42 protein-coding genes and 1 other RNA gene (2 of these 43 running past the window's edge) are annotated in these 57,671 nt (G+C 32.1%); 21 read left to right on the forward strand and 22 right to left on the reverse strand.

Annotated elements, in window-relative coordinates:
• Both Q4Q39_RS09470 and Q4Q39_RS09475 read left to right on the forward strand, forming a co-directional pair.
• Nucleotides 1-455, forward strand: partial view of a PorP/SprF family type IX secretion system membrane protein gene (locus tag Q4Q39_RS09470; RefSeq protein WP_303282191.1) — the 3' end only. It extends 562 nt beyond the left edge of the window; 455 of the gene's 1,017 nt are visible here — the last part of the coding sequence; its start codon lies beyond the left edge, outside the window; the stop codon is at nucleotides 453-455.
• 456 nt (nucleotides 456-911) lie between these two features.
• Nucleotides 912-3,176 (forward strand): TonB-dependent receptor, encoded by a 2,265-nt coding sequence (locus Q4Q39_RS09475; RefSeq protein ID WP_303282192.1) that lies wholly within the window; start codon nucleotides 912-914, stop codon nucleotides 3,174-3,176.
• A gap of 13 nt (nucleotides 3,177-3,189) precedes the next feature.
• On the opposite strand, the gene Q4Q39_RS09480 is transcribed toward Q4Q39_RS09475, so the two are convergent.
• The 3 genes from Q4Q39_RS09480 to Q4Q39_RS09490 form a co-directional block, all read right to left on the reverse strand.
• The gene (locus Q4Q39_RS09480; protein ID WP_303282193.1) at nucleotides 3,190-4,017 is read right to left on the reverse strand and encodes a carboxypeptidase-like regulatory domain-containing protein; all 828 of its coding nucleotides are present in this window, start codon (nucleotides 4,015-4,017) and stop codon (nucleotides 3,190-3,192) included.
• A gap of 99 nt (nucleotides 4,018-4,116) precedes the next feature.
• Entirely contained in the window at nucleotides 4,117-5,136 is a 1,020-nt protein-coding gene (locus Q4Q39_RS09485) for a cytochrome d ubiquinol oxidase subunit II (RefSeq protein WP_303282194.1), read from the reverse strand.
• Nucleotides 5,137-6,441, reverse strand: coding sequence for a cytochrome ubiquinol oxidase subunit I (locus Q4Q39_RS09490; RefSeq protein WP_303282195.1), 1,305 nt, complete (start codon nucleotides 6,439-6,441; stop codon nucleotides 5,137-5,139).
• A 333-nt stretch (nucleotides 6,442-6,774) separates the two neighbouring features.
• Between Q4Q39_RS09490 and Q4Q39_RS09495 the strand changes: the two genes are divergently transcribed.
• From Q4Q39_RS09495 to Q4Q39_RS09510, 4 genes are all read left to right on the forward strand, one after another.
• Nucleotides 6,775-9,609, forward strand: a complete 2,835-nt coding sequence (locus tag Q4Q39_RS09495; RefSeq protein WP_303282196.1) for a M16 family metallopeptidase — start codon at nucleotides 6,775-6,777, stop codon at nucleotides 9,607-9,609.
• Nucleotides 9,610-9,771: 162 nt separating this feature from the next.
• Complete coding sequence (locus Q4Q39_RS09500; RefSeq protein WP_303282197.1) at nucleotides 9,772-11,829, forward strand: protein-disulfide reductase DsbD family protein; 2,058 nt, start codon at nucleotides 9,772-9,774, stop codon at nucleotides 11,827-11,829.
• Nucleotides 11,830-11,837: 8 nt separating this feature from the next.
• The gene (locus Q4Q39_RS09505; protein WP_303282198.1) at nucleotides 11,838-12,839 is read left to right on the forward strand and encodes a TlpA family protein disulfide reductase; all 1,002 of its coding nucleotides are present in this window, start codon (nucleotides 11,838-11,840) and stop codon (nucleotides 12,837-12,839) included.
• A gap of 43 nt (nucleotides 12,840-12,882) precedes the next feature.
• Complete coding sequence (locus Q4Q39_RS09510) at nucleotides 12,883-14,391, forward strand: aminotransferase class V-fold PLP-dependent enzyme (protein WP_303282199.1); 1,509 nt, start codon at nucleotides 12,883-12,885, stop codon at nucleotides 14,389-14,391.
• A gap of 466 nt (nucleotides 14,392-14,857) precedes the next feature.
• Here Q4Q39_RS09510 and Q4Q39_RS09515 read toward each other — a convergent pair whose 3' ends face one another.
• Together Q4Q39_RS09515 and Q4Q39_RS09520 are read right to left on the reverse strand one after the other, a co-directional pair.
• Nucleotides 14,858-15,289: a hypothetical protein gene (locus Q4Q39_RS09515; protein ID WP_303282200.1), complete on the reverse strand. Its 432-nt coding sequence runs from the start codon at nucleotides 15,287-15,289 to the stop codon at nucleotides 14,858-14,860.
• 486 nt (nucleotides 15,290-15,775) lie between these two features.
• Nucleotides 15,776-16,693, reverse strand: coding sequence for a LysR family transcriptional regulator (locus tag Q4Q39_RS09520; RefSeq protein WP_303282201.1), 918 nt, complete (start codon nucleotides 16,691-16,693; stop codon nucleotides 15,776-15,778).
• 79 nt (nucleotides 16,694-16,772) lie between these two features.
• Here Q4Q39_RS09520 and hutH point away from each other — a divergent pair, with 79 nt between their 5' ends.
• Genes hutH through hutI form a run of 3 tightly spaced genes read left to right on the forward strand, consistent with a single transcriptional unit; the run spans nucleotide 16,773 to nucleotide 21,513 of the window.
• Nucleotides 16,773-18,266, forward strand: coding sequence for a histidine ammonia-lyase (hutH, locus tag Q4Q39_RS09525; RefSeq protein WP_303282202.1), 1,494 nt, complete (start codon nucleotides 16,773-16,775; stop codon nucleotides 18,264-18,266).
• A gap of 8 nt (nucleotides 18,267-18,274) precedes the next feature.
• Nucleotides 18,275-20,272 carry a urocanate hydratase gene (gene hutU, locus Q4Q39_RS09530; protein ID WP_303282203.1) on the forward strand — a complete coding sequence of 666 codons (1,998 nt, stop codon included), beginning with the start codon at nucleotides 18,275-18,277 and terminating at the stop codon, nucleotides 20,270-20,272.
• Nucleotides 20,272-21,513 carry an imidazolonepropionase gene (gene hutI / locus Q4Q39_RS09535; RefSeq protein ID WP_303282204.1) on the forward strand — a complete coding sequence of 414 codons (1,242 nt, stop codon included), beginning with the start codon at nucleotides 20,272-20,274 and terminating at the stop codon, nucleotides 21,511-21,513. The genes hutU and hutI overlap by 1 nt, the downstream gene beginning before the upstream one ends.
• 186 nt (nucleotides 21,514-21,699) lie before the next feature.
• Here hutI and Q4Q39_RS09540 read toward each other — a convergent pair whose 3' ends face one another.
• Nucleotides 21,700-22,737, reverse strand: a complete 1,038-nt coding sequence (locus Q4Q39_RS09540) for a glutaminyl-peptide cyclotransferase (protein ID WP_303282205.1) — start codon at nucleotides 22,735-22,737, stop codon at nucleotides 21,700-21,702.
• Between the two features lie 87 nt (nucleotides 22,738-22,824).
• Here Q4Q39_RS09540 and ffs point away from each other — a divergent pair.
• The 3 genes from ffs (at nucleotide 22,825) to Q4Q39_RS09555 (ending at nucleotide 24,312) form a co-directional block, all read left to right on the forward strand.
• An RNA gene (ffs, locus tag Q4Q39_RS09545) (signal recognition particle sRNA small type) lies at nucleotides 22,825-22,923 on the forward strand.
• Nucleotides 22,924-23,046: 123 nt separating this feature from the next.
• A complete protein-coding gene (locus Q4Q39_RS09550; protein WP_303282206.1) occupies nucleotides 23,047-23,850 on the forward strand; it encodes an SDR family oxidoreductase in 804 nt (267 codons plus the stop codon).
• 51 nt (nucleotides 23,851-23,901) lie between these two features.
• Nucleotides 23,902-24,312, forward strand: coding sequence for a hypothetical protein (locus Q4Q39_RS09555; protein WP_303282207.1), 411 nt, complete (start codon nucleotides 23,902-23,904; stop codon nucleotides 24,310-24,312).
• Between the two features lie 7 nt (nucleotides 24,313-24,319).
• Here Q4Q39_RS09555 and Q4Q39_RS09560 read toward each other — a convergent pair whose 3' ends face one another.
• Nucleotides 24,320-25,885, reverse strand: a complete 1,566-nt coding sequence (locus Q4Q39_RS09560) for a TlpA family protein disulfide reductase (RefSeq protein WP_303282208.1) — start codon at nucleotides 25,883-25,885, stop codon at nucleotides 24,320-24,322.
• A 127-nt stretch (nucleotides 25,886-26,012) separates the two neighbouring features.
• On the opposite strand from Q4Q39_RS09560, the gene Q4Q39_RS09565 reads away from it, so the two are divergent.
• Both Q4Q39_RS09565 and Q4Q39_RS09570 read left to right on the forward strand, forming a co-directional pair.
• Nucleotides 26,013-27,638 carry an ABC-F family ATP-binding cassette domain-containing protein gene (locus Q4Q39_RS09565; protein WP_303282209.1) on the forward strand — a complete coding sequence of 542 codons (1,626 nt, stop codon included), beginning with the start codon at nucleotides 26,013-26,015 and terminating at the stop codon, nucleotides 27,636-27,638.
• Nucleotides 27,639-27,680: 42 nt separating this feature from the next.
• Entirely contained in the window at nucleotides 27,681-28,082 is a 402-nt protein-coding gene (locus Q4Q39_RS09570) for a DUF3995 domain-containing protein (protein ID WP_303282675.1), read from the forward strand.
• 13 nt (nucleotides 28,083-28,095) lie between these two features.
• Here Q4Q39_RS09570 and Q4Q39_RS09575 read toward each other — a convergent pair whose 3' ends face one another.
• On the reverse strand, nucleotides 28,096-28,335 hold the full coding sequence (locus Q4Q39_RS09575; protein WP_303282210.1) for a putative signal transducing protein: 240 nt from the start codon (nucleotides 28,333-28,335) through the stop codon (nucleotides 28,096-28,098).
• Between the two features lie 300 nt (nucleotides 28,336-28,635).
• Between Q4Q39_RS09575 and Q4Q39_RS09580 the strand changes: the two genes are divergently transcribed.
• Nucleotides 28,636-29,412, forward strand: coding sequence for a phage tail-like protein (locus Q4Q39_RS09580; RefSeq protein ID WP_303282211.1), 777 nt, complete (start codon nucleotides 28,636-28,638; stop codon nucleotides 29,410-29,412).
• Between the two features lie 137 nt (nucleotides 29,413-29,549).
• Here Q4Q39_RS09580 and Q4Q39_RS09585 read toward each other — a convergent pair whose 3' ends face one another.
• A complete protein-coding gene (locus Q4Q39_RS09585; RefSeq protein WP_303282212.1) occupies nucleotides 29,550-30,404 on the reverse strand; it encodes a phosphatase PAP2 family protein in 855 nt (284 codons plus the stop codon).
• Nucleotides 30,405-30,407: 3 nt separating this feature from the next.
• Entirely contained in the window at nucleotides 30,408-32,834 is a 2,427-nt protein-coding gene (pheT, locus tag Q4Q39_RS09590) for a phenylalanine--tRNA ligase subunit beta (RefSeq protein WP_303282214.1), read from the reverse strand.
• A 153-nt stretch (nucleotides 32,835-32,987) separates the two neighbouring features.
• On the opposite strand from pheT, the gene Q4Q39_RS09595 reads away from it, so the two are divergent.
• Together Q4Q39_RS09595 and Q4Q39_RS09600 are read left to right on the forward strand one after the other, a co-directional pair.
• Nucleotides 32,988-34,199: a peroxiredoxin family protein gene (locus Q4Q39_RS09595; protein ID WP_303282215.1), complete on the forward strand. Its 1,212-nt coding sequence runs from the start codon at nucleotides 32,988-32,990 to the stop codon at nucleotides 34,197-34,199.
• A gap of 881 nt (nucleotides 34,200-35,080) precedes the next feature.
• On the forward strand, nucleotides 35,081-36,418 hold the full coding sequence (locus tag Q4Q39_RS09600; RefSeq protein WP_303282216.1) for a hypothetical protein: 1,338 nt from the start codon (nucleotides 35,081-35,083) through the stop codon (nucleotides 36,416-36,418).
• A 142-nt stretch (nucleotides 36,419-36,560) separates the two neighbouring features.
• On the opposite strand, the gene Q4Q39_RS09605 is transcribed toward Q4Q39_RS09600, so the two are convergent.
• Nucleotides 36,561-36,713 (reverse strand): hypothetical protein, encoded by a 153-nt coding sequence (locus tag Q4Q39_RS09605; protein ID WP_303282217.1) that lies wholly within the window; start codon nucleotides 36,711-36,713, stop codon nucleotides 36,561-36,563.
• Nucleotides 36,714-36,957: 244 nt separating this feature from the next.
• On the opposite strand from Q4Q39_RS09605, the gene Q4Q39_RS09610 reads away from it, so the two are divergent.
• Nucleotides 36,958-37,635: a helix-turn-helix domain-containing protein gene (locus tag Q4Q39_RS09610; RefSeq protein WP_303282218.1), complete on the forward strand. Its 678-nt coding sequence runs from the start codon at nucleotides 36,958-36,960 to the stop codon at nucleotides 37,633-37,635.
• A 386-nt stretch (nucleotides 37,636-38,021) separates the two neighbouring features.
• Nucleotides 38,022-39,677 (forward strand): energy transducer TonB, encoded by a 1,656-nt coding sequence (locus tag Q4Q39_RS09615; protein ID WP_303282219.1) that lies wholly within the window; start codon nucleotides 38,022-38,024, stop codon nucleotides 39,675-39,677.
• Nucleotides 39,678-39,928: 251 nt separating this feature from the next.
• On the opposite strand, the gene Q4Q39_RS09620 is transcribed toward Q4Q39_RS09615, so the two are convergent.
• The 7 genes from Q4Q39_RS09620 to Q4Q39_RS09650 form a co-directional block, all read right to left on the reverse strand.
• On the reverse strand, nucleotides 39,929-40,399 hold the full coding sequence (locus Q4Q39_RS09620; protein WP_303282220.1) for a hypothetical protein: 471 nt from the start codon (nucleotides 40,397-40,399) through the stop codon (nucleotides 39,929-39,931).
• A gap of 3 nt (nucleotides 40,400-40,402) precedes the next feature.
• Complete coding sequence (locus tag Q4Q39_RS09625; protein WP_303282221.1) at nucleotides 40,403-42,007, reverse strand: class I SAM-dependent methyltransferase; 1,605 nt, start codon at nucleotides 42,005-42,007, stop codon at nucleotides 40,403-40,405.
• 86 nt (nucleotides 42,008-42,093) lie between these two features.
• Nucleotides 42,094-44,505, reverse strand: a complete 2,412-nt coding sequence (locus tag Q4Q39_RS09630) for an alpha-ketoacid dehydrogenase subunit alpha/beta (protein WP_303282222.1) — start codon at nucleotides 44,503-44,505, stop codon at nucleotides 42,094-42,096.
• A gap of 163 nt (nucleotides 44,506-44,668) precedes the next feature.
• The gene (locus Q4Q39_RS09635) at nucleotides 44,669-47,497 is read right to left on the reverse strand and encodes a gluzincin family metallopeptidase (RefSeq protein WP_303282223.1); all 2,829 of its coding nucleotides are present in this window, start codon (nucleotides 47,495-47,497) and stop codon (nucleotides 44,669-44,671) included.
• A gap of 126 nt (nucleotides 47,498-47,623) precedes the next feature.
• Nucleotides 47,624-48,313: an LOG family protein gene (locus Q4Q39_RS09640; protein ID WP_303282224.1), complete on the reverse strand. Its 690-nt coding sequence runs from the start codon at nucleotides 48,311-48,313 to the stop codon at nucleotides 47,624-47,626.
• A gap of 127 nt (nucleotides 48,314-48,440) precedes the next feature.
• Nucleotides 48,441-51,272 carry an excinuclease ABC subunit UvrA gene (gene uvrA, locus Q4Q39_RS09645; protein WP_303282225.1) on the reverse strand — a complete coding sequence of 944 codons (2,832 nt, stop codon included), beginning with the start codon at nucleotides 51,270-51,272 and terminating at the stop codon, nucleotides 48,441-48,443.
• Between the two features lie 185 nt (nucleotides 51,273-51,457).
• Complete coding sequence (locus Q4Q39_RS09650; RefSeq protein ID WP_303282226.1) at nucleotides 51,458-51,811, reverse strand: hypothetical protein; 354 nt, start codon at nucleotides 51,809-51,811, stop codon at nucleotides 51,458-51,460.
• Between the two features lie 394 nt (nucleotides 51,812-52,205).
• Between Q4Q39_RS09650 and Q4Q39_RS09655 the strand changes: the two genes are divergently transcribed.
• On the forward strand, nucleotides 52,206-52,730 hold the full coding sequence (locus Q4Q39_RS09655) for a DUF8685 domain-containing protein (protein WP_303282227.1): 525 nt from the start codon (nucleotides 52,206-52,208) through the stop codon (nucleotides 52,728-52,730).
• Nucleotides 52,731-52,753: 23 nt separating this feature from the next.
• Here the strand turns inward: Q4Q39_RS09655 and Q4Q39_RS09660 are convergent, their stop codons facing one another.
• The 3 genes from Q4Q39_RS09660 to Q4Q39_RS09670 form a co-directional block, all read right to left on the reverse strand.
• Nucleotides 52,754-53,479 (reverse strand): hypothetical protein, encoded by a 726-nt coding sequence (locus Q4Q39_RS09660; RefSeq protein ID WP_303282228.1) that lies wholly within the window; start codon nucleotides 53,477-53,479, stop codon nucleotides 52,754-52,756.
• 74 nt (nucleotides 53,480-53,553) lie between these two features.
• Nucleotides 53,554-55,242 carry a gamma-glutamyltransferase gene (gene ggt, locus Q4Q39_RS09665; RefSeq protein ID WP_303282229.1) on the reverse strand — a complete coding sequence of 563 codons (1,689 nt, stop codon included), beginning with the start codon at nucleotides 55,240-55,242 and terminating at the stop codon, nucleotides 53,554-53,556.
• Between the two features lie 3 nt (nucleotides 55,243-55,245).
• A complete protein-coding gene (locus Q4Q39_RS09670) occupies nucleotides 55,246-55,839 on the reverse strand; it encodes an acyl carrier protein phosphodiesterase (protein WP_303282230.1) in 594 nt (197 codons plus the stop codon).
• Nucleotides 55,840-55,974: 135 nt separating this feature from the next.
• On the opposite strand from Q4Q39_RS09670, the gene glmM reads away from it, so the two are divergent.
• The gene (gene glmM / locus Q4Q39_RS09675; protein ID WP_303282231.1) at nucleotides 55,975-57,363 is read left to right on the forward strand and encodes a phosphoglucosamine mutase; all 1,389 of its coding nucleotides are present in this window, start codon (nucleotides 55,975-55,977) and stop codon (nucleotides 57,361-57,363) included.
• Between the two features lie 221 nt (nucleotides 57,364-57,584).
• Here glmM and Q4Q39_RS09680 read toward each other — a convergent pair whose 3' ends face one another.
• A protein-coding gene (locus Q4Q39_RS09680; RefSeq protein ID WP_303282232.1) for a lysophospholipid acyltransferase family protein crosses the window boundary here: on the reverse strand, nucleotides 57,585-57,671 show its final stretch. 783 nt of this gene lie beyond the right edge of the window; 87 of the gene's 870 nt are visible here — the last part of the coding sequence; the start codon falls outside the window, past its right edge — the gene reads right to left on this strand; the stop codon is at nucleotides 57,585-57,587.

Raw genomic sequence — 57,671 nt, forward strand, 5'->3', positions numbered from 1 at the left:
ATAATGTTTTGGGTAAGGATTTTGATTTTGAAGATACAGTTAATGCTATACAAGAACCTAATTTACTTTTAAATTATCAAATTTATTCAGGATATACATTTAGAGGCCCTAAAAAGAGTGGTTTAGAATACGAACCATCTGTTTATTATCAATTATTTAGTAGTGATGGCAGATCAAGTACAGATGTAAATTTTAAATTTAGAAAGTTTAATAGAAAAGAAGATTATTATTGGGCTGGAATATCCTATCGTTTTCTTAATGATCAATTTTTTAAACCTTTAAACATAGGACCCATGGTAGGTTTTAAGAAATCTATTTTCTACTTAGGGTATGCCTATCAAATAACGACAAACAACTTATCAGGTTTCAATTCAGGGACTCATATGGTTACAATAGGGTTAGACTTTTTACGTGGTATTAGTAATTGTCCGTGTACACAAAGTCCAGTGCATTAATATATCATTGGAGAATATAATATTATTATACACAAAAATTAAGGCTCATAACAGGTTAAATAGTGTTTTTAGGAAAACAAACATAGCTCAATATTGAGATAGGTTAAAACTTGTTATTTCTAATATTATTCAAATTCAACATCTATAAAAGTTTCGGTATAGTTTTATATTCAAAGACTCTGAAACATTACTATAAGCTTAGTAAATCATTAGCTAAAATAATAAGGATGAAATGACTCTTTATTACTAAGTATGGGTATTTAATAGTTCTTTCTATACACGTTTTTTTTCTTAAGCTTTTCTTAAACTTAGTACCAATATTTCTAGAGCTGTTTTATCTTTGTTTCTTATTAAAACCCGAACACACCATAATTAATTATTCCTGCTTCAGAACTATTTTGGTTAAACGTTTTTAGGATAGATAAACATTGGTGCTTTAAAGCAAATATAGTTGATATGTTGTCCCCAATTAAAAGGAAGAAAAGCCTAAAGAACAAAATTTCATTACTAGTCTTTTTATTAATCATTTGTATTGTTAATGCCCACGAAATAAATGGCATAATCATTTCAGAAGATACAGGTAAACCCTTGCAAGGAGTAGGGGTTTATAATAAAACTACAGGGTATTATATGTACAGTAATGTCTCTGGTTATTTTGAATTAGATGATGTTTCAGAAAACGATACGATCTATTTTTACAGATTAGGTTATGAAACTCAAGAGCTGGTCATTAAAGAATCTCAATTTATTAGTAGCATTAATATGACTTTAAAGATATCTCCTGCATCATTAGATCAGGTATTAATAGTATCTAAAGCTAACGTATTAAGTACTTTTTTTAATGTAGATTTAAAAACAAGCCCGGTAAAATCATCACAAGAGATACTTAGAAAAATTCCTGGATTAATAATAGGACAGCATGCTGGAGGCGGAAAAGCAGAACAAATATTTTTACGAGGATTTGATATCGATCATGGTACGGACATTGCAATAGACGTGGATGGCATGCCTGTAAATATGGTGTCTCATGCACATGGACAAGGCTATGCAGATATGCATTTTATAATCCCCGAAACTATTGATAATATAGATTTTGGAAAAGGAACGTATTATGCAGATAAAGGTAATTTTAATACCGCGGGCTATGTTGACATAAATACGAAAAAGACTATTGATGATAATGTGATTTCTATAGAAACTGGTCAGTTTAACACATTACGAGCATTAAATATGACGAGAATTATTGATGAAGAAACTAGCAGTGCCTACATCGCTTCAGAGTTAATGCTTTCAGACGGTGTTTTTGAGTCTCCTCAAAACTTTAATCGCATTAATGTTATGGGACGTTATAATTTTAATAATTATAAAGATGAATCATTTAATATGGCAATGTCTCATTTTCAAAGCAAATGGGACGCTTCTGGACAAATTCCTATAAGAGCTGTCGAGAATGGACTAATAAACCGATTTGGAGCTATTGATGATACAGAGGGAGGTAATACAAGCAGGAGTAATTTTTGGATAAACCACAATAAGCAATTAGATGAACATTCGTCAATTAAATCGTCTGTATTTCTTTCAAAGTATGATTTCGAACTATATTCAAACTTTACATTCTTTTTAGAAGACCCCGTAAATGGTGATCAAATTCATCAAAAAGAAGATAGAACTATATTCGGAGCCAAAACGACCTTCGATCATTCATTCCATCTTGAAGATCATGACGCTCAGCTAAAGTATAAATTAGGAGCTGGGTTTAGGTATGATGATGTAAACGATGTACAATTATCAAAAACGTTAAACAGACAAACCATTTTAGAAAGACTAGCTTATGGAAATATTGATGAATTAAACGCATTCTCTTTTGCTGATTTAACTTATAAAAAGAATAAATGGACGCTCAATCCTGGTTTCCGTTTAGATTATTTTAAGTTTGATTATGAGAATTTGTTAGCTACATCATATGATAATAAAAGTGAAAATAAAGTATTGTTTAGCCCTAAATTAAATATCATCTATGCAGCATCACCTAAATTACAGTTATTTACTAAAACAGGATTGGGGTATCATTCTAATGACACACGAGTGGTTACAGCAAATAACGGAAAAGAAGTGTTGCCAACTGCATTTGGAACCGACATAGGTCTTATTATGAAACCTATGGATCGGTTAGTTATTAACGCAGCTTTATGGAGTTTGTTTTTACAGCAGGAATTTGTTTATGTTGGAGATGCAGGTATTGTTGAGCCCAGTGGGAAGACAAAACGCTATGGTGCAGATTTAGGATTAAGGTATCAACTAACAGATTGGTTATTCTTTAATACAGATGTTAATTATACTTATGCTCGAAGTAGTGAAGACCCAAAAGGGCAAGATTATATACCATTGGCACCAGATTTAACATCCTCAGGCGGGTTAAATTTCAAAAACCTAAATAATTTTTCTGGCGGATTGAGTTATAGGTTTATAAAAGACAGACCAGCTAATGAAGATAATTCTATAGTTGCAGAAGGTTATTTTATAACAGATTTTAATTTGAATTATACCCACAAAAACTGGACGGTTGGTTTCATTGTTGAAAATTTATTTGATACCGAATGGAATGAGGCTCAATTTGCTACAGAAAGCAGATTGTTTAATGAAGTGACTCCAGTTGAAGAGATTCATTTTACACCAGGGACACCTTTCTTTCTAAGAGGAAAAGTATCGGTACGTTTTTGAATTAAAAATAAGATCAATGAAATAAATTATAGAGAAAAGCTCCAAGTTTGGAACGTTCTATCTCACCATTTTTAATTTTTAACCTATGTTCCTTTGCTTGCTTTTTATAAAATTTAAAGTAGTTATTCCTTCTTAATTCATTTAACCTTCTTTTTTCTAACTTTTCAGGAAAACAAGTATAATTTGGGTTTCCAACGGCTCTACCAATCACAATGGTCACAAGTTCACCCATAATACTTTCCTCTAACTCTAATAAAAGAATATCGGTCGTTTTTTTATTAATTTTAATTTCTTTCGATTCATATCCCAGATAACTTACCAGTAATATGTCGTTCATTTTGGCGTTGATAGAAAAATTACCATCAAAATCGCTGGTCGTGCCCCTAGATGTTCCTTTAATCAAAATAGTTGCTCCAGATAGTGGCGTTTTACTTTTATCCGTTATAGTGCCTGTAATTTGATTGTCTTTAGAGTTTTCATATTTATGAATATTGTTTTTTTGTAGAGAATCTAATTGCACGACTTTAGGTTGTCCCTGTGAATATGTATATTGACTGGATAGTCCCAGTACAGCAAATAGACCAGATGCTAGAAAAGATAATCGATTATTAGTATCTTTTCTACTAAATACCAAGTCTCTTTTTAATTGATTAGATTTAAAACGACCACAAACATTGTAGTTTTCTGTAAATGTTTTAACAATATACTCATCGGTTTGTGCCGTGAAATCAAAAACAGTTTTTTGACAGACTTTACAATGTTTTCCTTTTTCTTCGAGCGTCATTTTATTCCAATCTTCATGACATGGTTTCGGGATATCAATATTTATTACTTTTCTCATGGCTCAAATATCCATAAGAAGCACATAAAATAAAACCCAGAATGAGTAAACACCTCTTTTGAGTGAGTAAGCAACCTTTTAAGAAAAGGAGTTGATCGTTTATTTTTCCAAAACCTTTATCATTTTAAAAGACTTAAAAAGGTGAAATAAACCAGGTAGAATTATGAGGCCCCCAATAATTAAAGACATGCCTAATACGTTAATAGCTTCATCTACTGCAGCAGTCTCTAGAATACTAATTTGGCTGTTAGAAGTGATAATTAGATTAGGGAAATGGGTTACTATGGCCGCTATCAAGATTAAAACGACTTGTAAACCAGCTAAAGAGCGGCTTATAATTTTTCGAGCCTGTTTAATACTTTTTAATAACGGGAAAATTAAAACAGCAGAAAGTAATACTAAACTAATAGTATATGGGTTTTTAAGAAACTCTGTAACAAAAACAATATTATAGATAAGACCATAACTTAAAACTATAAAACCTAATAGAATAACAGCTATAGTAGCATTTCTAGACTTTTTTACATAAATAGGTCTATCAGTCCCTTCAGCTTCTCCAATTAATAATATAGACGTTAAAAAAGTACATAAAGAAGCAAAAAACAATCCGATTAAAATTGAAAAACCATTAAACCAGGGCTTTATAAATAGCTCGTAAAATGTAAAACCTTCATAATCCTGAGTAATGATTAATTCACCAGATAACATACTTCCAGCTGTCATTCCTAGAAAAATAGGCGTTAAAAAGCTCGATATTCTAAACATCCAATCATATAAAATTTGAGATTTATCTTTATAGGCATCATAATGTCTAAAAACAAATGCAACACCACGCATGGTTATACCTAATAAAACTAAAGTTAAAGGAATGTGTAAATACACGGTAAGCACATTATAAAATTCTGGAAATCCAACCCATAGAATAACAACTAAAATGATAATCCATATATGGTTAGCCTCCCAAACAGGCCCCATAACACGATATACAGTCTTTTTTGTGATTTGTTGGCTCTTTTTTGTAGAAAATAATTCTACTATACCTGCACCAAAATCTGCTCCAGCCAATATAACGTACAGTAGTAACGAAATCATTAAAAATAATAAAACAACATATAACATTTAAGCAAGTTTTGAATTATTAAGTGATTTTATTTGTCGTATCATAAGCCAAGTGACGGCTACAGTTAATATGCTATAGAGTGTTACATACATATAAAAACTGTAAATCATACCAGGCATTGGAGTTACCGCATCTTTAGTTTTCATAATATTATGAATAATCCAAGGCTGCCTACCTACTTCGGTTACTATCCAGCCAGCTTCCAATGCAATAAAGCCCATGGGAGCAAGTAACGTGAATAATAACCAAAACTTAGTATTGTCCCACCAAGTTTTCTTTTTCAAACTAATAAAAAATAGCAGACCTATTACTAATAGTAACGTTCCAATGCCTACCATGGTTTGAAAAGCATAATGAACTATGGCAACATTAGGACGTACATCTTCAGGGAAATCATTTAGTCCTTTTACTTCAGCATCAAAATCACCAAAAGCCAGAAAAGACAAAGCCTTTGGTATTTCTATTTTATAAGACACTTCTTGTTTTTCAGCATCTACAATACCTCCAATATAAAGAGGGACTCCTTTTTTTGTTTCATAATGAGCTTCCATAGCTGCTAATTTAACAGGTTGTCTTTCTGCAATATCTTTTGCAGAAAGATCTCCGCTTATAGGTTGCAAAATAGCAGCAATAGCACCAAATGTAATGGCTATTTTAAATGCTTTTTTATGAAGGTCTGTTTGTCTTTTTTTATAAACTTGATAAGCGTGCACACCAGCTACAGCAAATCCTGTAGCAGTAAAAGCAGCTAAAACCATGTGTAAAGCTTGTGTAAACCATGCAGGATTCAATAAGGCCTTTATAGGATCAATATTTAAAAATTCACCATTGATATAGTCAAAACCAGAAGGCGCATTCATCCATCCGTTAGCAGAAACCACTAAAATACCAGAAGAGACACCAGCAATACCAACAATAACTCCAGTAAACCAATGGAATTTTTCGGGAATCTTTCCCCATCCATATAAATAAAACCCTAGGGCTATTGCTTCTACGAAGAAAGCAGCACCTTCTAAAGAAAAAGGCATCCCAATTATAGGGCCAGCATGTTTCATGAATTCAGGCCACAGTAGTCCTAATTCGAAAGATAATGCAGTGCCCGAAACAGCACCAATAACAAAAAATATGGCAACACCTTTTTGCCAGGACTTAGTGAGCTTTAAATAAATAGGATTTTTGGTGTTCAACCATTTTTTATGAGCAACAATCATAAAAAAAGGCATTACCATACCTATACAAGCGAATATAATGTGAAAGATAAGCGTAAATGCCATTTGCAATCTGGCAGCATCTAAATTATCCATAAGAAAGGATTTAAAATAGTATTGCAAAGGTACTTTATATAGGCTAATTTTAAGCGAAAATGGATCCATAATATTCCAATATTTTTAGATCCATTCAAGGGATAGTTTTTAACATAAAATATCGTAATATATTTTAATATTTATAACAGTCTAACAACAGTTTTTATGTTAAACTTTGTATAAATCCATTTTATAAGCCACCCTTTCTAAGTATTATTTGTTGATACAATTAAATATTAAGGAATAGTTAAAAATCAATTTTAACATTTTATTAATAGGGGAAAACAAGTTTAAGACCGTCCTTAAGAGTATATAATCAAAAAACAATTACTAATGATTAAACAACAAGTTAAAGTAATTACATTTTTACTTTTTACAGCAGGTATAACAGTTCATTTATTTGCACAGCAAAACGCAGTTAAAAATTTAGAATTAAATAGTCTATTACCTGTAGATCAAAGTATAAAAAAAGGCGTCCTTCCTAATGGGTTAACCTATTACCTTAAAAGTACAGACGTTACTAAAAATGTGGCCAGTTATTATATCATCCAAAATGTAGGATCTGTTCTGGAAAATGATGACCAACAAGGTTTAGCTCATTTTTTGGAGCACATGGCATTTAATGGGACTAAAAATTTTGAAGGAAAAGGCATTTTAAATACCATGCAAAAGCATGGGTTGGTTTTTGGAAAAGATATCAATGCTTATACGTCTTTTGATGAAACAGTATATAACATAAATAATATTCCAACGACACCAGAACTCATAGATACAGGTTTATTGGTGTTACACGATTGGTCGAATTATTTATTACTCACAGATGAAGAGATTGATGCAGAAAGAGGTGTTATTAAAGAAGAATGGCGTACTCGCCAAAGCGGAAATATGCGAATTCTTCAGAAAAACATAGGAACTATGTTCAATCACTCAAAGTATGCAAAACGCTTACCAATTGGGTTGATGGATATCGTTGATAATTTTGAATACAAAGCATTACGCGATTTTTATCATGATTGGTATAGAACCGATTTACAAGCTATTGCCATTGTTGGTGATATAGATGTTAATCAGGTGGAAGAAAAAATTAAGGCATTATTCTCGAAAATTCCAGCAGTTAAGAAAGCTAAAGAACGCTTTGTGGTTAATATACCAGAAAATGACGCCATGTTATATTCTATGGCTATGGATGAAGAAGTCACCACGTCTAATATAAGTTTTGGAATAAGACACCCAAAACCATTAAAAGAAGAAACAGTAGCTAACCTAAAAGAGTCCCTTTTAAATAACATGATAACAACTATGTTATCTGCAAGGATTACTGAACTTTCCAGAAAACCTGAAGCCACTTTTTTAGGCGCACGTATAGATTACGGAGGGCATTCTAGATCAACAAAAGCCTTTAATATTTCTGTATATCCAAAACCAAATCAGCAACACGCGGCATTTAAATCTGTTTTAACAGAAGTTAATAGAGCGGTGAAATTTGGTTTTGCTAAAGCAGAAATAGAACGAACTATTACAGATTTCACAAGCTATTACGAAAACCAGATTAGTCAAAAGGAAGATATGTCACATGGACGTATTGTTAAATTAATACAAGATGATTATTTAGATAATGTAGCTATTACAGATGTTGAAAAGGAATTTGAAATTGCTAAAACAATATTTAGCACATTAAAATCTGATGACATTCATTCAGCGCTTAAAAAATTATACACAGATAAAAACAGATATTTAACCCTAACAGGAGTAAACGGTAATAATAATTTAACGAAAGAAGATGCATTAAATATCATTAATGACGTAGAAAATGATGCCTCCATAGGAGCTTATACAGACGAATTTGGAGGAAAAACATTAATCTCTGGTTTAACAATAAACAAAGGAACGATTAATTCTGAAGAAGTTAATAAAACGTTAGGCTCTACAACATTTACTTTAAGTAATGGTATAAAGGTACATTATAAATATGCTAATAAAAATGCAAATGATGTAAAGCTAAGAGCTATAAGTAAAGGTGGTACATCTTTATTAAACGATACCGATTTACCTTCTGCAGATTTATTGGATAATGTTATACAATATTCTGGGTTAGGAGATTATTCTGCTACAGACTTACCAAAAGTATTAGCAGGTAAAACAGCCAGTGCTTCTATTAATATTTCTGGGTTATCAGAAAGTATTTCAGGGGCATCTGTAACAAAAGATACAGAAACGATGTTACAGATGGTATATCTTCGTTTCGTAAAACCTCGTTTTGATGAGAATGGATATAATGTCATTATGCAAAATGTGGAAAATTATAAAATAAGAAGAAAGGAGAATATTGCAGAAAAAATGAAGGATAGTATGACGGTTACTTTATATGGAGCTAATAATTCTAAGAGGCGTATATTCAATGATGATTTCATTAAAGACATTTCTTTTGATAAAATAAAGACGATCTATAATGATAGATTTGGTAATGCCGCAGATTTTGAATTTTTTATTGTAGGAGACATAGATAAAGACGCTTTAAAACCTCTATTAGAAAAATACATAGCTAGTATACCTACTAATGACACAAAAGAAAATTGGAAAGATAATTCTACGCCTTGGTTAAGTGGAAAAATAGATAAAGATATTTATCTAAAAATGGAAGACCCAAAAAGTTCTGTAAGGATTTCATATAAAAATGACTATGATTATAGTTTGAAAAATGCTTTAATAGCTCGTGCATTGGGTGATATGTTGGATTTAAGATATACTGAAACTTTAAGAGAAGAAGAAGGAGGAACTTATGGAGCTAGAACAAATGCTAGTTTGTCTAAACGACCTTTACAAAAGGCATCCGTCTCTGTTAATTTTGATTGTAATCCAGAAAAGGTAGAAACATTAATAGCGATTGTTCATGAAGAAATAAACAAAATGGCAGAAGGACATATTCTTCAACTAGATTTAGATAAAACATTAACAAACTATTTAAAAGAGAGAAAGCAGCAGAAAGATTATAATAGCTATGATATGAGGTTGTTAACACAGTTTTATCGTGAAGGATACAATATGAATGATTCAAAGAATTTTGAAGATATTGTTAATAATATTACAACAAAAGATATTCAAAAATTTGCCAAAACACTTTTAAAAGACGCAAAGTCTTATGAAATTGTATTCAAGCCTAAAGTTTAAAGTAAAAAAATATAAAATTAAAATAGATACATCTTTCTTAATACTTTTGTTTTAGTGTTAATTATATTCGAGTTAGTCCGTATATATAATATATGAAGAAAGATAACAAAAGGGTTGTTTATACAAATAACCCTTTTTAATAAAAAAACATAAAGTAATATTATGAGAAAATTTATTTTACTATTAGCCTTATTTTTTTTGACTGTAAGTCACTCTCAAGTTTTTGATCCCGTTAAATGGTCAACTTCAGTAGAGAAAATATCTGATACCGAATATAAATTAATTTCAAAGGCAAATATAGAATCTGGCTGGCATTTGTATTCTCAAGATGTTCCAGAAGGAGGGCCTATAGCAACAACATTTACTTTTAATGATGCGGGTGGTGCTTTTAAAGCTATCGGAAATACCATTGAAGAAGAGGGGCATACAGTTAATGACCCTATTTTTGAAATGGAAATTAAGTTTTTTGAGGATAAAGCAGCTTTTGAGCAAAAAATAAAAGTTTTAGGTGATAAAAAGACAGTGAATGCTACTGTAGAGTTTATGGTATGTGATGATACCAGATGCTTACCTCCCAAAGAGGTTGATTTGGTATTTAATTTACCCGCTATAACGAAGCCAGAACCAAAGGACGTTAAAGAAAAAACTGTAGTAAACGAAACCCCTTCAATTACAGAAGCAAATGAAGATACGCATGCTCCAAAACCTAAATTAAAAGAAGAGAAAGAAGAAACAGTTACCGAAAAAACGGAAAAAGCATCTTCAAAATCAGGATCAAAGAAAGGGCTCTGGACTATATTCTTTATTGCATTTTTATCTGGATTTGCAGCACTGCTAACACCATGTGTGTTTCCTATGATTCCAATGACGGTAAGTTTCTTTACTAAACAAAGTAAAAATAAAGCCGCAGGTATTAGAAATGCTATTATTTATGGTATTTCAATCATGGTTATTTATGTATTACTAGGCGTTATAGTTAGTCTAATTTTTGGGCCAGACGCTTTAAATGCGTTATCTACCAATGTTTGGTTTAATATTGCTTTTTTCTTACTACTAATAATATTTGCAGTATCCTTTTTGGGAGCATTTGAGATTATGCTTCCAAACTCTTGGGCAAACAAAGTAGATAGTCAGGCAGATAGAGGAGGCTTAGTTGGTATCTTCTTCATGGCTTTAGCCCTAGCTATAGTCTCTTTTTCTTGTACAGGGCCTATAGTAGGAACCTTACTGGTAGAAGCAGCGGCTGGAGGTAGTCAAATAGGTCCAATTGTTGGTATGTTAGGATTTTCGCTTGCTATTGCCTTACCTTTTGCATTGTTTGCAGCTTTCCCAGGTTGGTTAAATTCATTGCCAAAATCTGGAGGTTGGTTAAATACAGTAAAAGTCGTTTTAGGCTTTTTAGAATTAGCTTTAGCATTTAAATTCTTATCAAATGCCGATTTAGTATTACAATTGCATTGGTTAGAACGTGAAGTGTTTATAGCCATTTGGATTGCTATATTTGGAGGTTTGGCTTTATATCTTTTCGGAAAAATACAATTACCACATGACTCTCCATTAACCCACATTTCGGTAGGACGATTATGTCTTGGTTTGTTAACATTATCATTTACTATTTATATGATTCCAGGGCTTTGGGGAGCACCTTTAAACTTAATTAGTGCGTTTCCACCACCACAACATTATAGTGAATCTCCGTATGGTGTTGGCTTTGCTAAAACTAATTCAGGCACAGCTTCAGCAGATAATCATATAGATATTCCAGAAGGTGCTCATTTGATGCCACCTCATAACATTTTAGCTTTTAATGATTACGATAAAGGGCTTGCCTATGCTAAAAAAGTAGGCAAACCTGTCATGATTGATTTTACGGGACATGCTTGCGTTAATTGTAGAAAAATGGAACAAAACGTTTGGGTAAAACCCAAGGTGTTAGACATTCTTAAAAAAGATGTTGTTCTTATTTCTTTGTATGTAGACGACAAACGTAAGTTAGAAGCTTCTGAAGTTATTGATTCCAAACTACGCCCAGGCAAGAAATTAAAGTATATAGGTCAAAAATGGAGCGAATTACAAACGATTAAGTATAAAACTAATTCCCAACCATTTTATGTTCTTATGGATCATAATGAAGGAAACTTAATAGATCCTGTAGCTTATACTCCAGATGTTGACGAATATTATAAATGGTTAGAAAAAGGAATTTCAAATTTCAAATAAAATAAACAATGAAAAAACTATTATATATAGTATCTATTGCCCTATTATTAGGAGCTTGTAAACAAGAAGCACCTAAAGATTACGTGACCCTATCAGGGATAATAAAAAATCCTAATTCAGACTCTTTAATTGTTGCACAACGCAGTATTTTAAAAACGATCAAGGTTAATACTGATGGATCATTTTCTGATACACTTAAAGTTGAAACTGGATCTTACATTCTTTTTGATGGTAAAGAACGAACATCAGTTTACTTAAAAAATGGCTATGATTTAAATTTAAGCGTTGACGCAAAAGAGTTTGATGAGACCATTACATACAATGGTATTGGTTCAGAAGCTAATAACTATTTAGCAAAAAAAGCACTTCTTGAGGAGGGTTTAATAAACTATGAAGCATTAATGACTTCAGATAAATCAAGCTTTGATAAACAACTTAATGCTGCTAAAAATGAGTTTAAATTACTACTGGATGCTACCAAAGGCTTAGATTCTGCATTTATTGCTAGTGAAGAAAAAGAGTCTGAAATGATGACAAAGCAGCTGGCATCCATGTTTGATGGAAAACAAGCTATATTAGCCATGAAAGGTAAAGAATCACCCAAATTTACAGATTATGAAAACTATGCAGGCGGGTTAACATCATTAGATGATTTAAAAGGGAAATATGTATATATAGACATGTGGGCAACTTGGTGCGGACCTTGCAAAAAGGAAATTCCATTTCTTAAAGAAGTTGAAAAAGCTTACCACGGAAAACCAATTGAATTTGTTAGTATTTCAATTGATCGACAAAATGCTTACGATACATGGAGAAGTATGGTTAAAGAAAAAGAATTGTCAGGTATTCAGTTATTTGCAAAAGAAGACAAAACATTTGCTGATGCGTATAAAATTACAGGGATTCCAAGATTTATTTTGATTGATCCCCAAGGAAATGTTATTGATGCTGATGCACCAAGACCTTCTGATGAAGAATTAAAAAGTTTATTTAATGAACTTAATATCTAATAAATTTCATAGCTTAAATGATAGTTTTAACTAATTGGAACAAATGAATTTTGATAGTATTTTTAAATCAAAGCCGAAAGAAGTGTGTAATCTAGAAGTTTATTTTGACAGTTTTCGAAAAAATATTGTAGGTATTGATCAATATTTTGAATCACCATATGGCAGAAAAAAAGTGATTTACGCCGATTGGACTGCAAGCGGTAGGCTATATAGACCTATTGAAGAAAAAATACTAAACGAAATAGGGCCTTTTGTAGCGAATACCCATACAGAAACATCTATTACTGGCTCCGCTATGACCCTAGCGTATCATGATGCCAGAAATATTATTAAAAAGCATGTAAATGCGTCAAAAGAAGATGTGCTTATAACCGTTGGAACAGGTATGACAGGTGCCATTAATAAGTTTCAACGTATTTTAGGATTAAAATTAAACGAGAACCTTAAAGACCATACTGTAGTACCAGAAGCTTTAAGACCTATCATTTTTGTGTCGCATATGGAGCATCATTCTAACCAAACATCTTGGTTAGAAACGATTGCACGCGTTGAGGTGATCCCTTCAAATGAAGCAGGTTTACCATGTGCCAAAAATTTGGAAAAGCTAATTGCTAAATATAAAGATTGTCCTATAAAAATTGCTGCTATTACCGGATGTTCTAATGTAACTGGTATTAGAACCAATTACCATGAAGTTGCAAAAATTATGCACCAGAATAATGGCTTGTGTTTTGTGGATTTTGCATGTTCAGCACCTTATATCGATATTGATATGCATCCAGAAGATGAAGACATGTATTTAGATGCTATTACATTTTCTCCTCACAAATTTTTAGGAGGACCAGGAGCTTCAGGCGTATTAATTTTTAATAAGAAATTATATAAAAATTTAGTACCAGACAATCCAGGAGGTGGTACCGTATCTTATACAAACCCATGGGGTGATCATGATTATATAGACGATATTGAAACCCGGGAAGACGGTGGAACACCAGGATTTTTACAAGCTATAAAAATTGCATTATCCATTCAACTTAAAGAGAAAATGGGAGTACAAAATATTCTGGATAGAGAACATGAGTTGAATGCTATCATTTTTGAAAAACTGAGAGCCATAGAAAATCTAACCATACTGGCACCAGAGCATACAGATAGGCTAGGGGTGTTCTCTTTTTATATTGAAGACGCACATTACAATTTAATTGTTAAACTATTAAATGACCGTTTTGGGGTACAAACCAGAGGTGGCTGCTCTTGTGCAGGAACTTACGGGCATTATTTATTAAATGTGGACGAACCAACATCTAAGTCTATAGAACAAAAGATATTAGAAGGTTGTTTGATAGAACGTCCAGGTTGGATAAGAATGTCTATTCATCCTACAATGACTAATGAAGACATCCACTTTATTTGTGATGCTATTAAAGAGGTTGCTGAGTATTATGAAGTTTGGGGAAAAGATTATGAATACAACGCTATAAAGAATGAATATGTTCATAAGAGTAATAAATCTATTGAAAAAGAGATTACTCAAAATTGGTTTAAATTATAAATGGTTTTATTCATTAAGCGATCAGCAAAGTCTCTCAATAAGACTAGAATTAACTTATCATTTTCAAAACCTTTACGATTTTTTTATATGCTACGCTCATTTGAGCTTCGACTGTTTTTATAGAAACCCCCAAGGTTTCGGTTATATCTTTATGTTTCCCCATTTATCTTTTTTAAAGTCATGGCGACAAAAAATGCAAAAAAAGAATATTTTGACCTAGTGCTTCCTAAAATTAAAGAAATGATGCTCGCAAGATCAGATTATGCGCTATCTCAATTTATGTATGGATACTTTCTCTATAAATTAGATCGATAGGAAGGAAGAAGCACAAGCACAATTCTAAAGGATAAAGCATTGATCCTTGATTTTGTTAAAGAGGTGGTACCAAGAAAACTCACTTGATGATTTTTTATTTCAAGTGAGTTTAATAAATATTTAGAATTATTCAAACAATATAGAGTTATTATTAATTACATGGTACTGGATGGAAACCACAATAAAGTATGTTGCAATCAAAAAATACTGCTGTACCTTGAAAATTACAACAAAAATGACAGCCACTTTCGCACAGAGAGCAATTAGGGTTCAAACTATTATATACAGACATGCAAGCTTCTGAAATTAATGCTACAGATTCCTCGTGATTCATATCTTTAAGTTGAGGGTACTTTTTTAGCAAAATTTCACCAATAAATTCATCTAAAGCCTTACCCCGGTCATAAGGGTCGTCTATATTCTGACTCGAATCTTTTATAAATTTTTGAAGATCAACATCAGTAATCAGAGTTTCTAGTGTGATAGGGTTTTCAAGTGATAAAGATTGTACTTTAATAGGTGTAATTAAAACTAACCCTACAATTAATAAAATAAGATTTGTTCTTAAAGTTTTTGTTTTCATAATAAAAGATTTAAAAGTTAACAACCTACTCTATTTTACAGGTTTTCGGTCTTAGCCCTGACTGCAGTTATTGTGAAGATAAGAAATGAAATTTGCTTTTTAGGGATTAAAACTTGCCCAAGAGGGATAATTTTGTAGCATATAGGAATATAAATACTTGTTTGGGTTACTTAAGTATGTTATTGCCTAATAAATATTTTGTTTAGGCTATAGGTTACTTAACAACTGCATAAGTGGTAGTATAGATTAATAATAAAACCACAGATTTAATGAGATTTTTAAATAACAATATTTTAACAGGGACTCTAGTTTAATAGGAAACCTAGGAGATATAGAAAATATAAAAAAGTATACCACAAAATATGGAAAAACATGTACAAATTATTGAAGATGGTGGGAGTTAGGTGTTTATAAAAAGAATTAGTCGTTCAGAGAAAATATGTTGTACCATGATAAAAAAGAGAAGCCACGTACTTCTCTTTTTATTTAAACATCTGTCTCTAAACTAACTTTATTCGATAGTCCTGAAACAAAATCAAAAACACGATTCAAAATAGGATTTCTGTTATTCTTGTTCCAAACTATTGAAAGCGTCGTTTTTTGTTTTATTTTAGTTAATTCAATGAATTTTAGATTTTTATTGTTAATATCAGTTAATGATTTAGGAACCATAGAAATCCCAAAATTATTCTCCACAAGCTTATATATAGAACTTGCATGAATGGTATTATGAGAAACGATAGGAGAAAAGCCACTGTCATCGAAAATTTGCATCACTTTTTCAAAATAGGTAGCACTATATTTTGGATCGAATAAGATAAATGATGCTTCTTTTAACTGATGTAAGCCTTTAAAGTTTTCTTTATTAAGCGTATGATTATTTGGTAATACTAGACAAAAATTTTCTTTTAAAATAGGTTTGATTTCCAATTCTTTAGGCACTCTGTCCAAACGCACAAAACCTAAATCAATATCAAACGAAAGCAACTCTTCTATTTGTTTATGATTTCCCATTTCTTTTAAATTGAAAAGCGCATTAGGATGCTCTTCCTTAAATGCTACTAATAAATGGGGAATTATTTCTTGCATGGCAGACCCAACATAGCCAAATTTTAAATCGCCTTTTTTACCATCATTCAATAATTTGGCATGATAAAAAGTGTGCTCCAGACTTTTTAAGTTTAACGCTAATTCTTCTTTAAGGTATTCACCAGCCTTAGTGAGTATGACTTTTCTATTATGTCTTTCAAATAAAAGAACTCCTAGATCATTTTCCATTTGTTTAATTTGCCTACTCAATCCTGGCTGAGAAATAAATAGACGTTCCGCAGCTTTTCTGAAATGTAAATCTTTAGCAACTGCTAAAAAATACTTGATATGTCTTAACTCTATTTGATAACTCATAGTTATTATTATAAGACTTAAATGATATTGTTGGTTATCAAATTTAAAAATAACTTTGTTATTCACCAATTTTTATAGCATGTCATTCAAATACGGTATAGATAATTTAACAGTTAATAAGGTATTAGCTATTTCTAAGGGCGAATTAAACGCTGTTATTACTGATAAAGCAAAGGAACAAGTAATAGCATGCAGAAAAAAGGTTGAAACCATGGCTGCTGGTAATAAAGCAGTATATGGCATTAATACTGGATTTGGACCATTATGTGATGTTCAAATCACATCGGAAGAAACTAATAAATTACAAGAAAACCTGTTGATTACCCATGCCGTTGGCGTAGGAACTCCTATAGATAAAGAACTTTCGAAAATCATGATGATTTGTAAGGTTCATGCTTTATGCAGAGGGTATTCTGGAGTCCGACTAGAATTAATTGAACGCATGTTATATTTCATTGAAAATGATTTATTGCCTGTAGTGCCTAAGCAAGGTTCGGTTGGAGCATCAGGAGACTTAGCACCTTTGTCACATTTATTTTTGCCATTAATAGGAGAAGGCGAGTTTTGGATAGGAGATAACATTGAACAGGCTAAAATTGGATTAGATAAACATCAATTAGCACCTTTAGCGCTGCAAGCTAAAGAAGGTTTAGGCTTAATAAACGGCACACAATTTATTTTAGCCCATGCTATTATTGGTTTGAATAAAATGGCATATTTATTAGATTTGGCAGATGTAGCTGGTGCGATGAGTATTGAAGGGTATCAAGGTAGTTCGTCTCCGTTTAGAGATGAATTGCATAAAATACGTCCTTTTAAAGGTACTATTGAAGTGGCCGAAAGAATGTTTATGCTGCTTTATAAGTCACAGAATGTAGACTCGCATGAAAATTGTGAACGCGTTCAAGACCCTTATTCGATGCGTTGCATTCCTCAGGTACACGGCGCTTCCAGAAATGCCTATTACCATTTAAAGGAATTAGCAGAAATTGAAATGAATTCTGTAACCGATAATCCTATTATTTTAAGTGACACGGAAGCTATTTCCGGAGGAAACTTTCACGGACAACCTCTAGCCATGGCATTAGATTATGCTTCAATAGCCGCATCGGAATTAGGGAATATTTCAGATAGGAGATGTTATTTATTAATAGAAGGTAAGTTTGGCTTACCACGTTTATTAACTACAGGAGGCGGATTAAATTCTGGATTTATGATTCCACAGTATACAACAGCAGCTTTAGTAACAGAAAATAAATCATTATGCTTTCCGCCATCAGCAGATAGTATTCCAACATCCTTGGGACAAGAAGACCATGTGTCTATGGGAAGTATTTCTGGCCGAAAATTCAATCAGATATTAGGGAATATTGACAAAATATTAGCTATAGAATTAATGTATGCTGCACAAGCTTTAGAATTTAGACGACCGAACACGTTTTCGGATATCATTGAAGAAAATTTTAAAATTATTAGAGAACGTGTCCCGAAATTAGAAGATGACAGAATTTTAAAAGACGATATTAATGCTGTGATTCAATTAGTTAAAAACCAAGCTTTCAATTTAAAGTAGACAAATAGATGACGTTTCAAGATCAAATATTGCAAGGAATTCCTCATGTTTTACCTGCTAAAAGAGCATATCCTTTGGATGCAAATAGAGCGCCAAAACGAAAAGATATTTTATCGGTAGAAGAAAAGCAATTAGCTGTTAGAAATGCATTGCGTTATTTTCCAAAAGATTGGCATCAGGAACTTGCAGTTGAATTTGCTGAAGAGTTGAAAGAATATGGCAGAATTTATATGTATAGATTCAAACCAGATTACGATATATACGCCAGATCAATTTCAGAATACCCAGCTAAATCATCGCAGACTGCGGCTATCATGCTCATGATCCAAAATAATCTAGACCCTGCGGTAGCACAGCATCCAGAGGAATTAATAACCTATGGAGGCAATGGTGCTGTATTTCAAAATTGGGCACAATATCTTTTAGTGATGCAGTATTTAGCAGTCATGACAGATGAGCAAACCTTGCATATGTATTCTGGTCACCCTATGGGATTATTTCCTTCTTCTAAAAATGCACCGAGAGTGATTGTAACGAATGGTATGATGATCCCTAATTATTCACAACCAGATGATTGGGAAAAATTCAATGCCTTAGGTGTCACGCAATACGGGCAGATGACGGCAGGTTCATTTATGTACATAGGGCCTCAAGGGATTGTTCATGGCACTACAATTACAGTTATGAATGCGTTTCGTAAAATTTTACCAAAAGGGCAAGATTCAAAAGGAAAAATATTTTTGACTGCAGGATTAGGAGGTATGAGTGGCGCACAGCCAAAAGCGGGAAATATAGCAGGTTGTATTACTGTTTGTGCAGAAGTGAATCCAAAAGCAGCTACAAAGCGTTATGAGCAAGGATGGGTAGATGTATTAATTGACAATATAGAAGACTTAATTAGTAGAGTTCAAGAAGCACAAGTCAATAAAGAGGTTGTTTCTATAGCATTTATAGGAAATGTGGTAGAGGTGTGGGAGCGATTTGATGAAGACAATATTTTTATTCATGTAGGATCAGATCAAACATCGTTGCACATTCCTTGGACGGGTGGTTACTATCCTGTTGATGTTTCATACGAAGAATCAAATCGATTAATTCGTGAAGAACCAGAAGTATTCAAAGAGAAAGTGCAGGCAACATTACGTAGACATGCTTTAGCAATAAATAATCATGCTAAGAAAGGAACTTATTTTTTCGATTATGGGAATGCGTTTTTATTAGAATCCTCTAGAGCAGGAGCCGATGTGATGGCGGAAAATGGTATTGATTTTAAGTATCCATCCTATGTTCAGGATATTTTAGGGCCTATGTGCTTTGATTATGGTTTCGGACCTTTTCGTTGGGTTTGTACTTCTGGAAAATCAGAAGACCTAGACAAGACAGACACTATCGCTGCAACTGTTTTGCAAAACATCATGGAAAAGGCACCTGAGGAAATTCAGTTGCAAATGCAAGACAATATTACTTGGATTAAAAATGCGAAAAGAAATAAGATGGTTGTAGGCTCTCAAGCACGCATCTTATATGCAGATGCAGAAGGGCGTTCTAAGATAGCAGAAGCATTTAATAATGCTATTGAAGCGGGAGAAATTGGGCCAGTGGTTTTAGGAAGAGATCATCATGATGTAAGCGGAACAGATTCACCTTTTAGAGAGACCTCTAATATTTATGATGGTAGTAAATTTACAGCGGATATGGCTATTCATAATGTTATAGGTGATAGTTTTAGAGGCGCCACATGGGTATCTATACACAATGGTGGAGGCGTAGGCTGGGGAGAGGTGATGAACGGCGGGTTCGGGATGTTGTTAGATGGTACACCAGAAGCGGAAGCACGTTTAAAAAGCATGTTGTTTTACGATGTAAATAATGGAATTGCTCGTAGAAGCTGGGCTCGAAATAATGAAGCTATCTTTGCAATAAAGCGAGAAATGGAAAGAACACCCAATTTAAAAGTAACAATCCCTAATTTAGTTGCGGATAACATACTTAACAATTTATTTTAATGGCTACATTATTCAAAAATATAAAAGAACTCATCCAAGTTCGTACAGAACCCATTCCTTTTGTAGCTGGAAAAGCTATGAGTGAGTTACCTACCATAAAAAATGCTTTTTTGGTTGTAGAGAATGGGTTGATTTTAGATTTCGGAACTATGGCAAGTTGCCCAAAAGCAGCATTTTCTGAAGTTATTGATGCTACTGGAAAAATGATATTACCATCTTGGTGTGATTCTCATACGCATATTGTCTATGCAGGAAACCGTGAAGGTGAATTTGTAGACCGAATAAAAGGATTATCTTATGAAGACATTGCGGCTAATGGTGGTGGGATATTGAACTCAGCTAAAAAATTACAAGACACTTCGGAAGAAGAATTATACCAACAAAGTAAGGAACGTTTAGAAGACGTTATTAAATTAGGTACAGGAGCTATTGAGATTAAATCCGGGTATGGTCTCACTACTGAAGCTGAATTAAAAATGTTACGTGTTATTAAGCGTTTAAAAGAGAATTATCCTATTGAAGTTAAAGCTACTTTTTTAGGCGCACATGCTGTGCCTACAGAATACAAAGGAAATAAAGACGCCTATTTAAAATTATTAGTAGAAGATACACTTCCAAAAATAGCTAAAGAAAATCTAGCAGAATACATCGATGTTTTTTGTGAAACAGGTTACTTTTCTGTGGCAGATGCAGAATTGATTTTAAAAGAAGGAAAAAAATATGGATTGATACCAAAAATTCATGTGAATCAATTTACAGCAATAGGAGGTATTCAGGCGGGAGTCAATCATAATGCTTTATCTGTAGATCATTTAGAAGTGATGCGTGATGAAGATATTGAAGCTCTTAAAAGCACGGATACCATGCCTGTGTCTTTGCCAAGTTGCTCTTATTTCTTAAGTATCCCATATACGCCAGCTCGTAACATGATTGATGCTGGTTTACCATTAGCATTAGCAACTGATTATAACCCAGGTTCAACACCATCAGGAAATATGAATTTTGTAGTGGCTACTGCTTGTATAAAAATGAAGATGACGCCAGAAGAGGCTATCAATGCAGCTACTTTAAATGGCGCTTATGCTATGGGGTTAGAGGGAAAAGTTGGATCTATAACTAAAGGAAAACAAGCTAATTTAATACTTACTAAACCAATCAATTCTTACGGGTTTATTCTATATTCGTTCGGTGCTAATCAGATTGAAAAAGTCTATTTGAAAGGGAAAGAAATTAGTATTTAGTACAATGAATTGTTTGTCATTTTTTATGTGATTTCCCACATTCGTTCGAAATGAATGACTCGGAACGTAATTAAGTTTAGTGGTCAATGTCGACAGTAGGAGACATCGTATTGTGAATTTTGACAAAACGAAGGTGTCATTTATTAATGTCTCAGTCGTTCCTCATTTGACATGATGACTAGTGAACTACTTCTCAATAACTTCTACTTCAAATAATTTATCCCAGTATTTACCCGTTACAAAAATGGTATTCCTTTTTGGGTTATAAGCGATGCCATTAAGGACATCTAATTTTTCATGTTGAGTAACCAATTTTTTAAGAGGAGAAAAGTTAATAACACCCGTAACAGCTCCATTTTTTGGGTTAATAATAGCTACACCATCTTTTTGATAGCGATTAGTATATATTTTTCCGTTGATCCATTCCATTTCATTGATACCTACAATTTTTCCTTTGTTAGTATATACTTGAATGTATGATTCTTCAACTAAAGTTTCAGAATTTAGTAACCATATTTTTTCTGTACCATCACTTTTATAAATAATATTTTCGTTGTTACATAATCCCCAACCTTCTTTGCTATTTCCGTATTTGAAGCTACTTATTTTATCAAACGAATTTACATCGTAAACAAAACCAGTACCTTCTTTCCATGTTAATTGATATATTTTATCATTTAAAATAGTTAGTCCTTCACCAAAATATTCATCTGCCAAATCAATGTTTTTAATAATTTTACCCGTTTTATAATCAATTTTTCTAAGCTTAGATTTTTTATATCGCCCCGTACTTTCATATAATGTATCATTAAAGAATTCAATTCCTTGCGTGTAAGAAGAGATATCGTGCGGGTATTCATTAATAATTTTGTAGCTATAAATTTTTGGTGGCGTATCATTTAATATAGTGACAGTTGAACTAACTGTTTCTTTTTCGTTACCATTAAAATACACTATAGATTCAATAGTCTGTTTTCCTAACTTAAAATTAGCCAGTTGAATAGTTTCATTAACCTTAATTCCATCGAGAGTATAAGAAACAGAATCTATAATATGCTTTTTTTTGTTTTCTAAAGACAGAGATAAGCTCTTATTATTAGAAATATCACCTTTAATAGCATTTGTTTTTATAGAAAATGCGCTTTTATTTTTACCAGAATTTGGACCACAAGATAGAATTAACCCTCCTAAAAATATGATTAATAGATACTTGAATATTTTCATTACTAAATTTTAATTTGAAGCAAGATATTTATTTAAAATCAGTTTAAAAAATCATTGTGAAAATTTTAAAAGATTGTATCTTTGCATCGGCAAGTCCTACACAACCAGCTCCTGTTGAATCCTCCAGGTCGGGAACGAAGCAAAGGTATACGGTCGTAGCGGTGTGATGTAGGTAGCTTGCCTTTTTTTGTACAATAAACTTAAATCTTGAAAGCTTTAGCGACTCAAGATTTTTTAGTTTAATGTATACCTATGAAGATGGTAATCTTTTAATTTTAATTGTATTTTTGATACTTTAATTATTTAAAAATGTCTAAAGTTGTTTTAATAACAGGAGCTTCCTCTGGAATCGGAAAGTGTATTGGAGAATACCTAATCCAAAAAGACTTTATTGTGTATGGAACCAGTAGGAATCCTGATAAATATAAAGATAGTAAGTTTCCAATTTTAGCATTAAATGTTAAAGAGAACAACACCATACTAAAAACAGTGAATACTGTTATTGAAAAAGAAGGACGATTGGACGTTGTCATAAATAATGCAGGGGCTGGTATAACTGGGCCCATTGAAGAAACACCAGAAGTGGAAATTAAGAACAATTTTGAGACAAATTTTTTTGGTCCCATTAATGTTATTAAAGCTGTACTGCCGCAAATGCGCGAGCAACAATCTGGTTTAATTATAAACATAACATCAATCGCTGGCTATATGGGATTACCTTATCGAGGTATTTATAGTGCAAGCAAAGGAGCTTTAGAACTTTTAACTGAAGCTTTTAGAATGGAACTTAAAGGGTTTAATATTAAAATGACTAATGTTGCCCCTGGTGATTTTGCTACAAACATTGCTGCAGGGCGTTATCATGCACCACTTCTTGAAACATCTCCATACCTAAAACCATATGGGGATACATTAAATTTAATGGACGAACACGTAGATAACGGAAGTAATCCAAATGTAATGGCTCAGGCTATATATAAAATTATAAATACCAGCGATCCTAAAGTACATTACAAAATAGGGGAGTTCATGCAAAAATTCTCAATTGTTTTAAAACGAATATTACCAGACAAGGTTTATGAAAAGCTATTAATGAGCCATTATAAATTATAAAGTGTTTTTTCGGCATATTATTTGATAAATATTGTTTTTAAACATCATATTATGAAACGATATTTACCTATAATTCTTTTAGCTTTCCTTTTCTCTTTTAGTGGTTGTGATGATGCATTAGATTGTATTTTTAATGTAAGACCAGATTTGCATGATAAAACTTTGGCATTAGGATTTGTAGATGAATACTATTCAGAAATTATTACTGCGGACATTAAAAATGAAGTAAATGATAATGATTATGATTACTATTTCGATGTTACGGGAAGGCTTCCAGAAGGGATAGAAGTATTTTATAACCGACGTAGAGAGGTCGTTATTAAAGGAACTCCTGTTGAAGCTGGTCGTTTTAATATTGAAGTATACCTAGAAGTAACACCTTATTATGACGAACACGGAAGAATTAATGGGCCACTATGCTCCGATAATACCTCCAATTCGTACCTCCTTGTGATTCGATAATTTTCTCTTAGCGATTTATTAAATCTAAAAGTTGTTTCTCAAATTTTATAGAAAAAATATTTGTATTATTATTTACTATTTTTTTGTTTTGATCAACAATCATCACTTTAGTCATTGGGTAAATAGCTAAAGCTCTAGAAGCCTCTTTTGGGTTTTTAAATGTATATTCATTTTTGCTGGAAAATCTATATTTCTTCAATGATTTTTTCGGTTTTTCTAAACCATAATCATCAATATTGATGGTAATGAATACAACTTCTGGGTATTTTTTTTCTAGCTCTTTAAGCTTTTTATGGCTGTCTTTAAAATGTTTATGAAAAGTATGTGACCAAAAGCTAATAGCAGTGGGAGATTTTATAATTGAATTAATATCAAACTCAACATTTTCATAATTAATAAGTTTAATATCTGGAAAGTTAGAACCAATCTTAAGATTATTTAAAGCGTTAGTAAAGCTTGTAAGTTCTTTTTTTCCTTTTTTACTCTTAGTTTTATTTAAGTAAGACTTTAAAACTACATTATTATTTTCTATATTTTTGTTTTTAGAAATATAGTTTATTGTTAATTCATAAAGCAATTCATCTTTAATAGAGGTATTGGTTACTAAACTGTCAATAAGCTTCAGTCTGTCCAAATTATAACATAATGAATATCTGTTAAAGTGTTCATCATTAGAATGTATGCCGTGTTCTATTAAAGAAAGATTGCTAAAAGTATATCTTAAAAATTTATTGTATTTATAATAATGAATAGATAAATCATCATTATAATTAATATCTTTTCTATAATTATAAAAATCTTCTGGAAGCGATTTTAAAATAGCTACTTTATCCTTACCGTAGTGAACAAACGGATATATTTCTTTACTGGAGTAATAGTCATAGTCTATATTTGCCAATGCTATTTTTTCAAATAGAGGAGACACTTTATGTCTGCTTTTAAAAGACTTAAAACTTTTTACTTTTAGAGACCTTAATGAATCTATACGGTTTTGATAAATAGTTGGGGTTAACTGACAAAGTTTAAAAATGTATTTTTCTTCAATTTCGTTTTCTAAAAACTCATTTATTAAATAATTATTTTTTTTAGCACCTTTACCAGTAAAAACAAGAGATTCATCAAAATCTAAAGTATTTAATCTAAATAACACACTGTCTTTTGGTTCTAACAGTATCATTTGATATTCATAACCATGCCTGAAGGAATACAGACCTTCTTCTAAATTATTAACTTTGTATAAAAACCTGTTTCTATTATCAAGTTTTATAGTATCAATAATGGCTTCAGTCTTGAATAATACGACATAATTAGTAGTAGGATTAATAATTTCACCGCCTATATAGGCATAACGATCCTTTATGTCACTTGTATCCTTGCAACTGGAAAGTGCCAATAATACTAGTAATATTGCTGAAAAGTATAACTTCATAAAAATCCCCCGATAGTATTTAATAGTACAAAAATATGTGTTGTATTTATAAAGTGCTGTTAATGCGTTGTTAAATATTACTATTGCTGAGAAAAATGATACTTTTTTATTTAAAAAGAGCACACCTAAGTTTCTTTGTAACATTTGAATTTTCTACTTTTGCAAAAACTTACTAATGAGGCGTATGTCAAGGAGTAAATCTTATTAAAATAGTGAGTTGGTGAAGACCTATTTAATAAATAAAATATCTGAGTAAATTAAAACAACTTTTATGTTATCAGTATCAAATCTTTCAGTTCAATTCGGAAAACGTGTTCTTTTTGATGAAGTAAATACAACCTTTAATAATGGTAACTGTTACGGTATTATTGGAGCCAATGGTTCTGGGAAATCAACATTTTTAAAGATTCTTTCTGGGAAGCAAGATGCCACTTCGGGTCATGTTTCTTTAGAATCTGGAAAGCGTATGTCTGTTCTTGAGCAGAATCACAACTTGTATGATGAGCATACTGTTTTAGAAACTGTTTTAATGGGCAACAAACCGTTGTTTAAGATAAAATCTGAAATGGATGCACTTTATGCTGATTATTCTGATGAAAATGCTGAAAAAATAGGAGAACTTCAGGTACAATTTGAAGAAATGAATGGATGGAATGCAGATAGTGATGCTGCAGCCATGTTATCTAACTTAGGTATTAAGGAAGAATTTCATTATACATTAATGAGTGATTTGGATGGGAAACAAAAAGTACGTGTTTTATTAGCACAAGCGTTATTTGGAAACCCAGATGTACTAATTATGGATGAGCCAACAAATGATTTAGATTATGAAACTATTGCGTGGCTTGAACACTTCTTAGCAAATTATGATAACTGTGTAATCGTTGTATCGCATGACCGTCACTTTTTAGATGCTGTATGTACTCATATTTCAGACATTGATTTTGGAAAAATAAATCACTTTTCTGGTAATTATACATTTTGGTACGAATCGTCTCAATTGGCTGCCCGTCAACGTGCACAGCAAAATAAAAAGGCTGAGGAGAAGAAGAAAGAATTGGAAGAATTTATTAGACGATTTTCTGCCAACGTGGCAAAAAGTAAGCAGGCTACCAGTAGAAAGAAGATGATTGATAAGTTAAATATTAATGATATAAAACCGACGTCTCGTAGATATCCTGCCATTATTTTTGAACGTGACAGAGAAGCAGGAGATCAGATTTTAAATGTGGAAGGTTTGGCTGCCTCTGCAGATGGTGAGACGTTATTTAAGGATATCGATTTAAATCTGGCAAAAGGAGATAAGGTTGTTGTGTTTTCTAGAGATTCTAGAGCTACTACGGCTTTTTATCAAATATTAAATAATAAAGAAAAAGCTGATGCAGGTAAATTTGCTTGGGGGGTTACTACAACTCAGTCATATTTACCATTAGATAATAGTGAATTTTTTAATAACGAATTAAGTTTAATCGATTGGCTCCGTCAATGGGCACAAACTGAAGAAGAAAGAGAAGAAGTTAATATTCGTGGTTTCTTAGGAAAAATGATTTTTAGTGGGGAAGAGGCCTTTAAAAAATCGTCCGTATTATCTGGAGGAGAGAAAGTACGTTGTATGCTATCTAGAATGATGATGACAAGAGCCAATGTACTTCAATTAGATGAACCTACCAATCATTTAGATTTAGAGAGTATAACAGCTTTTAATAATTCACTTAAGAATTTTAAAGGCACTATTTTGTTCACTACGCATGATCATGAATTTGCGCAAACTGTTGCAAATAGAGTTGTGGAACTAACCCCAAGTGGTGTTATAGACAGGTACACAACGTTTGATGAATACATGCAAGATTCTAAAATTAAAGAGTTACGTAATAAAATGTATGCCGTTACAGCATAACAATTAACAATTTATAGCTTGTATATAGCTTTAGCATTGATATTGAGCTTTGTCTTCCTTGTTTTAGGAATGATCCATTTAAATTGGGTTATAGGAGGCACATTTGGATTTGCTGAATCATTACCTACTAAAGAAACAGGTGAGCGTGTTTTGAACCCTAAAAAGTTTGATAGTGCCATTGTGGGATTAGGGCTTGTGTCTTTTTCCTTTTTCTATTTAATAAAGATTGGTTTTATAAAATTAAATTTACCCGATTGGGGCTTGAATTATGGTAGCTGGGTTATACCCACCATATTTATTTTAAGATCTATAGGTGAATTTAAGTATGTTGGTTTTTTTAAAAGAGTAAAGACCACCACTTTTGGGAAATTAGACACAAAAATTTATTCTCCTTTATGTCTTTTCATAGGAGTCATTGGGATTATATTGCAATTATTAGCGTAATACGGTATCTTTTTTATGATTTCAATTCAGAAGATATATTTTCAACAATATGTACCGCTTTGTCAAGCTCATCTTTGTTTACAAAAACTTCTTGAAAACCTGGTAGTATCCCCCCTCCAAAACCTGCTAAGCGTGCAGACTCGGTTGTGTCTTTTACAATAGCATTAATATTAATGGATTTTAGCTCGCTAATAATTCGCTGAACAATTATAAAATCGCCTGTAAATATTTTTATATAATTAGAATCTGTCATAGATATAAGGTTTATGAGTGTCTCTTAAAGATACGAAATTTTGAATAAAAATAACAGGCTTTAGATGAAATCGGCATTAATAATTTATTCAAAGAAAGCTTAATCGTTTTTTTATGTTAATTTTAACATTTTTTTTCATGTATAAATTCCTATTTAGGGCTTTATAAATTTCCTTAATTGTTTGTAAGACAGATAGTTTTAGACGAACGGATGCGTTTTAACATATTTGTAATCAGTTAGTTGCAGTTCATTTTGTTTTTATGTATACTTGTTGACCCCTAATTAAAATTAAAATTTAAAATGAAAAAACCTACTCTAATTTTTATTCTCTTTTTCTTTATTTCTATTACTTATTCCCAAGTTGGTATTGGTACTGTATCACCAAATAATTCATCAGCACTTGATATTCAAAGTACTAACAAAGGTGTGCTACTCCCAAGATTAACTAACACACAAAAAAATAACATTTCCAACCCAGCAACTGGGCTCATGGTATATGATTTAACCAATAAGTGTACATCTGTAAATATTGGCCCTCCTTTTTCACCTAATTGGGAGTGTTTAAATAAGACGGACAATTCAACAATACCTACCGTTATTGTTTCTAACAGTTCTTTGGTGATTAATACAACAAATGATGAACAATGGCTTGATGTACCAGACTTAAGTTCTACGTTTACAATTTTGGAAGATGAAACCATAAAAATAGATTGGACCTTGTTTACCGGTCAATTAAATTCTTCAACTACTTCTGGCTTTGCTCAAATGTTTACCATCCTTGAAATTAACGGCGCTAATGATGTTAGATCGTCTAATTATTTACCGATGATTCACAATCCAGGCGGAAATAGTTATAGACTTTTAATGAATAATTCTACATTTTCGCACGCTATCTCCCTTAATGCTGGTGTTTACACGGTAAAAGTAAAAGTATATGCAGCGAGGTTCTTGGGCTCTACAGAAGGCGAAAGTGTTAGAATTGGTGCTCGAATTGATAGTTGGGCAGGAGGTAATAACATGTCGTCTGAAGAAAAGTTAAATGCAGCATCAAACAAACTATTAATTACTTTCTTATAGAATGATAGTAAGGATCTAAAAAGACTAATTTATTATTGAATTAGTCTTTTTTAGATTTTTATCATTTATTTTATTCTTCAAAATTATTATTTTTAAGATTGAAGCTGTTTTATATTATCAAGGAGAATAGATAACACTTAAAATACACCAACAACTCCAATTTTATTTCCTGAAAAGTTAAGCTTCCAGGAAATACGATTCTTTTTTTTCACAGGATAGTCATAAGCTTTAGTATTGAATAGAAATTTATCTACAGAATCTACAACAGCAATACTTATAATAGCTCCTAATGCAACATCTGTAAACCAATGAGCTCCTGCAAATAATCTTGAAATTGGAGCTACAGATCCTAATGTATACACTGTAACTTTAGACCATATATTGTCAAACTGCTTAGCAATTGAATGAGCCATGGTCATAGATAAAACGGTATGTCCAGAAGGAAAAGAATGAAATCCAGGTTCATTTGACCAAAATCTAAATTCTGTACTTTTATAACCATTCCCTGGACGGGCACGACCGAAAGCAGTTTTGCTAAAGCTTTGTATGAGCCCAGTAGTAAATGAAGATGAAATAATTAGGACACTTGTTTTTCTAATCTTTTCATTTTTAGTTAATAAACCGAAACCATATAGTCCTGCATTAGCAATAAAATAAACTTGAGGGCTTCCAAACCTAGTACCGGCTTCCATAAATACATTTGGAACATCTGGTTCCTGACGAATAAGAAATGCACTCCCTTCATCATCTATAGTTGAAAGAGCAAAAAGCCCTACACCTATAGCCCCTAAAGTTGCAAAATCTTTCTTTTTCCAATGAAAAGGTCTTGTAAAAGCATGTTTAACACCTAAAACTGCTTGTTTTGCATCATAGACAGCTAATTGTCCTACGGAAGAAGTGTCTTTAGTTGTTTCTAAAGTTAGTTCTTGGGCACTCAATTTAAAAGAAGCTAAGAATAAAACGATTAGAAATAATCCTTTTTGAAATGCCATATATTATCGTAGTTCAGCACCAAGCTGTTTTTCAAAATTAGCTTGCAATTTATTCATTATTTTGTCTATTTGTTTATCTGTAAGCGTTTTATTTTCATCTTGCAAGGTAAAACTAACAGCGTAACTCTTTTTTCCTTTAGGTAAGTTTTTACCTTGATAAACATCAAATAGATTGACATTTTTTAATAATTGCTTCTCACTTTGTTTTGCAATTTTATAAATAGATTCAAAAGTAACGTTATCATCTAATAATAAAGCAAAATCACGTCGTACTTCTGGGTACTTAGGAATAGCTTTAAATTTTATCTTATTATGTTTAACTAAATCCAGAATAGCATCCCAATTAAAATTAGCAAACAACACGTCTTGAGAAATGTCAAAATGCTTCAATATTGGTTTTTTTATCAATCCAAAATCAACTAACTTGTTTTTTCCTTGACTAAATTCCAAACCTTCACTAAAGAAATCGTTTTTAACAGGGGCTTCATTAAATCTTGAAATACCCAAACGTTGTAATATGCCAATAATATAGCCTTTAATTAAAAAGAAATCACTTTTTTGGTTTGTGTTATGCCAGTTTTCAGATGTTTGATTTCCAGTAATAAAAAGTGATAAGTGTTTATACTCTTCTCTTGTATCACCAAACCCATGATAGGTTTTACCATATTCAAAGAACTTTAAATCAGCACGTTTTCTATTGATATTAAAGGCTATGGATTCTAATCCAGAAAATAATAGTGACTGCCTTAAAACCGATAAGTCATTACTTAAAGCATTAAGGATGGTAATATCGTGCTCCTCCTTTAATTGTTCACTTAAAGCAGTATAATTTGGAGTTGTTAACGAATTAGTAAGGATTTCATAGAAGCCTTGCGAGACTAATTGATCTCCTATAATGTTTTGTATTTTATAATCTTCAAATTTTGACGTACCAGAAATAGAAGCGTTTAATTTTTTAGTAGTTTTAATATTATTGTATCCGTACACACGTAGTATTTCTTCAATAATATCGGCTTCTCGTTGTACATCATTTCTGTATGCAGGTACTGTTAAACCTAAACCAGCTTCTGTAACATTATTTACTTTTATATCTAATGATGCCAAAATACGTTTGATAATTTCTTTAGGAATTTCTTCACCAATTAATTTTCTTGCATTTTCAAAGCTTAATCGAACTTCAAAATCCTTAATCTTTTTAGGATATACATCAATCAAATCACTTGTAATTTCTCCACCAGCGATCTCTTGAATTAATAGCGTAGCACGTTTTAACGCATATTCTGTTATATTTGGATCGATGCCACGTTCAAACCTAAAAGAGGCATCTGTATTTAATCCATGTCTTTTGGCAGACTTACGAATACTAATAGGATTAAAATAAGCACTTTCTAGAAAGATGCTGGTTGTTGCTTCGGTCACTCCAGAATCAATACCACCAAAAACCCCTGCAATACACATTGGTTTTTCAGCATCACAAATCATTAAATCATCTTCATGTAATTCACGTTCTACACCATCTAGCGTTGTGAATTTTGTCCCTGCTGCCAACGTTTTTACGATCACTTTGTTACCAGTAACTTTTACTGCATCAAAAGCATGTAAAGGTTGACCTAACTCATGTAGTACATAGTTAGTGGCATCAACCACATTATTTATAGGGCTTAAACCAATTGCTTTTAATCGGTGTTGCAACCATTCAGGAGATTCTTTAACTTTTAAACCAGATATGGTAACACCACAATAACGAGGTGCTAAATCTTTGTTTTTTACATCGATATCAATCTTAAGCGTACGGTTATCTATGCGAAAAGAACTTACAGATGGTGTAATAAGCTCCAAATTAATATCTTTTTGTACTAAACCGGCTTTTAGGTCACGTGCAGTTCCTAGGTGACTCATGGCATCTGCTCTGTTTGGGGTCAACCCAATTTCAAATACCTGATCGTTTTCAATGTCAAAAACATCAGCAGCAGGCGTTCCTACTTTCAAAGAAGTATTTAAAACCATGATCCCATCATGAGATTTCCCTAAGCCTAGTTCGTCTTCGGCACAGATCATTCCATGGCTTGCTTCACCACGTATTTTACCTTTCTTTATGATCCATGCTTCGCCTTCTTCTGTATATAGTGTCGTTCCAATAGTCGCTACAGGTACTTTTTGCCCGGCAGCTACATTCGGAGCACCACAAACTATTTGTAAAGGTGTTTCTTCTCCTATATTTACAGTCGTTATTTTTAGTTTATCGGCATTAGGATGTTTTTCACAAGTTAGAACCTCCCCAATAACGATACCTTCCAGTCCACCTTTAACAGATTGGTATGTTTCTACACCTTCAACTTCAAGTCCTAAATCTGTAAGTAATTCACTGGTTTGTTCTGGTGTCCACTCCGTTTTTAGAAATTGTTTTAACCAATTGTAAGAAATTTTCATAAAAAATTTACTATTTTAAGAGTGCAAAGATAAAATATTGAAGCTAGCATTCAAACATTGCGTGCATTTTGTCGAGATAAAAAGAACGATAATTATCTTTTATTTGTTAGTATTGCGACCATATTTCGAATAATATAATCCAAATAACCTTTTATGAAACATTTCACTTTAATACTATTCCTTTTTTTTGCCTTTGCTTGCAAACAAAACGTTAAAATAAATACGCTGGAAACGGGTACATATCGAGCTTTATTAAAAGTAAATGAGACTGTAGATTTACCGTTTATTTTTGAAGTAGTTTCTGAAAATAAACTAAATATTTTTAATGCCGTAGAAGTTATTGAAGTTGATGATATTACTTATGAAAATGATTCAGTATATATTAAAATGCCTGTTTTTGAAGGGTATTTAGTAGCAAAGATTGAAGGTAATAGGCTAGCAGGGCGTTTTGTGAAAGCTAGTTTAAATAGAGTAATGGGGTTTTCTGCGGAAAAAAATAAAACTCGTTTTAATGATTCTGAAAATGCCAATCATGATATTACAGGCAATTGGGAAACTGTTTTCAGTCCAGATTCTGAAGAAGATACTTATACTGCTAAAGGTATCTTTAGTCAAAAGGATGATATTGTTACAGGGACTTTTAGAACAACTACAGGAGATTATCGTTATTTAGAGGGAGCATTACATGGAAATAAACTTAAGTTATCTACGTTTGATGGTGCCCATGCATTTTTATTTACAGCTACGGTGACCGATAGTTCTATGGTTGGGACGTTTTATTCAGGAAATCATTTCCAGGAACCTTTTGTTGCCAAGCGTAATGATACGTTTGAATTACCAGACGCTAACAGTCTTACCCTTTTGAAAGAAGGATATGATAAAGTTGAATTTTCTTTTCCTGATGAAAACGGAACGATGGTTTCTTTAAACGATGCTCGTTTTAAGGATAAAGTCGTTTTGGTACAAATTATGGGAACTTGGTGCCCGAATTGTTTGGATGAAAGTAAGTTTTACTCAGAGTTTTATAAAAAGAATAAAGCTAAAGACATCGAAATAGTGGCTTTAGCTTTTGAATATGTAAAAACGGAGAAAGCTGCTTTTAACAATATTGAACGTTTAAAGGATAAAACGGGTATAGAATATCCAGTTTTATTAGCACAGTATGGTTCTTCGAGTAAAGTTAAAGCACATGAGAAATTGCCTATGCTTAATCATGTGTTATCATACCCAACGACTATTTTTATTGATAAAACTGGAACGGTTAGAAAGATTCATACAGGATTTGATGGCCCTGCTACTGGTGATAAATATATGGTGTTTAAAAAAGAGTTTGAAAACTTTGTTAGTGAGCTGTTAAGTGAGTGACTATCTGTATTATGAAACATAGCGTGTAAATAACCACTATGTTTTCATAGAATATGCTGTTGACAGTAGCCTTTTTATTTATTTCTCTTTGTTTTTCTTAAGATTAAACCATTCCCTTGTTTTAACTAGTAACTAATAGAACGAAACGGTACAAGTAAGCTTTATAAAACAATAAATAATGAAAACTTCTTACTATAATTAATGAAATCTTTATTAGAAGAAAACAACTATTGATTTTATTTGAAACTCAAATATGTTTCTTTGGTAGAAAAAAACAAACAGGGAGAATTGTAATAGCTGTATAAAACTTATTCATGGAGCTTTGTATATTATAAGTTTATTAAAAAAAAATAAACGGAAAAAGAAAATGGGTGAAATGGCTATTAATATACTTAATATCTATCTGGTTTGCACATAATTTATATTTTATCTAGAATTGGCTAAATATTAAGGGAGTATATAATTATACTATTGGAATGATATTTCTTGTTTATCAACTTATATATTCTTTACCCTATTAGAGGAACGAATAAGGAGATTAATAGAAGTATTAAATATAAAGGTTCAAATTTAAATCAAAATTGATACTGATGAATTATATAATTTAATCATCACTTACTTTGACAGCAATAAGCCTAAACCTTTCTTAAAGAATACACTCAAGAGCAATTGCCTATTTCAGAGGTATATTACTCAGTATACTTTAATTATAAATCAGCTTTCAATACTTTATTTAAAAAGATTACAGGTCTTAAACCTTCTCTGTTTAGAAAAGAATATTACAAAAAGTAACTTTTTAAGGTTCTAGAACAAGTTTTAAAACCATAACACCACATTTTTACTATTTATTTGGTTTCATTATTAATCTAAAAGTATTTTAAATGAAAACTAAAAAAACAATTGCACAGTTATGTTTATTACTATCTATATCCGCATTTTCATGTGAAGAAAAAGGTGTAGAAGAGGATCCTTCAAAAGGTGACAAGGTTGAAATTATGGCTAAATCGTTTAATGCTAGTATAGAGGAAGGTAAACCTCAAGGAGTAACTATTGGCAAAGTTGAAGCATCAGTTTCATCTGGAGAATTGATTTATGAAATAGAGAGTCAACAACCCGAAGGGGCTATTGCAATTAACAGCTCGACTGGAGAAATTACCATTGCAGATGAAAGTAATTTTAGTTACGAACTTAACCAATCAATTACTGGAATGCTAAAGTTATCTAGTGGCAATACAGAGAAACTGATTGATTTTATCATTTATATTAGAGAGGTAAAAACAATAGAGGTAACAACTATTACTGGACATAATAAACCTGGTTTTGTTAACGGAAATGGGAGTTCAGTCAGGTTTAACATTATATCAAGTATTTGTTTAGATAAAGATGATAATATTTATATTACGGAGTTTAACAATCATTGTATTAGAAAAATCACGCCAGAAGGAACTGTAACAACTATAGCAGGCACAGGAGTTGAAGGTTTTGTTAATGGAAAAGGGGATATAGCACAGTTCTCTAATCCTCAGGGAATAGATATTGATGCCCAAGGAAATCTATATGTATCTGACGCCGGAAACGATGCGGTTAGGAAAATTACCCCTGATGGGAATGTTTCAACTTTTGCAGGAGGAGAAGAAGGTCATAAAGATGGCATAGGTACAGAGGCCCAGTTTGTAAATCTTGAAGGGCTAACTATAGATGATGAAGGGAATGTATATGTTGCAGATGTGAGTACTATCAGAAAAATCACACCTTCTGGAGAAGTTACAACATTGGCAGGTGCTCAAGAAGAAGGTTATGCAGATGGAAAAGGCACTAATGCAAGATTTTATTATATTTTTGACATTGATATAGATAGCAAAGGAAATTTATATGCTTGCGATGCACGAAATGAAAAAATCAGAAAGATAACTCCTAGTGGTGAGGTGAGTACGGCCAAAATGATAGATGATAAAGGGGATTCTATAGATCAATTTACATGGGGAATCGCTTTAAATGAAAAAGATGAGATTTATGTTGCAAGTGATGTTTTCACAATTCATAGGTTATATGCTGATGGTTTTTTTCCAATAGTAGCAGGAAAAAAAGGGGTTAAAGGTGGAGTTGACGGAGGAAAAGAAGAAGCTTTACTTAAATTCTCTAGAGTTATGGCTCTAGATAGTAAAGGAGATATTATTTTTGCAGATCCACATAAACTTAGAAAAGTGAGTTTTAAGTAAATAATAATATTAAAGATTACTTATAAAGTCTATTGTATACCTCATTTTAAATTTAAAATGAGGTATACAATAGATTTTTTATGTGCTTGCAAAAAAATAAGTAAAGGGGAGTAAAAGTTATGGTAGAGATAAGTTTGGTAGATTATGAGGTAGTAATTTTAGTATTAGCCATTATAGTATTTGCTTTGTCTTCCCCATTGACAGTATACTTTTTAATTAATAAAAAGAAACAAGGGTTTTTTATTAAAGGCGTACTCTTATTTTTATTTACGTTAATAGTGATTGCTAATTTCATGTTTGTTAGCAAACAGATTCCATGGAAAAAACTTCACTATTATTATGTTTTTAAATGGTTATGGCTATTAATTATACCCCTCTATTATATTCATATAAAATCGTATATACAAAAAAAGAAGACCAGATTAAGCGAGTATTTAATTCATTGTGCCCCATATTTTATTGTAATAGCTATAATATTATTTCAATATAGCGGGAAAATACATAACATATATAAGTCTAATTCCAAGATACTCGTTATAATGATGTGCTTTGAATTTGGAATATTTATTCATGGTATAGTATATATTATTAGCTCTTTTTTTTACTTAAAAAAAGAATCTATAAAAGCCCTTTTAAAAGGAACTAATCAATGGATAAAACGGGCTTTTATTGGAATATCTATTCTATGGTTTATAGGTCGTCTATCTGCATTTGGAATGATTTTTATAAGAAGCAAAGAAGTATGCCCTTATAAATCGGAGATGTACTTTCTTAGTGTTCTTTTAGTCATATACATAGTTTTCTATTTTAGAATAGGAATTAAAATAATAGGTCTTAAAAAGATAAAATATAAAGACTCAATATTGAATAAAAATGAAATAAATGATTTGTATAATATTGTCGTTTCTTATTATGAGGATAAAAAGCCTTTTTTAGAGAGTGATTTTTCTTTACAGTTTTTATCTAAAAAGTTAGGCTATCCAGTTAAACAGGTCTCTCAAGCTATCAATTCTAAATCACAATTAAACTTTAAGAGCTTTACAAACAACTATAGATTAAAAGAAAGTAAGCGATTGTTATTGGAAAATAATAATGAAGAACTTTCAATTTCAGAGATATATTACGCCGTAGGGTTTAATTCAAAATCTACCTTTAATACTTTATTCAAAAAAGAGCACGGAATAACTCCTTCTCAGTTTAGAAAAATACATACTTAAAAGAGGGTTAAATTAAAACGTCTTTAGGTTCTGAATCTTACATCAGAACCCGTATATAAGTATTTTATTACAAAAGAATAGTAGCGCAAGTAACTACGATTGCAGTACTAGAAAAGAAGGATTTGTAGGCGGAGAAAAAAAATAATACTATTTACATTTGAAAACCAAGCTGGATTTAACCATGAAACTAGCTTTTGTTCCAATACCAATCAATATTGCTTCGATCATACTGAATCAAAATGCAATCAGAGAAACGTCTCTATGACTCCATATTCAACGTATTTGGTTTAATAAATTTTATTAAATATGCATTTTGTCGATAAAATTTGCATTTCATGGATAATATTTATAAATTTGAAGGATGCTATTATTAATGATTATTTAACATGAAAAATTTTTTTACAATATTTTGGATCTTTTTTTTGCTAATCCATAGTGCAAATGCTCAGCAGGAAAAAGAAATAATAACAAAGAACGTATGGTTAAAAAATTGGACGGACTTTAAACCAAACTTAGCTGATCATAATGAGCCTTCACACATATTAACTGGTGAAATTGTTGAAGATATTAAACTTTATAAAAAGGAAACTTACTTGTTATTAGGGCATGTTTTTGTAAAAGAAGGTGTTACCCTTACTATAGAGCCAGGCACGATAATAATTGGAGATTATGATACAAAAGCATCTTTAACAATAGCAAAAGGAGCAAGTATAATTGCAGATGGTTTAGAAACAGATCCTATTGTTTTTACATCAAATAGAAGTGTTAAAAAAGCCGGAGATTGGGGAGGCATAATTTTATTAGGTGATGCACCTTTAAATAAATTTGGAAGAGGTTCTGTTGCTTCTTTTTATTCAGAATTAGAACCTAAATTTTATAAAAATACAAATTATGGAGGTGAAAATGTTGTAAGCAATTCTGGTATTTTAAGATTTGTAAGAATAGAATATGCGGGTAAAAAAGAATACACAGCTGGTGGTAGTTTTAGTGGATTGTTTTTAGCAGGTGTAGGAAATGAAACCATTGTAGAAAATATAATGATAAGTTATTCTGCTGGAGACTCTTTTAAAGTTTTTGGAGGGGAGGTTCATTTAAAGAATATGGTTTCTTATGGGGCTGCTGGAAATGATTTTAGTTTTAATTTTGGTGCTAAATCTCATTTGATTAATTCATTAGCTATTAGATTTCCATATTCATCCAATAGTAGAGGGGCAAGGTGTTTAAACATAAAGTCTTACAACAAAAAAGAAGAAGTTGATTTTTCTAAAAAAGGTACAAGTTTAGTTGCTGAAAATTTAAAATTAATTAATAATAGTAAGGATTTAGAATTTGATATTCAAGCAGGGTTGATAAAAGAAGGCATTTATGTGGGACATAATACTTCTGTTAGCATGAATAAAAGCGTAATCTCATCTTTTAAACCAGGTGTTATATTGGAAGATAAAATTCTATCAAATCTGGAAAACTTAGAAAAAATTAAAATCACGGATATACATTTCAAAAATTGTGAGGGGTATGTATTGTCAAAAAATGATTCTAACGACTTAGCTTTAGAAAATTGGTATGCTAATAAAGCATTTTTAAATGCATTCTCTGTAGGTAACCGTCCAAAAATATTTATTGCTGATGCCAAAACAGCAGAAAAAGAGAATAAAATAGCCAAAAATAAAGTGACAATAAATAAAGATACTGCTATCCCTTTTGATTTTATTGACAAAGCCCCCACATTTCCAGGATGTGAAGGGGTAACAAAAGAAGAATCTAAAAAATGTTTTAAAAAGGAAATGCGATTACATATAATTGAACATTTTCGCTACCCAGAAGAAGCACAGAATAATAATATAGAGGGGCGTGTATTTGTTATGTTTGATATAAATTATACTGGTAGTATTACTAATATCCGATCAAGAGGACCACATAAAAGTTTAGAACAAGAAGCTGAGCGTATAATTAAGCTATTGCCTAAAATGCAACCAGCTAAAAAACAAGGGCAACCAGTGAAAGTGGTTTTTGGAATTCCTATTGCTTTTAAAAGCTTATAGAACTTATAGTTTTTATTGGTTATTTCTATTAAATAAATATCCTTATTGGTATAGTGATATCTAATTGATGCAATTCAGCCATCTGTTTTTGAAACAAAAGTTTTTAACAATATTAGGATTAAAAAGGACTTTTATACAAAGAACGTAGATTTGTTTGATTCCAAATCTAAAATTTTTAGAAAATAGACACCATTTGTAAGGTATTGAATATCTGATTAGAGCTTTATGTCTACGTACTAGTTTAATATACCTTACAAATCTTCCAATATCGCATTAAAATCGTACTGTAAGTCTTCATGCAATTTTGAAATGATTTTTTTAGAAAGTAACAATTGTCTGTTATACATATTCTGTAATTGTACGCTTCTATTAATACTAGGAGAAAAGCCTTTTAATTTCTGACAAAAATAGAGGAGGAGTTCTACTTCTGTTTCTTTATTTTGTGAATATCGAATGTATTTTTTGATGTTTCTTAAAATTTTCCGAGTACTTTTTCTAATGTAAAAGTAGCTGTCTCTGTTAATTAATTCAAATTCTTCATCTACATAGCTTTTTACACTTTCAATATAACCAGATTCGTTATGAGATTCAAAAAGCAAATAGGTGAGGAGCTCTTTGTTTTCTTTTTTAAATCTTGATAAACGAAGACAAAGTTCCTGTATTTCTTGTGTTGAAAGTGTGTTTAATTCTTGTTTGATTTCTCTTAGTGTGACAGCTTTCATTTTTTAATGGCCTTTTAATAAGTTAATGCTTACCGTTGTTAATTCGTTGTTGGGAAATGTTGTGAAATAATTTGGGTCTGGATGTAATCCAGCTTTTACTGCCACTTTATTAAAAACATCAACCTCCAAGATAAACTGGTCGCTATAGCCATGGGTAGCGTCATAGGCTGTTGCTGCTATTTTTCCTAAATTGTTTGCCGTTAATTTGGGATCTATGGTGTGTAATTCTATAATTAATAAACCAAACCGTTCTACATAGGGTTTCCATTTTTGCAAATGCTCTAATAAAGAGTTTTCAACTAAATTATTATGTATTCGTTTGCCTTCGTAACTATAGGCTCCTGTTGATTCACTTAGGTGATCTGTAATTTGTTTTGGAGCTTCCCATATACGATTGTGGTCTAAAAAAGTTCTAACGTTTAATAAATCTTTTAAATCAATATTGTAATCCTCTTTTAGATCTTTGGCTAAGATATCTGGTCTGCCAATGTTGCCCCAAATAACCTTGGCCCAAATATCTGCTTTAATTAAATTAGCTCTTGTTACTTTTAAAGCTGCTTGATTAAAGTCTGCACCTACAAGCAATAAAGGATGTTCATCAAGCATTTTGCCTCTTAATGTTTTAAATTCTATGACATCAAAAACATGTTGAATAAAAGCACCATTTCCACAACCCATATCTAAAATTCCTTTTGGCTGATCTTCAATGGGTTTGTTAAACAACTCAATAATAATAGCATCTATTACTTTAAAGTAAGTCGTATGTGCACCGCCGCTTCCCCAAACATTCATTTCTCTATCTACATGCTTTTCTTTTTCGTCGGGTGATTTTGTTTTTAGAACTAAGGGGTTTCCAAAAATAAGGTCATCTAATGTGATAAATGTTGGTAAATATGAAATGGTAACGCCATAAGCGCTAGCGCGTTTTGCAAAAAACAACCCTTTATCAGTAAATTGATAGGTGTCTTTTTTTTTAGAGAACCAACCCAAATGAGCTAAAAAATCAAGTATCTTTTTAAAACTTTCGGGGTCTTTATGATATTCTTGAGCTCTAAAAGAAGCTTCCATAAAGTATTTGTGAAAGAAGCCGTTAAGGCCTAGCAATACAATTATTGGCGCGGCAATAACACCTTCTATATGCTTAAGTATTTGATATTCGATGGTGCCGTGTTTTATTTCTAAAAGTCCAAAATTTTGTTCATATTTTGTAAACACTTTTTCTAAAGCATTAAACGCATCTGCTCCGATACCTTCTTCTGGAAATTTAACAGAATAGTTTAATAATTTTACTGAGTCTTCATATATAGGGACTAACTTAAAGGCTTTTTTACTTTTAGTATTTGTTTCGTAATGAACTGTGTTATCTGTATTGTTAATATGCATGTTTAACCAGCCTTGTGATGATAACACACGTAAACCAACATTTAGGTAGCCTTCATTTGCATTGAAGGTTTTTGATAGATTTTTAACACTGGATTTTTTATTATTTAACAAATATTCAAGAACACCATTCTTATGAAGTGAGTAGGCAGTTGTTGTTGTTGCAATACCATCTAAGTGCCTAAAAATAGTACTTCTAAATTGTTCTTTATCTTGCTTTGTTAACATAATAGGTTGTTTCGTATATAAATATAAAAAGAAAAACCTTTCCAATTTGATTAGGAAAGGTTTTTAAAAATATTTTGTTTTATGATTTACCTTAATTTAGGAAATTCAGCAGGATTTAATTCGTGTATAACATCATAAACGGCTTCAAAGATATCTTCTGCGGAAGGTTTTGAAAAATAGTCCCCATCATTCCCATAAGCTGGTCTGTGAGCCTTTGCTGTAAGTGTTTTTGGCTGACTGTCAAGATGCTGGTACCCATTTTGAATATTCAATATTTCGTTTAAAATATATGCCGAAGCACCGCCAGGGACATCTTCATCTATTATCATAACACGATTAGTCTTAGCAATACTTTTTACAATGTCATGGTTTAAGTCGAAAGGTAATAATGATTGTACATCTATAACTTCTGCATCAATGCCAATTGCTAAAAGGTCTTTTGCAGTTTGTTCTACGATACGTAACGTAGATCCGTAAGATACTAATGTAATGTCTGTACCTTCTTTAACAGTTTCAACAACGCCAATAGGGGTTTTAATAGCACTTAAGTTATTTGGCATTTTTTCTTTTAACCTATAACCATTGAGACATTCAATAATTATGGCAGGGTCATCACCCTGTAAAAGCGTATTGTAAAAACCAGCAGCTTTAGTCATGTTTCTTGGTACTAAAATATGTACGCCTCTAACTAAACTTAAAAGACCGCCCATTTGAGAACCTGAATGCCATATACCTTCAAGTCTGTGACCTCTCGTTCTTATTATTAAAGGGGCTTTTTGTTTGCCTTTTGTTCTATAGTGCAACGTCGCTAAATCATCACTGATTATCTGCAATGCATATAAAATATAATCGAGGTATTGAATTTCTGCTATAGGTCTTAATCCACGGAGTGACAGCCCTATACCTTGTCCTATAATGGTTGCTTCTCTTATGCCCGCATCTGCTACTCGTAATTCACCGTATTTTTCCTGTAAGCCTTCTAAACCTTGATTTACATCACCAATATTCCCTGTGTCTTCTCCAAAAACTAGTGCTTCTGGATAGTTGCTGAAAATTGAATCGAAGTTATCACGTAGAATAATACGACCATCTACTTGAGTTGCATCGTTATCATACGTTGGTTTTACCTCTTTTATAAGAATGTTTGATCTATCTGTTTCAGAATATAAATGAGAACTAAAGTCTGGTTGTCTCTTTTCAAAAAGACTGTTAATCCAATCACCAAGTTGTTGCTTCTCTTTGGAAGTTTCATTTATAACGAACCTTAAAGCTTTCCTTGCATTGGATAGAATGTCTTTTCTGGTAGGCTCATCGATACTATTTAACTCGTCTTTAATTTTAGATATGAATGCACTGTTGGGACTAGATGGGGCAACTTGCGTTAATATAGAAACCAACTCCTGCTTTTCTTTTATTATAGGTTTTAAAAAGGTATTCCATGCTTTCTTTTTAGCTTCTCTAACATCTCTTTTAATAGTCCGTTCAATTTCTGTAAGTGTCTCATTCGTGGCTATACCGCTTTCTATAATCCATTTACGCATTTTGAGATTACAGTCGTTTTGGGATTCCCATTGTAAACGCTCTGAAGATTTATATCTTTCATGAGAGCCGGAAGTTGAATGCCCTTGCGGTTGTGTTAATTCTAATATGTGAATAAGTACAGGTACATGCTCTGTTCTTGCAATATTAGAAGCTTCTTGATAGGTTTCTATAAGATTGGCATAGTCCCAGCCTTTAACACGTAATATTTCGTAGCCTTTATGCTTGCTATCTCGTTGAAATCCTTTTAAAATTTCTGATATATTTTCTTTAGTTGTTTGGTGCTTAGCATGAACAGAGATTCCGTATTCATCATCCCAAATACTAATAACCATAGGGACTTGTAAAACACCAGCTGCATTTATAGTTTCAAAAAATAGACCTTCACTAGTACTTGCGTTTCCTATAGTACCCCAAGCAACTTCGTCTCCATTAATGGAAAAATTATTTGTGTTGATATTATCAACATTTCTGAAGATTTTTGAAGCTTGTGCCAAACCTAATAAACGAGGCATTTGTCCTGCGGTAGGAGAGATGTCTGCACTTGAGTTATATTGTTTGGTAAGATCTTTCCAACTACCATCTTCATTTAAACTATGCGTTACAAAATGACCGCCCATTTGACGACCAGCAGACATAGGTTCTAATTCTAAATCGGTATTGGCGTATAACCCTGCAAAAAACTGTTCAATTGTTAATTCGCCAATAGCCATCATGAATGTTTGGTCTCTATAATAACCAGATCTCCAGTCGCCCTTTTTAAAGGCTTTAGCCATAGCTAATTGAGGAATCTCTTTACCGTCTCCAAAGATCCCGAATTTTGCTTTACCGGTTAATACTTCTCGTCTACCTAGTAAACTACATTCACGACTTTTAATAGCAATTTTGTAGTCATTAATTACTTCTGCTTTAAAATCATCAAATGATATGTCGTTCTTCAAATTTGGAATAGTTTGCATTTAGCTGTGCTTTTTGCTCGTGCAAAAGTAGCAAAACTTTGTCGTTTTTCCAATTTTTTAGGCGTCTAAATTTTTGACGTATTATTAATAATAATCATAAAAAAGGATTTATAATATGAATTATTCAACAAAAATAGGTTAAAAATGATTATTCGTTAAAAAATTAGTACCATCTTCTTCTAAAAAGGCCTAAAAGTATTTGTGGATCTACAGTAAATTTAAATCTGATTTTTTCATCATAATTGGGTTGGCCAATTTCCCAGCCAAGGTTAGAATATATAGGAAAGTAAATTTCGAAATAATCGGTAACTAAATTAATTCTCACACCAGAATCATATACAAAGTGAGGATCGTCAAATTTGTTTTTAAGAAACCCGATGTCTCCGTATGCTAGTATGTATTTCCATAATGTGGTACTTGCATTAAAGGTACTAATCCATTGGTTTGCAAAAGGTGTTTCTAATTTAGATTTGAATCCGCCTTCGACGTCTAAATATTGCTGACTAAATATGCCTGTGGCTTCAGAACGACCCAAATAGGGGAGATCAAATAAGTAATCTGTTGGCCTGTCTAATGCAAAACTGAAAAAATCTGAAGTTATGTCGGTTTTGTTTTTTATAAAAGCACCAGTAAACATACGTAAATTTAATTGTCTGTTGCTTTGAAAAAGGCGTCTATATTCGTAATTAAAAGATATTTTGCTAAATTTTTCTCCAACTTGAAAATCGACATACCATTTATTGAAGTTTATTAGGTTGTCATCTGAATTTCGGTAACGAATATTTAAGAGCTTATAGTTTGGACTAAATGTAGGGGAGATGTTATTAACGTCTTCATCTCTTTTTATATCTAAATATCTAAACTTTAATGATTGTCTTTTGTTCGATCGTAAATCATCATCCTTTCTAAAAAAGAATGTTACAGAAGGTTTTATTTGTCTAACGAATAAGTCTTCAGCATAAGAGGTGTAACTTCCTGCGATGCCATAATTAATAGCATATAGATTTTTTTTAAAGTAATGTGTTCTTTGCAGTGAAGCAGAGCCTGTTAAGGTTTTGGATTTAAAAGCGTATGACGGTTCAATTTTGTATTTAAAAAGCTTTCTTAAAACGGTTGTGTTATAAGCTCTCATCCCTAAAGTGAAGCCATCATAAATATTATTGAATTCTGCAGTAGGCATGAAGAACACTTGATTGTAATAGGGGTCTTCAATATCTTTGAAAAGTCTAAATTGAAAAGGTTTATTGTTAAAAAAGAAGCCTTTTAACGATTTCCAATTATCTCTTGTATTGATTTCCGGAACTGTTTTTTCGTAATTTAAAACAAGCTTATTTGCTTTGTTTCTGGTGATTGTAAGTGTTTTGCTTTCAGTTACATTTTCTATCCATGTTTTAGAAATAATGCTGTCATTCTTTAAGGTATATAAAGAAATAGGCATATTATTCTTTTGTTTATTCTTTATGGTAAGTGTTATAGAGTCTTCTGTTTTGGATACTTGCTTTATTTTGAAATCTATTTGTTTTCTGGTGCTTAAGTAATCTTTAAAAAACCAATCAATATTTTTGTCGGTTTTAGATTTTAAATAGGATTCAAAGTCTTTAGTTGTGGTATGTTTTAACTTATTATCTAATACAAATGATGTTATGCTATTTTCTAGTATTTGACTATTTATAAAATCGTCTAAATATTTGAGTCCAATACCTGCTTTGTATTTATTGGCAATATTGGCGTTAAACTTAAGTAGCGAGTCTTTTTGCATCGTTAGTGGCTGATCTCTATTTGTTCTAGAGGAAGACATGACCGCTAGTGTGTATTTGTCATTAAATTTCATGTCGGCAGCATGAAAAGATCTAATCCCCCAGATTTTGGCTAAGGCTCCGAGGAATTTCATATCTGGATAGTATTCTTGTACATAATTCATTAAATAATAAATTTGAATACCATCTAATAGCCATTGTTCTTTTCTTGGGTTTACAAGTAACGTATTTTCTAAATAGTTGTGCAATGCAATTTTTAATAGTTTAAGCTCATATTGAAAATGATTGGGATAGGTTTTTAAGAATTTAGGTAAAGAATTTAGACCGTAAACGGGATCTTTTACATTGTCAATTTCAGTTAACAAAAGTCTTTTATGTGGATATTCCCCAAAGTTTTTTAGAATAAAATTTGTGACTTTTTCTGTAATTAAAACGCGATCTATTATTTCTAAACCATCATCATCTATATTAGAAACTAATGCAAAATTATCGGATTGTATCGTTTTGAAATTCGAGCCTTTACTTAAAAATAATTTATTGTTGTTTCTGTTTTTTCCGTGAAGCTTAACTATTTGTCTGTTAGTAAGTTGTTCTTTGTTAATTAAATCTAATTCTGAAGTTAGCGTGTAACTGTTTGGATGTTCGATTTCTAGCGTAATATCAGATTTTGGTATAAATAAATCATCTAAGTTTTTATTGCTATAGTATTGCCATTCACCATTATAAACTGCTGGTGTAATATACCAATACCTTAAATTTAAATCACCTGAATTTGTAATACCATAACTTGTGAATTTTGCATTTGGAATTTGGACAATATATTCAAGGTTTATGCTGTATGAATCATTTGGTTTTAAAGGGTCTTTTAACGCTACTTTAATAACATCTATCTGATCTTTTAGTTGCTCAAATACGAGGTCTTGATTATTTTGTTTAATGGAAGTGATAGCAGAAAACCCTCTATCTCTGTTTTTTGCTAAATGAAAATCATTTTTATATTCATCAGCAATTCGTATTGCTAGTGGTGTTTTTTTTGTTGAATAACTATTGCTCCAATCATTTAAATAAATAGTTTGTAATTCGTCTTGTGTAGTGTTTTGGTATTGAATAGTTTGTGATATTTTGATTTGCTTGTTTTCAATATCAAAAACAGCCTTTACGTCAATCTTATTTTGACTGAAGCTCGAAAAACTTATTAGAATAATAATGATGTAATTAGAGAGACGTAATTTCAATTTATTATATAACATTTAGCGGTTAATAATTCAAACAAGGCTTTACAATATAACAAAATACTGCGGTTTTAAAATTTACTAATGATAACACTAGGTAACTACTTAGTCGTAAAAAAGCTATAATATTTAGAAATTAGGACTTAAACCAGATTTTTTATAGAATGCGTCAAGAATAGTTATAACTTCATCTTCTGTGTCTACCAAATGAATTAAATCTAAATCTTTTGGACTTATATTTGAGAATCTATCCAACAAAGTCTTTTTTACCCAATCCAACAGACCTTCCCAAAAATCTTTACCCACCAGAATAATGGGGAACTTTCCTATTTTATGTGTTTGCAAGAGTGTTATGGCTTCAAATAACTCATCTAAAGTCCCGAAACCACCTGGCATGGCTACAAAACCTTGGGAGTATTTAACAAACATAACTTTACGAACAAAGAAGTAATCGAAATCTAAACTTTTATCTGTATCTATATATGGGTTGTCATGTTGTTCGAAAGGCAAATCAATGTTTAAACCTACGGAGGTACCACCAGCTAGGTGAGCCCCTTTATTTCCAGCTTCCATAATTCCAGGGCCACCCCCGGTAATAACACCATATCCTGCTTCCACAATCTTTTTTGCTACATTTTCTGCTAATTTATAGTATTTGTCTTCTGGTTTTGTTCTTGCAGATCCGAAAATAGACACACAAGGGCCTATTTTACTCATCTTTTCAAAACCATTAACAAATTCCCCCATTATTTTAAAAATAGCCCAAGAATCATTTGTTTTTATTTCATTCCACCCTTTATGATGTTGTTCCTTTCTCATATATATAAGTTTATGTATTTGTCTGTTTTTTTAGCGTATTTAAATTTTACATAAATATCAACTTCACCAAATTTAGATATTTTCTACTTGACTTGCTCTATGTATACTACTATTTAAATACGGTTTACTAATTCAATTCTTTTTTTAGAAATTTAGCGGTATAGCTTTTTTTATGTTTAATAATATCTTCTGGAGGGCCTTCAACAATAATTTCTCCACCACCTTGTCCACCTTCGTAGCCAATATCTATGATATGGTCAACGGTTTTTATAACATCTAAATTGTGCTCGATAATGAGAACTGTATTGCCTTTATCTGCCAATTTATTAAGTACAACCATAAGGACTCGTATATCTTCAAAATGTAGCCCTGTGGTAGGTTCATCAAGGATATAAAAAGTGTTTCCTGTGTCTCGTTTGCTTAATTCTGTTGCCAGTTTAATACGTTGCGCTTCTCCACCAGAAAGGGTGGTGCTTTGTTGGCCTAGTGTAATATATCCTAATCCAACATCTTTAATGGTTTTTAATTTATTATATATTTTAGGAATGTGCTCAAAAAATTCAACCGCTTCGTTAATAGTCATGTTTAATACATCACTAATTGACTTTCCTTTATAACGAATCTCTAAAGTTTCTCTATTAAAACGTTTTCCTTGGCAGGTTTCACACTCAACATATACGTCTGGAAGAAAATTCATTTCAATAACTCGTAGACCACCACCTTGACAAGTTTCACAACGGCCTCCTTTTACATTAAAACTAAAACGACCCGCTTTGTAGCCACGTATCATGGCTTCTGGAATTTTCGCATATAGGGCTCTAATTTCGCTAAAAGTACCTGTATATGTTACTGGATTGCTTCGTGGTGTTCTTCCAATAGGGGATTGGTTGATATCAATTACTTTATCAATATGTTCTAAGCCTTTAATGCTTTTATAGGGCATTGGTTTTTTTACGCCATTAAAATAATGGGCATTTAAAATGGGGTATAGGGTTTCATTAATTAGTGTAGATTTTCCACTGCCTGAAACTCCCGTAACTCCTATCATTTTTCCTAAAGGAAATTTAACCGATACATTTTTTAAATTATTTCCTGTACAGCCTTTTAATTCTAAAAACTTACCATTGCCTTTTCTTCTTTTTTTAGGAACTTCAATTTCTTTATTACCGTTTAAATAATCGGCAGTTAATGTGTTATGTGTTTTTAATTCATCAGGATTACCAATACTAATTATTTCACCACCATGCTTTCCTGCTTTTGGTCCGATATCTATAACATAATCGGCGCGTTCTATCATATCCTTGTCATGTTCTACAACAATAACCGAATTTCCTATGTCACGGAGTGCTACTAACGAATTAATCAGTTTTTCATTATCACGTTGGTGTAGGCCAATGCTAGGCTCGTCTAATATATACAATACGCCTACTAATTGAGAGCCTATTTGGGTTGCCAGACGAATACGCTGTGCTTCACCTCCAGATAATGACTTAGAACTTCTATTTAGTGATAAATAATCTAACCCAACATCTAATAAGAATTGTAGTCTGGATTTTATTTCTTTTAAAACTTCTTCTGCAATCTTAAATTGCTTGGCAGATAGATGTTTATGTAAGCTGTTGAACCAATTAGCTAGCTCAACAACATCTGTATTGGCAAGTTCTGCTATGTTTTTATCATTTATTTTGAAATAGAGTGATTCCTTTTTTAATCTAGAACCGTTACATTCTGGACATTTAACCTTGTCCATATAATCTTTGGCCCAACGTTTTAGCGATGTAGATTCGGCATTTTTGTATTGATTTTCTATAAAGTTTGCAACACCTTCAAAATCTATTTTGTAATCGCGGGTAACACCTAGTGTTTTGCTTTCCACAGAAAATTTTTCATTCCCACCATATAAAATCATTTGTTTGGCTTCTTCGGGAATATCTTTGTAGGCATCGGTTAAATTAAAGTTGTAACGCTGAGCAATGGTTTCGAACTGTTTGAATATCCAGCTTTTCTTTTCGGGACCATGAGGTGCTAATGCCCCTGCTTTTATTGATAGGCTATCATCAGGAACAATTTTTTGTTCGTTTATTTGATATAATTCTCCAATACCGTTACAATGGGAACAAGCTCCTTTAGGGGAATTGAAAGAAAAATTATTAGGCTCTGGATTTGGATATGAAATTCCAGAAGAAGGACACATTAAATTTCTGCTAAAGTAGCGGGTTTCGTTAGTATCTTGGTCAATAACTAAAAGTACATCTTCACCATGATACATTGCGGTATTTATGGTTTCGGTAAGACGTTTGTCGTTGTCTGTAGAGGTGTCTATGACTAACCTGTCGATAACAATTTCAATATCATGGGTTTTATAACGATCCAGCTTCATGCCTTTTGTTATATCTTTAATCTCACCGTCTGTTCTTACTTTTACAAAGCCTTGTTTTGCTATTTGTTCGAATAATTCGCGGTAATGTCCTTTACGAGATCGAACTACAGGTGCCAGTATATTGATACGTTTCCCGTTGAAATCATTAATGATGAGTTCTTTAATTTGCTCATCACTATAGCTTACCATTTTGTCTCCTGAATTGTAACTGTAGGCATCGCTAGCTCTTGCGAACAATAAGCGCATAAAATCATAAATCTCAGTAATAGTACCTACTGTAGAACGAGGCGACTTACTTGTCGTTTTTTGTTCGATAGCAATAACTGGGGAGAGCCCGTCAATTTTGTCAACATCAGGCCTTTCCAAGCCTCCAAGAAATTGCCTTGCATAGGCTGAAAACGTTTCAATGTATCGTCGTTGCCCTTCTGCATAAATAGTATCAAAGGCTAATGATGATTTTCCACTTCCAGATAAGCCTGTAATGACTACAAGTTTTTCTCTGGGGATGGACACGTCTATATTTTTTAAGTTATGTGCTCGGGCACCTTTTACTTCGATTAAATCGTCAAATTGGCTCATAAAAATCGCAAAACTGCGAAGTTACGATTTTAGAAGTTAAATTTTTGTAAACTTTTAGTTAGACTTAGAACTCTTTTTGAGGTAATATGAAACAATTTCAAGAGGATAGGTTTTAAAAAATAAAGCACTCCATTTAGAGTGCTTTTAAGCTTGTAAAGTTTTAAATATTATAATTGTTATTTAGACTATGGGGTAACCGTTGCTAATTCTCCCGATTCTATAGATTTGCTATAATTTGCTTTTACTGTATTTAGGTATCCAAAGAATTTTTTCCCATTTTTCTTTTTAAGAACAACATAAGTGATACCATTATTTTCATTTATAATATCTTTTACAATGACCTTATTACCATAAACATTTTTGTAGTTTGCTAATCGTCCTTTTTTAACTAGAAAATTTAGTCTTGGAAAGTCTATATGGTTATAGCTCACATTTTGAGGAGCGTTAATAATTAACTCATCTCCAATTTTAGGGTTATCTTGTGCATTTGTGAAAAAGCAAAAGCTAAAAAATAACATTGCAAAAATTAAATTTTTCATAAATAAAAGGCTTTTTAGGTTAAACAACAAGTTAAAATAAAGATACGCGTTTATTGTCGTTTTTCCAACCATTTTTCTAGATACTACTGGGTTTTCGAGTGCTTAAAAATAGTATTAACCTATTAGTAAACAGGGGGGCTTTAAAGAAAAACATATGTTTGTGTTAATAGACGTTTTTTTAGTAAGTGTTAACTTCTAATTAACCCATTTTTTTTGTTTTATACTATCCTTTTTAAAGGGGTGTTTTGAAAACTGTTTTTATTACGATTTTAACAAAAATTTATGAAAATATTTAGCATATTTGGTCAATGAAGTCAAAATGTAATTCTACATTTTATTTTCAGAGTATGATGAATTTAAAATTTACACGTTTATAAAATTTAAAAATATTAATATGAAATTATTAGGAATAGGTTCAAGGATTAATCATTCAGAATATGGGAAGGGTGTTGTAACTAATGTAACAACTCAACATTATTGGGTGACTTTTATTGAAAACGGGTTAGAAACTATAGATTTGGATAGTGATTTTGAGGTTATTGAAGCTGCAGATGGCGATGTGGATACAGTTAGTTTTTTTGATGTTGAAAGTAGTTTAGTCAATATTTTAAAAAAGTGGAGTGATACGAGTGAAGTTGTGCCTATTGCAGATAAGTATAAAGGAGGTAAGCTAATTTTAAAGCCAGGGGATGAGAGTTTAAAGTCTTATGAATTACCAATTGACACGTTTTTTCATAAAATAACGATGGTTAGAGACCGATTACGTGTTATGGAGCAACGTATTAACTCTAGTGATTTAGATGAACAAGGAAAGATAGATTTGCAACAATATATTACCAGAATTTATGGCAGTTTAACTAGTTTTAATGTGTTGTTTAAATCGAAGAGCCATAATTTTGTTGGGCAGAGGAGTAAGTAAAAGAGGTGTTTATTTAAAGCTTATTAATCGATCGAACCTTTAATGTGATTTATCTCCAAGCCTAAAACAAGCAGTTTGTGAAATGTAGGTAGTTGAGCACCGCTTTCTGTCGTTGTCCAATCGCTCCATGAGGCTTCTAAACCTTCTATCGGCAGTATAGAAGTCCACATTTTAAAGGCTTTAGGTTTACCCGTATTATCGAACAACCATAAATAAGAATCTCCAGGTGTAGATCCGCCAGTGGTGTAAGTAACTAAAAGTGCGTTGTCTCCATTTTCAAGTTTTACTAGCCTGCGTTCTGCACCTTTATCAAAAACCTTATAAGGTGCTACTAGCCAAAATGAATCGTTATTAAAGTAATTTAGAGCTTTGGCTATTAATTCTTCAGACATATTTTTTTCCACTTTAAAACTATGTATATAAGCTTTACTTTGGCTATGATCGTTCAAATCTAAATTTACCTTAAACTCTTTCCAGTAAACTTTACAAATGTTTTTTGCTTTATCCCATTCGTAATGATGTCTTTTTTTGAATGTCCATTCAATATAATTGGTGTTCTTAAAAGCATCATAATCTAAAGCCTCAAGCATTTTATAAGCTAAAGCATCGGCTTCTTCTCCTTGAACACCATTTGGTAAGTCTTCATTAAATTTAAAGAATAAAAAACCAAAGAACAATAAACTGGGTAAGGTGAGAAATATAATCACCCCAGTTATTATTTTTACTATTTTTTTTGGTTTTTTAGGCATAAAAAACTTTTATCGTTTTCTGTAAAATAGAGATCTAAATTATTAAATCCTATCATCTTAATAAAAGAAATACTCTAAAAACCGACAGCAGTATCATCACCTCGATGATCTGCACCGCCCTCTAACAAGTTATCGTCTAAAACAAGTATTCCGTCGACCTTGCCAATTACAGGAGAATCTTTTTCGTTTATAGTATATCCTAGTTGTTTAAGTTGAGAAGTCAATGTGCTATCAAATGAATTTGGTTCCATTCTAATTTCATCTGGTAACCATTGGTGATGAAAACGAGGGGCATCTACTGCTTCCTGCATGGTCATATTATACTCATGTACATTGAGGATAGTTTGTAAAACAGAGGTTATGATGGTGGACCCACCAGGTGTTCCGACGGCCATGAACAATTTACCATTTTTCTCAACAATAGTAGGAGTCATAGCGCTTAACATGCGTTTTTCAGGGAGTATACTATTGGCATCACCACCTATGAGTCCAAACATATTAGGAACACCAGGTTTGCTGCTAAAATCGTCCATTTCATTGTTTAAAAAGAAACCTAAATCTGAGCAATATAATTTTGAACCGTAAGCACCATTTATAGTTGTGGTTACAGATACAGCATTGCCAAATTGATCGATAATAGAGTAGTGGGTGGTTTCATCGCTTTCAATGACTTGAACATTGCCATGCGATACATCTTTTGATGCCGTTGCTTTTTCAAAAGAAAAACTCTGCATTCTATCTTTTAAATAGGTTTTACTTATTAATGTATCACCTGGAATATTGACAAAATCTGGATCTCCTAAATAAAAACTCCTATCAGCATAAGCTCTGCGTTCTGCTTCTGTAATAACTTGAATCGATTTAACAGAATTATGTCCGAAATCGTCTAAATCATACGGTTCAATCATGGTCATTATTTGCGCTAAACAAATACCTCCACTGGATGGTGGTGACATAGAAATAATTTTTAAATCATCATACATAAATGTCGTTGGTGTACGCCATTTAGCGGTGTATTTTGCCAGATCTTCTTCGGTAAGAATACCACCATTTTCTTGAATAAACCTTACCAGTCGTTTAGCTGTTTCACCTTTATAAAATTCATTTTTTCCATGATCTAAAATACGTTCTAATGTTTTAGCAAGCGCAGGATACTTTATGGTATCGCCCATTTTCCATACTTTGTTAAATAGAATAGAATCTTTATTAGCTTTAAAAAAATAGGGCTGATATCTTTTTATTTTGGCTTCTTGCTTTTTGGTAACAATAATCCCTTTGTTAGCTAAATTAATAGATGGTTTTATAATGTCTTCTAAAGGTAAGCTGCCAAATTTTTCATGAACAGCAAAGATGCCGGCTACAGATCCGGGTACTCCAACTGCCATAGCTCCTAGGGTACTTTTTTCAGGAATAACGTCTCCGTTCTCATTCAGATACATGTCTTTAGTAGCTGCTAATGGTGCTTTTTCTCTATAATCTAAAGCTCCTATCTCACCATTAGATTTTCGATATACCATAAAACCACCACCTCCTATGTTTCCTGCATACGGGTAGGCAACAGCTAAAGCTAATTGCATGGCAGCCATAGCATCAAACGCATTGCCTCCTTTTTTAAGAATGGCACTACCAATTTCTGAAGCTTCAGCTCTTGCAGAGACTACCATGGCATTTTTTGTTATTAACCCTGTCTTTTTGGGCTCGACCGTTTTTTTACATGAAGTATAAAGGATGCATAATAAGATTATATAAAGTAGTCGTTTCATAATTTATGCTTTGCTTAATTCTTTAAGTGTTTGTTTCGAAAAGGTAATTAATTCATTGAAAAACATCGTAAATTCATTTTCAAATTCTTTATAGAACGCTTCAAGTTCAACGATGGCTTCATTCATTGCAGATCTATTTTTAGTTCTTCTATTCATCCCATCTAAAACTCTGGATATCCCATCGATAGATGCGTAACTTAATAACCAATTATTGGCTATCATGTATGGCATTATCTTTTGTATTCTTGAAGGCAGTATGTTATAATGTTCTTCTAAAGAATCATAAAAAGAGGCCACGTATTTGTCCAAAGGAACTGTACTGTACTTATGCCAGTTTTTAGCAAGAAAATGATCGTAAAGAATATCGACAATAACACCTGAGTAATGCCCGTATTTTTCGTGTAATCTTTTGGTGCTTATTCTAACGGTTTTATGAGCATCTGTAAAAGTATCTATATTTCGATGTAATAAGATACCAATTTGAATGTCTTTAGGATACGTTTTATAGTCTTTTCCTTTTATGCCATCAGCAATAAAATTGCCAATAGTAATTAAATCATTTTCTCCCGAAAGATAAATATGCGCTAAGTAGTTCATTTGTGAAATTTACGAATTCAAATTTTAGGAAGGTATTTTAACTTTAAAATTCTTCTATTTGTCATTTTTTAAGTCTAATTAAAATACAAGCTAAAAAAAATATGTAGGTTTGCTAAAATTTTGAAAAATAACAACATGACACTTATAAAATCAATTTCAGGAATTAGAGGAACTATTGGCGGACAGGTAGGAGAAAATTTGACACCTATAGATGCTGTTAAATTTGCAGGAGCCTATGGTACTTGGCTAAAACAGAATAGAGAAAAAGAAAACTATCGTGTAGTTGTTGGTAGAGATGCTCGTATTTCTGGCAAAATGATCCAAAACTTAGTAATGAATACATTAGTAGGTATGGGGATTCATGTTATTGATTTAGGACTTTCTACAACACCAACAGTAGAAGTTGCAGTACCTATGGAACATGCAGACGGCGGTATTATATTAACAGCAAGTCATAACCCAAAACAATGGAATGCTTTAAAATTACTAAATGAAAAAGGGGAGTTTTTGGATGCTATCGAAGGTGCTAAAATTTTAGATATAGCAGAAAGCAATAATATGAATTTTGCAGATGTTGATAGTTTAGGGAAAATAACAAAAAACAAAGCGTACATAGATTTACATATTATTGAGGTTTTAGATTTACCATTAGTCACAGTAAAGCCTATTGAACAGGCACGTTTTAGAGTTGTAGTAGATGGTGTGAATTCAACAGGAGGTATAGCAATTCCATTACTTTTAGAACGATTAGGTGTCGATGTTATAAAACTGTATTGTGAGCCTAATGGGGAGTTTCCACATAACCCTGAGCCTTTAAAAGAGCATTTGACAGATTTATCTGATGCTGTAAAAAAACATGGTGCTGATTTTGGTATTGTAGTAGACCCAGACGTGGATCGTTTAGCTTTTATGGATGAAAATGGAGAGATGTTTGGAGAGGAATATACTTTGGTAGCTTGTGCAGATTACGTCTTGAGCAAAACACCAGGTAATACTGTTAGCAATATGAGTTCTACAAGAGCATTACGAGATGTTACCGAAAAACATGGTGGTACTTACGAAGCTAGTGCGGTAGGAGAGGTGAATGTTGTAAAGCTTATGAAGAAGAATAACGTTGTTATTGGAGGAGAAGGTAATGGAGGTATTATTTACCCTGAATCTCATTATGGGCGTGATGCATTGGTTGGAGTTGCTTTGTTTTTAAGTTTACTGGCCGAAAAAAATATAAGTGTTAGTGAACTTAGAAAAACATATCCTAATTACTTTATGAGTAAGAAGAAGATTCAATTAACACCGGATTTAGATGTTGATGGTATTTTAAGTACCATAGAAGATCGTTACAAAAATGAACAGTTAACGACTATTGATGGTGTAAAAATAGATTTCCCCGAAAGTTGGGCACACCTTCGTAAAAGTAATACGGAACCTATTATTAGAATTTATACTGAAGCAAAATCTCAAAAGGAAGCAGATGCATTGGCTGATAAATTTATTGAAGAGATAGGCACTATTGCCAACTCATAATACTATCGAATCATATAATAATTATGAGGCTGTCTAAAAAAGTGTCATTCAGAATGAAATGAAGAATCTCTTTAAATTAAACATTTTGAATACCAGCGTATTGAGATTTTTCGGCTGCGCTCAAAATGACAACTTATAGACTTTCTAGACAGCCTCTTTTTTGTACTACAGTTTTGTGATTTAAGTAAAGTATAAATTATAGAACTTGCTATGAAGGATTATTATTTTTTATGTTTCCAGCGTTTATGAGTCCAGAAATAATATTCAGGAGCTTCATGAATTTGCTTTTCTACTTCTTTAAGAAATAG

Source organism: Flavivirga amylovorans, from assembly GCF_030540875.1.
Classification (GTDB): domain Bacteria; phylum Bacteroidota; class Bacteroidia; order Flavobacteriales; family Flavobacteriaceae; genus Flavivirga; species Flavivirga amylovorans.

Excerpts from the sequence above, each read along its gene's own strand:
- Q4Q39_RS09475 (WP_303282192.1), top strand. The coding sequence starts at position 912 with ATGTTGTCCCCAATTAAAAGGAAGAAAAGCCTAAAGAACAAAATTTCA.
- Q4Q39_RS09480 (WP_303282193.1), bottom strand. The coding sequence starts at position 4,017 with ATGAGAAAAGTAATAAATATTGATATCCCGAAACCATGTCATGAAGAT.
- Q4Q39_RS09485 (WP_303282194.1), bottom strand. The coding sequence starts at position 5,136 with ATGTTATATGTTGTTTTATTATTTTTAATGATTTCGTTACTACTGTAC.
- Q4Q39_RS09490 (WP_303282195.1), bottom strand. The coding sequence starts at position 6,441 with ATGGATAATTTAGATGCTGCCAGATTGCAAATGGCATTTACGCTTATC.
- Q4Q39_RS09495 (WP_303282196.1), top strand. The coding sequence starts at position 6,775 with ATGATTAAACAACAAGTTAAAGTAATTACATTTTTACTTTTTACAGCA.
- Q4Q39_RS09500 (WP_303282197.1), top strand. The coding sequence starts at position 9,772 with ATGAGAAAATTTATTTTACTATTAGCCTTATTTTTTTTGACTGTAAGT.
- Q4Q39_RS09505 (WP_303282198.1), top strand. The coding sequence starts at position 11,838 with ATGAAAAAACTATTATATATAGTATCTATTGCCCTATTATTAGGAGCT.
- Q4Q39_RS09510 (WP_303282199.1), top strand. The coding sequence starts at position 12,883 with ATGAATTTTGATAGTATTTTTAAATCAAAGCCGAAAGAAGTGTGTAAT.
- Q4Q39_RS09515 (WP_303282200.1), bottom strand. The coding sequence starts at position 15,289 with ATGAAAACAAAAACTTTAAGAACAAATCTTATTTTATTAATTGTAGGG.
- Q4Q39_RS09520 (WP_303282201.1), bottom strand. The coding sequence starts at position 16,693 with ATGAGTTATCAAATAGAGTTAAGACATATCAAGTATTTTTTAGCAGTT.
- hutH (WP_303282202.1), top strand. The coding sequence starts at position 16,773 with ATGTCATTCAAATACGGTATAGATAATTTAACAGTTAATAAGGTATTA.
- hutU (WP_303282203.1), top strand. The coding sequence starts at position 18,275 with ATGACGTTTCAAGATCAAATATTGCAAGGAATTCCTCATGTTTTACCT.
- hutI (WP_303282204.1), top strand. The coding sequence starts at position 20,272 with ATGGCTACATTATTCAAAAATATAAAAGAACTCATCCAAGTTCGTACA.
- Q4Q39_RS09540 (WP_303282205.1), bottom strand. The coding sequence starts at position 22,737 with ATGAAAATATTCAAGTATCTATTAATCATATTTTTAGGAGGGTTAATT.
- Q4Q39_RS09550 (WP_303282206.1), top strand. The coding sequence starts at position 23,047 with ATGTCTAAAGTTGTTTTAATAACAGGAGCTTCCTCTGGAATCGGAAAG.
- Q4Q39_RS09555 (WP_303282207.1), top strand. The coding sequence starts at position 23,902 with ATGAAACGATATTTACCTATAATTCTTTTAGCTTTCCTTTTCTCTTTT.
- Q4Q39_RS09560 (WP_303282208.1), bottom strand. The coding sequence starts at position 25,885 with ATGTTACAAAGAAACTTAGGTGTGCTCTTTTTAAATAAAAAAGTATCA.
- Q4Q39_RS09565 (WP_303282209.1), top strand. The coding sequence starts at position 26,013 with ATGTTATCAGTATCAAATCTTTCAGTTCAATTCGGAAAACGTGTTCTT.
- Q4Q39_RS09575 (WP_303282210.1), bottom strand. The coding sequence starts at position 28,335 with ATGACAGATTCTAATTATATAAAAATATTTACAGGCGATTTTATAATT.
- Q4Q39_RS09580 (WP_303282211.1), top strand. The coding sequence starts at position 28,636 with ATGAAAAAACCTACTCTAATTTTTATTCTCTTTTTCTTTATTTCTATT.
- Q4Q39_RS09585 (WP_303282212.1), bottom strand. The coding sequence starts at position 30,404 with ATGGCATTTCAAAAAGGATTATTTCTAATCGTTTTATTCTTAGCTTCT.
- pheT (WP_303282214.1), bottom strand. The coding sequence starts at position 32,834 with ATGAAAATTTCTTACAATTGGTTAAAACAATTTCTAAAAACGGAGTGG.
- Q4Q39_RS09595 (WP_303282215.1), top strand. The coding sequence starts at position 32,988 with ATGAAACATTTCACTTTAATACTATTCCTTTTTTTTGCCTTTGCTTGC.
- Q4Q39_RS09600 (WP_303282216.1), top strand. The coding sequence starts at position 35,081 with ATGAAAACTAAAAAAACAATTGCACAGTTATGTTTATTACTATCTATA.
- Q4Q39_RS09605 (WP_303282217.1), bottom strand. The coding sequence starts at position 36,713 with ATGAAATTAGCAATCACTATTAACGTAAATAAAAATAAGAGTACGCCT.
- Q4Q39_RS09610 (WP_303282218.1), top strand. The coding sequence starts at position 36,958 with ATGATGTGCTTTGAATTTGGAATATTTATTCATGGTATAGTATATATT.
- Q4Q39_RS09615 (WP_303282219.1), top strand. The coding sequence starts at position 38,022 with ATGAAAAATTTTTTTACAATATTTTGGATCTTTTTTTTGCTAATCCAT.
- Q4Q39_RS09620 (WP_303282220.1), bottom strand. The coding sequence starts at position 40,399 with ATGAAAGCTGTCACACTAAGAGAAATCAAACAAGAATTAAACACACTT.
- Q4Q39_RS09625 (WP_303282221.1), bottom strand. The coding sequence starts at position 42,007 with ATGTTAACAAAGCAAGATAAAGAACAATTTAGAAGTACTATTTTTAGG.
- Q4Q39_RS09630 (WP_303282222.1), bottom strand. The coding sequence starts at position 44,505 with ATGCAAACTATTCCAAATTTGAAGAACGACATATCATTTGATGATTTT.
- Q4Q39_RS09640 (WP_303282224.1), bottom strand. The coding sequence starts at position 48,313 with ATGAGAAAGGAACAACATCATAAAGGGTGGAATGAAATAAAAACAAAT.
- uvrA (WP_303282225.1), bottom strand. The coding sequence starts at position 51,272 with ATGAGCCAATTTGACGATTTAATCGAAGTAAAAGGTGCCCGAGCACAT.
- Q4Q39_RS09650 (WP_303282226.1), bottom strand. The coding sequence starts at position 51,811 with ATGAAAAATTTAATTTTTGCAATGTTATTTTTTAGCTTTTGCTTTTTC.
- Q4Q39_RS09655 (WP_303282227.1), top strand. The coding sequence starts at position 52,206 with ATGAAATTATTAGGAATAGGTTCAAGGATTAATCATTCAGAATATGGG.
- Q4Q39_RS09660 (WP_303282228.1), bottom strand. The coding sequence starts at position 53,479 with ATGCCTAAAAAACCAAAAAAAATAGTAAAAATAATAACTGGGGTGATT.
- ggt (WP_303282229.1), bottom strand. The coding sequence starts at position 55,242 with ATGAAACGACTACTTTATATAATCTTATTATGCATCCTTTATACTTCA.
- Q4Q39_RS09670 (WP_303282230.1), bottom strand. The coding sequence starts at position 55,839 with ATGAACTACTTAGCGCATATTTATCTTTCGGGAGAAAATGATTTAATT.
- glmM (WP_303282231.1), top strand. The coding sequence starts at position 55,975 with ATGACACTTATAAAATCAATTTCAGGAATTAGAGGAACTATTGGCGGA.